The sequence below is a fragment of the Novosphingobium sp. KN65.2 genome (assembly GCF_001368935.1).
GTDB lineage: Bacteria > Pseudomonadota > Alphaproteobacteria > Sphingomonadales > Sphingomonadaceae > Novosphingobium > Novosphingobium mathurense.
In genome coordinates this window covers 1-55,893 of sequence record NZ_CCBH010000132.1, presented here as the reverse complement: position 1 = coordinate 55,893, position 55,893 = coordinate 1, and the positions used below count along the sequence as shown (strand labels likewise).

51 protein-coding genes and 2 pseudogenes are annotated in these 55,893 nt (G+C 60.5%); 10 read left to right on the top strand and 43 right to left on the bottom strand.

Features of this window, described 5'->3' with window-relative positions:
* Positions 1-184: 184 nt before the first annotated feature.
* The 10 genes from SPHV1_RS05070 to SPHV1_RS05025 form a co-directional block, all read right to left on the bottom strand.
* Entirely contained in the window at positions 185-1,498 is a 1,314-nt protein-coding gene (locus SPHV1_RS05070; protein ID WP_197277648.1) for a serpin family protein, read from the bottom strand.
* Between the two features lie 282 nt (positions 1,499-1,780).
* Positions 1,781-2,083, bottom strand: a complete 303-nt coding sequence (locus SPHV1_RS05065; RefSeq protein WP_054944953.1) for a HigA family addiction module antitoxin — start codon at positions 2,081-2,083, stop codon at positions 1,781-1,783.
* Positions 2,083-2,364: a type II toxin-antitoxin system RelE/ParE family toxin gene (locus SPHV1_RS05060; RefSeq protein ID WP_054944952.1), complete on the bottom strand. Its 282-nt coding sequence runs from the start codon at positions 2,362-2,364 to the stop codon at positions 2,083-2,085. Before SPHV1_RS05060 ends, SPHV1_RS05065 begins: the two co-directional genes overlap by 1 nt.
* Positions 2,365-2,515: 151 nt before the next feature.
* A complete protein-coding gene (locus SPHV1_RS05055; protein WP_054944951.1) occupies positions 2,516-2,803 on the bottom strand; it encodes a BrnA antitoxin family protein in 288 nt (95 codons plus the stop codon).
* Positions 2,800-3,045, bottom strand: coding sequence for a BrnT family toxin (locus SPHV1_RS05050; RefSeq protein ID WP_054944950.1), 246 nt, complete (start codon positions 3,043-3,045; stop codon positions 2,800-2,802). Before SPHV1_RS05050 ends, SPHV1_RS05055 begins: the two co-directional genes overlap by 4 nt.
* A gap of 689 nt (positions 3,046-3,734) precedes the next feature.
* Positions 3,735-4,997: a GGDEF domain-containing protein gene (locus SPHV1_RS05045; RefSeq protein WP_197277647.1), complete on the bottom strand. Its 1,263-nt coding sequence runs from the start codon at positions 4,995-4,997 to the stop codon at positions 3,735-3,737.
* An 863-nt stretch (positions 4,998-5,860) separates the two neighbouring features.
* A complete protein-coding gene (locus tag SPHV1_RS05040; RefSeq protein WP_054944948.1) occupies positions 5,861-7,576 on the bottom strand; it encodes a UvrD-helicase domain-containing protein in 1,716 nt (571 codons plus the stop codon).
* On the bottom strand, positions 7,573-9,693 hold the full coding sequence (locus tag SPHV1_RS05035; RefSeq protein WP_082430831.1) for an ATP-dependent endonuclease: 2,121 nt from the start codon (positions 9,691-9,693) through the stop codon (positions 7,573-7,575). The genes SPHV1_RS05040 and SPHV1_RS05035 overlap by 4 nt, the downstream gene beginning before the upstream one ends.
* 121 nt (positions 9,694-9,814) lie before the next feature.
* Positions 9,815-12,448 (bottom strand): AAA family ATPase, encoded by a 2,634-nt coding sequence (locus SPHV1_RS05030; RefSeq protein ID WP_054944947.1) that lies wholly within the window; start codon positions 12,446-12,448, stop codon positions 9,815-9,817.
* Positions 12,445-13,554, bottom strand: a complete 1,110-nt coding sequence (locus SPHV1_RS05025; protein WP_054944946.1) for a DNA repair exonuclease — start codon at positions 13,552-13,554, stop codon at positions 12,445-12,447. The genes SPHV1_RS05030 and SPHV1_RS05025 overlap by 4 nt, the downstream gene beginning before the upstream one ends.
* 742 nt (positions 13,555-14,296) lie before the next feature.
* Here SPHV1_RS05025 and SPHV1_RS05020 point away from each other — a divergent pair.
* The 3 genes from SPHV1_RS05020 to SPHV1_RS05010 are packed head-to-tail and all read left to right on the top strand — an operon-like array spanning position 14,297 to position 18,077.
* Positions 14,297-15,151 carry a DUF1837 domain-containing protein gene (locus SPHV1_RS05020; RefSeq protein WP_197277646.1) on the top strand — a complete coding sequence of 285 codons (855 nt, stop codon included), beginning with the start codon at positions 14,297-14,299 and terminating at the stop codon, positions 15,149-15,151.
* On the top strand, positions 15,148-17,760 hold the full coding sequence (locus SPHV1_RS05015) for a DEAD/DEAH box helicase (protein WP_054944944.1): 2,613 nt from the start codon (positions 15,148-15,150) through the stop codon (positions 17,758-17,760). Before SPHV1_RS05020 ends, SPHV1_RS05015 begins: the two co-directional genes overlap by 4 nt.
* A gap of 35 nt (positions 17,761-17,795) precedes the next feature.
* Positions 17,796-18,077, top strand: a complete 282-nt coding sequence (locus tag SPHV1_RS05010; protein WP_231634528.1) for a DCL family protein — start codon at positions 17,796-17,798, stop codon at positions 18,075-18,077.
* A 203-nt stretch (positions 18,078-18,280) separates the two neighbouring features.
* On the opposite strand, the gene SPHV1_RS05005 is transcribed toward SPHV1_RS05010, so the two are convergent.
* Positions 18,281-19,825 (bottom strand): DUF6602 domain-containing protein, encoded by a 1,545-nt coding sequence (locus SPHV1_RS05005; protein ID WP_156367250.1) that lies wholly within the window; start codon positions 19,823-19,825, stop codon positions 18,281-18,283.
* Between the two features lie 463 nt (positions 19,826-20,288).
* Here SPHV1_RS05005 and SPHV1_RS05000 point away from each other — a divergent pair, with 463 nt between their 5' ends.
* Positions 20,289-22,712, top strand: a complete 2,424-nt coding sequence (locus tag SPHV1_RS05000) for a DUF4062 domain-containing protein (protein WP_054944941.1) — start codon at positions 20,289-20,291, stop codon at positions 22,710-22,712.
* Positions 22,713-22,951: 239 nt separating this feature from the next.
* Here the strand turns inward: SPHV1_RS05000 and SPHV1_RS04995 are convergent, their stop codons facing one another.
* The 3 genes from SPHV1_RS04995 to SPHV1_RS04985 all read right to left on the bottom strand — a co-directional run bounded on the left by SPHV1_RS04995 (position 22,952) and on the right by SPHV1_RS04985 (position 24,736).
* On the bottom strand, positions 22,952-23,965 hold the full coding sequence (locus tag SPHV1_RS04995) for a site-specific integrase (protein WP_082430829.1): 1,014 nt from the start codon (positions 23,963-23,965) through the stop codon (positions 22,952-22,954).
* A 220-nt stretch (positions 23,966-24,185) separates the two neighbouring features.
* Complete coding sequence (locus SPHV1_RS04990; RefSeq protein WP_054944940.1) at positions 24,186-24,482, bottom strand: type II toxin-antitoxin system RelE/ParE family toxin; 297 nt, start codon at positions 24,480-24,482, stop codon at positions 24,186-24,188.
* Positions 24,479-24,736: a type II toxin-antitoxin system ParD family antitoxin gene (locus SPHV1_RS04985; RefSeq protein ID WP_054944939.1), complete on the bottom strand. Its 258-nt coding sequence runs from the start codon at positions 24,734-24,736 to the stop codon at positions 24,479-24,481. Before SPHV1_RS04985 ends, SPHV1_RS04990 begins: the two co-directional genes overlap by 4 nt.
* 208 nt (positions 24,737-24,944) lie before the next feature.
* Between SPHV1_RS04985 and SPHV1_RS25680 the strand changes: the two are divergent.
* Positions 24,945-25,176: pseudogene (locus SPHV1_RS25680) on the top strand (hypothetical protein); the annotation flags it as partial.
* A gap of 79 nt (positions 25,177-25,255) precedes the next feature.
* On the opposite strand, the gene SPHV1_RS04980 reads toward SPHV1_RS25680, so the two are convergent.
* From SPHV1_RS04980 to SPHV1_RS04960, 4 genes are all read right to left on the bottom strand, one after another.
* Positions 25,256-25,732 (bottom strand): antitoxin Xre/MbcA/ParS toxin-binding domain-containing protein, encoded by a 477-nt coding sequence (locus SPHV1_RS04980; RefSeq protein WP_054944938.1) that lies wholly within the window; start codon positions 25,730-25,732, stop codon positions 25,256-25,258.
* Positions 25,729-26,136, bottom strand: a complete 408-nt coding sequence (locus SPHV1_RS04975; RefSeq protein WP_054944937.1) for an antitoxin Xre/MbcA/ParS toxin-binding domain-containing protein — start codon at positions 26,134-26,136, stop codon at positions 25,729-25,731. Before SPHV1_RS04975 ends, SPHV1_RS04980 begins: the two co-directional genes overlap by 4 nt.
* A gap of 1 nt (position 26,137) precedes the next feature.
* Positions 26,138-28,192 (bottom strand): site-specific integrase, encoded by a 2,055-nt coding sequence (locus SPHV1_RS04970; RefSeq protein ID WP_231634527.1) that lies wholly within the window; start codon positions 28,190-28,192, stop codon positions 26,138-26,140.
* Positions 28,193-28,399: 207 nt separating this feature from the next.
* Complete coding sequence (locus tag SPHV1_RS04960; RefSeq protein WP_082430825.1) at positions 28,400-28,585, bottom strand: DUF4242 domain-containing protein; 186 nt, start codon at positions 28,583-28,585, stop codon at positions 28,400-28,402.
* 313 nt (positions 28,586-28,898) lie between these two features.
* Between SPHV1_RS04960 and SPHV1_RS04950 the strand changes: the two are divergent.
* Positions 28,899-29,177, top strand: a pseudogene (locus tag SPHV1_RS04950) (DDE-type integrase/transposase/recombinase); the annotation flags it as partial.
* A 71-nt stretch (positions 29,178-29,248) separates the two neighbouring features.
* Here SPHV1_RS04950 and SPHV1_RS04945 read toward each other — a convergent pair.
* The 5 genes from SPHV1_RS04945 to SPHV1_RS04925 all read right to left on the bottom strand — a co-directional run bounded on the left by SPHV1_RS04945 (position 29,249) and on the right by SPHV1_RS04925 (position 31,866).
* Positions 29,249-29,926 (bottom strand): glutathione S-transferase family protein, encoded by a 678-nt coding sequence (locus tag SPHV1_RS04945; protein ID WP_054944933.1) that lies wholly within the window; start codon positions 29,924-29,926, stop codon positions 29,249-29,251.
* 28 nt (positions 29,927-29,954) lie between these two features.
* A complete protein-coding gene (locus tag SPHV1_RS04940) occupies positions 29,955-30,440 on the bottom strand; it encodes a VOC family protein (protein ID WP_054944932.1) in 486 nt (161 codons plus the stop codon).
* Positions 30,441-30,481: 41 nt separating this feature from the next.
* Positions 30,482-30,904, bottom strand: a complete 423-nt coding sequence (locus tag SPHV1_RS04935; protein ID WP_054944931.1) for an SRPBCC family protein — start codon at positions 30,902-30,904, stop codon at positions 30,482-30,484.
* 48 nt (positions 30,905-30,952) lie between these two features.
* Entirely contained in the window at positions 30,953-31,396 is a 444-nt protein-coding gene (locus SPHV1_RS04930) for an SRPBCC family protein (protein WP_054944930.1), read from the bottom strand.
* Positions 31,397-31,461: 65 nt separating this feature from the next.
* The gene (locus SPHV1_RS04925; protein WP_054944958.1) at positions 31,462-31,866 is read right to left on the bottom strand and encodes a DoxX family protein; all 405 of its coding nucleotides are present in this window, start codon (positions 31,864-31,866) and stop codon (positions 31,462-31,464) included.
* A gap of 291 nt (positions 31,867-32,157) precedes the next feature.
* Here SPHV1_RS04925 and SPHV1_RS24865 point away from each other — a divergent pair, with 291 nt between their 5' ends.
* On the top strand, positions 32,158-32,535 hold the full coding sequence (locus SPHV1_RS24865; RefSeq protein WP_054944957.1) for a YciI family protein: 378 nt from the start codon (positions 32,158-32,160) through the stop codon (positions 32,533-32,535).
* Positions 32,519-33,781 (top strand): RNA polymerase sigma factor, encoded by a 1,263-nt coding sequence (locus SPHV1_RS04915; protein ID WP_054944929.1) that lies wholly within the window; start codon positions 32,519-32,521, stop codon positions 33,779-33,781. The genes SPHV1_RS24865 and SPHV1_RS04915 overlap by 17 nt, the downstream gene beginning before the upstream one ends.
* A gap of 84 nt (positions 33,782-33,865) precedes the next feature.
* Here SPHV1_RS04915 and SPHV1_RS04910 read toward each other — a convergent pair whose 3' ends face one another.
* The 4 genes from SPHV1_RS04910 to SPHV1_RS04895 form a co-directional block, all read right to left on the bottom strand.
* Complete coding sequence (locus tag SPHV1_RS04910) at positions 33,866-35,440, bottom strand: ATP-binding cassette domain-containing protein (protein WP_054944928.1); 1,575 nt, start codon at positions 35,438-35,440, stop codon at positions 33,866-33,868.
* A 241-nt stretch (positions 35,441-35,681) separates the two neighbouring features.
* Positions 35,682-36,533 (bottom strand): sigma-70 family RNA polymerase sigma factor, encoded by an 852-nt coding sequence (locus tag SPHV1_RS04905; RefSeq protein WP_054944927.1) that lies wholly within the window; start codon positions 36,531-36,533, stop codon positions 35,682-35,684.
* Complete coding sequence (locus SPHV1_RS04900) at positions 36,530-36,982, bottom strand: carboxymuconolactone decarboxylase family protein (RefSeq protein WP_054944956.1); 453 nt, start codon at positions 36,980-36,982, stop codon at positions 36,530-36,532. Before SPHV1_RS04900 ends, SPHV1_RS04905 begins: the two co-directional genes overlap by 4 nt.
* Before the next feature lie 401 nt (positions 36,983-37,383).
* The gene (locus SPHV1_RS04895) at positions 37,384-38,280 is read right to left on the bottom strand and encodes a LysR family transcriptional regulator (RefSeq protein ID WP_054944926.1); all 897 of its coding nucleotides are present in this window, start codon (positions 38,278-38,280) and stop codon (positions 37,384-37,386) included.
* A 110-nt stretch (positions 38,281-38,390) separates the two neighbouring features.
* Here SPHV1_RS04895 and SPHV1_RS04890 point away from each other — a divergent pair, with 110 nt between their 5' ends.
* Positions 38,391-39,176 carry an SDR family NAD(P)-dependent oxidoreductase gene (locus tag SPHV1_RS04890; protein ID WP_054944925.1) on the top strand — a complete coding sequence of 262 codons (786 nt, stop codon included), beginning with the start codon at positions 38,391-38,393 and terminating at the stop codon, positions 39,174-39,176.
* A 227-nt stretch (positions 39,177-39,403) separates the two neighbouring features.
* Positions 39,404-39,598, top strand: a complete 195-nt coding sequence (locus SPHV1_RS25390) for a hypothetical protein (RefSeq protein WP_197277645.1) — start codon at positions 39,404-39,406, stop codon at positions 39,596-39,598.
* A 235-nt stretch (positions 39,599-39,833) separates the two neighbouring features.
* Here the strand turns inward: SPHV1_RS25390 and SPHV1_RS04880 are convergent, their stop codons facing one another.
* The 16 genes from SPHV1_RS04880 to SPHV1_RS04805 form a co-directional block, all read right to left on the bottom strand.
* Positions 39,834-41,006 (bottom strand): MFS transporter, encoded by a 1,173-nt coding sequence (locus SPHV1_RS04880; protein ID WP_369817871.1) that lies wholly within the window; start codon positions 41,004-41,006, stop codon positions 39,834-39,836.
* Positions 41,003-42,127 carry an alkene reductase gene (locus SPHV1_RS04875; RefSeq protein ID WP_054944922.1) on the bottom strand — a complete coding sequence of 375 codons (1,125 nt, stop codon included), beginning with the start codon at positions 42,125-42,127 and terminating at the stop codon, positions 41,003-41,005. The genes SPHV1_RS04880 and SPHV1_RS04875 overlap by 4 nt, the downstream gene beginning before the upstream one ends.
* A 114-nt stretch (positions 42,128-42,241) precedes the next feature.
* Positions 42,242-43,177 (bottom strand): LysR family transcriptional regulator, encoded by a 936-nt coding sequence (locus tag SPHV1_RS04870; protein ID WP_231634526.1) that lies wholly within the window; start codon positions 43,175-43,177, stop codon positions 42,242-42,244.
* 170 nt (positions 43,178-43,347) lie between these two features.
* Entirely contained in the window at positions 43,348-45,531 is a 2,184-nt protein-coding gene (katG, locus tag SPHV1_RS04865; RefSeq protein ID WP_054944920.1) for a catalase/peroxidase HPI, read from the bottom strand.
* 57 nt (positions 45,532-45,588) lie between these two features.
* Positions 45,589-46,302 carry a YoaK family protein gene (locus SPHV1_RS04860; RefSeq protein ID WP_054944919.1) on the bottom strand — a complete coding sequence of 238 codons (714 nt, stop codon included), beginning with the start codon at positions 46,300-46,302 and terminating at the stop codon, positions 45,589-45,591.
* Between the two features lie 33 nt (positions 46,303-46,335).
* The gene (locus SPHV1_RS04855) at positions 46,336-47,706 is read right to left on the bottom strand and encodes an alginate export family protein (protein WP_054944918.1); all 1,371 of its coding nucleotides are present in this window, start codon (positions 47,704-47,706) and stop codon (positions 46,336-46,338) included.
* Positions 47,699-48,127, bottom strand: a complete 429-nt coding sequence (locus tag SPHV1_RS04850) for a DoxX family protein (protein WP_054944917.1) — start codon at positions 48,125-48,127, stop codon at positions 47,699-47,701. The genes SPHV1_RS04855 and SPHV1_RS04850 overlap by 8 nt, the downstream gene beginning before the upstream one ends.
* A gap of 5 nt (positions 48,128-48,132) precedes the next feature.
* Entirely contained in the window at positions 48,133-49,026 is an 894-nt protein-coding gene (locus SPHV1_RS04845) for a hypothetical protein (protein WP_054944916.1), read from the bottom strand.
* Between the two features lie 160 nt (positions 49,027-49,186).
* Positions 49,187-51,043, bottom strand: coding sequence for an amidohydrolase (locus tag SPHV1_RS04840; protein WP_054944915.1), 1,857 nt, complete (start codon positions 51,041-51,043; stop codon positions 49,187-49,189).
* Between the two features lie 95 nt (positions 51,044-51,138).
* The gene (locus SPHV1_RS04835; protein WP_054944914.1) at positions 51,139-51,393 is read right to left on the bottom strand and encodes a DUF1427 family protein; all 255 of its coding nucleotides are present in this window, start codon (positions 51,391-51,393) and stop codon (positions 51,139-51,141) included.
* Between the two features lie 108 nt (positions 51,394-51,501).
* Positions 51,502-52,338 (bottom strand): alpha/beta fold hydrolase, encoded by an 837-nt coding sequence (locus SPHV1_RS04830; RefSeq protein ID WP_054944913.1) that lies wholly within the window; start codon positions 52,336-52,338, stop codon positions 51,502-51,504.
* Between the two features lie 99 nt (positions 52,339-52,437).
* Entirely contained in the window at positions 52,438-53,097 is a 660-nt protein-coding gene (locus SPHV1_RS04825) for a hydrolase (RefSeq protein ID WP_054944955.1), read from the bottom strand.
* A gap of 285 nt (positions 53,098-53,382) precedes the next feature.
* Entirely contained in the window at positions 53,383-54,045 is a 663-nt protein-coding gene (locus SPHV1_RS04820; RefSeq protein WP_054944912.1) for a response regulator transcription factor, read from the bottom strand.
* Positions 54,046-54,095: 50 nt separating this feature from the next.
* Entirely contained in the window at positions 54,096-54,680 is a 585-nt protein-coding gene (locus tag SPHV1_RS04815; RefSeq protein ID WP_054944911.1) for a hypothetical protein, read from the bottom strand.
* 155 nt (positions 54,681-54,835) lie between these two features.
* On the bottom strand, positions 54,836-55,411 hold the full coding sequence (locus SPHV1_RS04810) for a TMEM175 family protein (RefSeq protein WP_054944910.1): 576 nt from the start codon (positions 55,409-55,411) through the stop codon (positions 54,836-54,838).
* On the bottom strand, positions 55,408-55,755 hold the full coding sequence (locus tag SPHV1_RS04805) for a helix-turn-helix domain-containing protein (RefSeq protein ID WP_054944909.1): 348 nt from the start codon (positions 55,753-55,755) through the stop codon (positions 55,408-55,410). Before SPHV1_RS04805 ends, SPHV1_RS04810 begins: the two co-directional genes overlap by 4 nt.
* Positions 55,756-55,893: the final 138 nt, after the last annotated feature.

Below are 55,893 nucleotides of genomic sequence, written 5' to 3'. Positions count from 1 at the left end.
ACGGACTGGCGGGTTTCGGAGGCGTCAAACCGGCCCTGGAGCGACCAACTAGGGCGCCTTGCAGATCGACCGCCTTTCAAATTTTTAATCCGGCAGCTGCCTTTCCGGAATCGCCGAAATCGAACTCATACAGACTCACTTCACCCGGTCCCGTAAGCCGAGATCCGCCTCATGCTTCCGCAATTCACTGGTTAGTCGGCGCGACATAGCGGCCCATGAACAGGATCAGCCCGGTGCGCCGGTCGCGTAAGACAAACAGAAACGGCTTGTCCGCGCGGAAGATGGTCGGCGGCGGCGGCGGGCTTCTCCTTCCGGTGACGATGTCATTAATCACCGCCGTCGCGGCAGCGGCCTCCGAGCCGTCCTCGTCCACATCGAGCCATGCCTTGTGAATGATATGGGAGATTTTCAGACCAACCACTTCCGAACCCTGACTGTAAGAGGGAAGTTGCGCCATGCCTGAAAAATCGGCGTCATCGGAGAAAGCAGTGGGGGCCCCCATAGTGCTCAACATTTTTGCGAAATCGATGCCGTATTCCAGGTGCATCTTAGGCAGTGTAAGGACTGTATCGCGAGGCTCGGCAGCATCGAGCGCGGTGAACCAGTTGCCAAGTTCTTTATCGGTCAACCCTGCCTCGAACTTCGGCAGACCCTTGGGAGAATGAGGCAGGAAAACCACCATGCTCACCTCCCCACCAACATAATGCAGCTCAATGGCTTGAACGCCGTCACCCTTGACCACGGCAAAGTAACTGCGTTGGTTCATAAGTGGCGTAGACTGCTTGGTTCCGTCCAGCCGGGTGAATGGCTCTACCTTCGTTTCGGACTTCACAAAGGGCTGATCCCAGCGTCCCTTCCAGTAAATCGTGTTGACCAGCACCGTGCTGGTCTCAGGGGTCACAACGCCCTTCTCCAGCAGCTCGGCGATTCGGTCGTGCGTGGCCGTAGCTACCCAGGCGTTGATGTCCGCTCGTGCCTGCTCGGGGGTGGCCGCAAAGTTGGCCCGTTGCAGCCCGGCCTTCATCTGGCTCTGCACGTCAGCCAAATAATCGGGTTTCATCGGCATGCCGCCCTGAATCCAAATTGCGTTCGCGGTTTGCAGCACGCGACTCTGGCCAGAGAAGTTCATGGTTGCGAATACACCGGCACTGGCCCGGAAATAGGCATCCGGTGCAGCGCCATAATGGAGGACACTGCGCAATTCGTCCGCTGTCTTGCCGACCGCGCCGCGATAGGCAAGCGCCACCGCTGTCGAGACACTGGCCGGGGACAGGAACAGATTGTCGCCAGACGAGATTGTTCGCTTGTAAAGATCGAGCGAGAAAGCGTTAATACCAGCAACGGCACCTTGTGCATCAGGCGGCAAGGTGGCCTTGATAGCCCCGTAAGGATCGGTTTGCACGGTGAACGAGGCTGGCGCTACGGCTTCTTGCGCCATGGCGGAAACCGGGAGGGCCGCCAGTGCCGCAAGCGTCGTGACTAGCTTGACGATCTTCATATTCACGTTGCCATTCAACCACATTTGCGATGCGCAGCAGTAACATGAAGTGAGAGGAGAAAAGATCACTGCCTATGCTTAACTCGAACTTTTCGCGCGGCCAATGACCGCTTTGCCCAATCGGTCGCCGATAGCAGACTGACCGTTCCATTCGAATCTCGGCCAATAGCGCCAGCGAGACTGTCCCCACTTTCAGCCGTTGACCGATCTGATCAGCAAGGGGAAAACGGACTGGCGGGTTTCGGAGGCGTCAAACCGGCCCTGGAGCGACCGGCTTGGGCGCTACGCTGCTAGTGCAATCCGTTCTACCTTGATCTCATCTTCATGCGCGCGTGCGCCAGCGAGGTCATAGGCCGACTGCATGCGAAGCAGCGTGTCGGCCTTGACCCCGAATGCCTTTTCGAAGCGGATCGCCATGTCAGCTGAAATCGACGAATGCCCGTTCAGCAGGGTGCTGAGGGCTTGGCGCGAAACGCCGAAGTGCTTTGCCAAGTCCTTGGTCGTGTAGCCGGAAGGATCCACGATTTCTTCCTTGAGCCAGACCCCTGCATGGACACGGAGCGAAGGATGCATCTGCAGAGCCATCAGTGATAATCCTCCAAATTGAGGTCGGCGATGGTTGTTTCGTCAACCTTGGTGAACGTCAGCCGCCAGTTCTTGGTGACGGTCATGGCGAATGTACCTGCCCGCTCCCCGGTAAGCGGGTGGAAGCCGAAATTCGGGGGAATCGCGAGTTCATCAAACGAACCCGCATCCACGATGTATTGCAGCATGTTGATCACACGGCGATGCTCGATAACGCCTTTGGTCAACCCAGTGGTGAACATCTTGCGAAGCGCTTTGTGTGTGATGCTTTCGATTTCCACGCGTCAAGCTATACGCGACACGACGCCATTCGTCAACCGTTGCTTGACACAGGAAGACCCTGATCGACCCTACCGGCAAGAGATAGCCGGCGAGCCGCTTCCTGGGGCGTGAGATCGGCCCTCGAATGACCGGCATGGGCGCCAATCGGCCTCAGTGCGCTGCCACCCAATCTTTGAGGGCAGCATCGATCCGTGACTGCCAACCGGGGCCGCCGGATTTGAAATGCTCGATTACCTCGGGTGAAAGGCGCAGAGTGGTGCTGACCTTTTTCGGGGCCTTCTGTGGGCCGCGTGCGCGAATCGTCTTTGCGAGATTCGGGAAGGCTTCGGTGAAAGGCTTTGCCTTGGCGAAATCCTCGGCTGTCCATTCAGGGTTATCGCTGACTGCGTCCATATCGGCCTTAGTGTATCCGGGAGCGGCATGTTTCGGGTCGGTCATGGCAGGAGCCTCCGTTCCATAATGCTGGCCGGGCGGGCAGAGATGATCGAGACGCCTTCGGTACCCAGCACAGCGAAAATTACCGTGATTGTGCCATTCATCTCACCAATGGCGGCAAAGCGTCCGTCCTTCGCAGGGATGACCAAGGCGGAGAGGAAAAACCCTTCACCCACATCGGCAAAGTCGATCCCGTGCTTGACGAGGTTCGCTTGCCGTTTCGGTTCATCCCATACGATTATCATAGCTTTTTGTAGTTACGATTTGATTGACTGTCAATCGCTTTTTGTAACGACAATTTGACCGTGGCGTCAGGATCGATCTTTCGATTCCTCAGACGACGCAGCCCCTTGAACATCTTGCCGGCGGCCCCACTGGCGAACATAGTCGGCAGGAAACCGGACCGACCGCTGCTCGGCGCGTCAAATCGCCTCTCGAACGACCGAATAGGGCGCGTAGCCGCCGATTCCGCCTTCGACCCTTTGCCGCCGTTCAGTCACCAATTCTCCGTTCTCAGCTGCGGTCTGTCTGCTTCATCACTCGGCAGGCCCAAGAGGGGCCGGTTGGCGAATGTCCGGTTCCTAGCAGGGACATAATGTTAGTTGTCGTTCGCACAGCGTCGGTTCACGACCCATTTCAGATTTTCAGCCTCCAATTTCCGCTCACCAGGAGCGGATAATCTGCCTATCTTCGCCGCATGTGGAAGCAGCGCCGGTAAGTGAAGGTAAGATTCGAGTAAGCGCGAATAAGATAGCTGCCGATCGTCTATTCAACTCACGTACCTCTAGATTGCCGGTTTCGGCCGTCGAAGTCATGAATTGTCGGCGAGAGTTTCCGCACCAGCAGCAAGGTGGATTCGCCCCCCCAAAACCGCAAGGTTTCTATACTGATCCGGGCAATATTCTGTTGTCCAACATGGGTTGTTACTTCCAAGTCAGCAATCTCGGATCTGTTCAGGGGTGAAAAGCTCAATGCGGTTTCTTCCGGCATCCTTCGCCGCATAGAGGGCTTGGTCCGCCTGTTGCAGCAATTCGTGAATGGCAATGCGATCGCCGCGCAAAGCAGCCATTCCAATGCTGACGGTGATTGGAAGGTAACGTCCATCTGCAAGCAGCATTGCTTCGCTGCTGATGGCCTGCCGAATGCGTTCGGCAATCATGCAGCCTTGGCGCATAGAGCAATCCGGGATCACAAGCGCAAACTCTTCGCCTCCCAGTCGCCCGAATAGATCACAGGATCGCAGGCACCGCTTCACCCTGTGCACGAACTCGATCAGCACAGCATCGCCAGCGGCATGACCAAAATTATCATTGATGCGCTTGAAATGATCGATGTCCATCATGAGCACCAAGACATTTCCAGTTGCCCCGGAAAGGAGTTCCTCAGCCCGAGCCATAAATGCCCGGCGATTGGCAATGTGCGTCAGTGGATCGAGGTTTGCCACAGTTTCCAGACCGGCGATGGCGGATCTCCTCGTTGCACTCAAGACTGCCTGCATCACTGGAGAGAGAACGAGAAGCGAAACGCCAAGCCTGTAGGAGACCAGGCTGAAAGAATCTGTCCCCTGATCTGTAGTGGGTAGGTAAACCATTACCAATTGGGACATGATCCAGTAACCGCTGACGGTTGTCAGCAACGCGGTGACAAAGACCGAATAGGTCAGGCCGCACCAAAGCAGTGCAGGGACAACAAACACGATGGCCCCGGGGCCGCCGATGACGACGCCTGCGAGACCGGATAGGCAAAGCGCAGCAAATGGAGCAAATTCGCGCAGGGTCGGCCGACGAAAGGGCTGTTGATTTGCGAAAGGGGCCGGTGCCCCCAGAATCAGCGGAAGCACGGTTACGAAGTTTGCCAGTTCGGTAACGCACCAGAATTCCCAGCCAGCCTTTGCACTGCCGCCGAACAGAATGGGGTTGGCAATCATGCCGCCGAAACCGGCAGCTATTCCACCGGCCAGCGAACCCAGAAGGAGGTAGGGAATTGACGCCTGGTCCTTCAGTAGCAGGACTGAAGATGGCAGGCGTCTCAGGACCAGGAAGGCAGCAGTAATGCTTGCAAGGTTCGCCCCGTTCAACAGTACCGCTTTCTGCAAGCTTGAGCCCGTCAGGAGGTCCGCTGCCAAAAATGCCAGAGCACCAGCTATCCATCCTGAGACAGTCCGGCTTCCCGGCAAGCGCAGCAAGATACCAACCATCAGGGCGTTAGCCGGCCAGAAAGTAGCAAGGAGCCCAATGGGCCGAGTCCAAATGCCTAGAATGCAGGCGGTGAAAACCACGACCGCGAGGACCCCTGCCGCTGCTGGACCGTTCAAAGGTAGGTTCGCCGGCGCCTGCTGCGCTTTCACTATCTGGCTGCTGAGCATCGTTAACTATGAGTAACGGCGGATTTTCGATGCACAAGGCCATTTCTTCCATGCCGTCAGCCGGCAAGGTCCAGACCCCATCTGATCTGAATGTCCGCTTCGAGGCGCGGCAATATCGCTTTCAAATGGATTGGATGGGGGCGCAGCCGACTGGTCGAACACGCTCCAGTTGCAGTCACTGCGCGTGGCGCCAGTTCGGCGAGCGCTGAGTGTCGGGTATTGGAAAGAACCTGCCGCTCCAAATGTCGGGAGGGAGCGACGGGTTTGTCCCACAGGCTTCCGGCGGCAGTCGACCCTTTGTGGCCGCTCAGGCGCCGATTTTCAGTCCCCAGGTGCGGACCGGCAGCTATCCCGGCAGGTGTCGACCACAGCCGGTCGTTCTCATCTGCCACTATGAACGTCCGCTCCCGACAGAAGCTGCCGATAGGCCGATTTTAGCGGACAGTCAGCTGTGCGCCCTAAAAGTCGCCATTCGCCGGAGCTACCGTAAGTGCGGAAAGCCGCAATTCGGCCGGCTGGGTTCGCGAGAGGGTTGTGGCCGCAGCCGAGGCCCGCGCTCTGGCTGCTCGGCAGAGCCTAATGTCGACTGCCTGGAAAATGATAAGGCCTCTTTCGCTCGGACCGGCCCCTTACCTCGTGGGTTGAGCGCTGTGGGACCGGGAAGATCAATGCCACTAGGAGGCTCACCTGTTTGGCTAGAGGGTGAGGGCGACGACATTACCGGCCCCGAATAGTTTCTCAGCTGATTGAAGCGCCGTAGGCGACAGAGTTTGAGTGGCAAGGACGGCCAGCTTCCTTTTCGGCCGCGAAACCGCAACGTAAAATAGGTTCCGGGCGCGATAGTAGCCCTTCTCGTTCTTTGCTGTGATGGCGCCGGTGGACAGCAGCTCGAGCAGCTGCGGCCAATTATAATGGTTCCACCCGCCGCCAAGCACGACGATGACGTTGTCGAACTCCGCGCCCTTAACGCTGTGCTGTGTCGCAAATGGTGTCTGGCCCTCGATAAATTCGGCGAGCCGCACCAGCTCCTGGTACGGCGCCTCGCGAACGAGACCATGCTCCTGGAGCAAGCGCGGCAACTCCGCACCGTTTTCGGCCGCGGCGAGTTCCTGCTCACGCCTAACAATCCGGTCCGGTAGCCGAGGTCGACCTGTCCCCTTCAGGAGGTCGACGACGTCGCCTATGCTTCCGTTGGCGCGCGCGTCCGCTAACGCGGCCATGTCAGTCGCCCACGCAACCTTATCTTCATGCGCGCTGAGCTTTGGTCGTGACCCGAGGATTTTGAACATGTCGCCGAAGCGCTTCTCGGTGAAAGCGCGACACATCGGCTCCACGGTGTCGACAAGGAACGCGATCAACGGATCCTCCTTCTTCGCGAAAGAGTCATTGTAACGATAAGCTTTGGCGATCGTGGGATAGCCGCGCTCAGCGGCAATCGCGTTATGCGTCAGCATAAGGATCTTCGTCTTCTCGGATGACAAATCCCACCCGTCCTCCTTCAGCCTTTCCGTCAGCTTCGCCATAAAATCCCGGCTGACCTCGGGCGGCGTGTCGTTCTTGGATGACGAGCTGCTGGTCCGCTCACCGGTGTAGGAATTGGCGTGAAAGAACCGCGCCTCGCCTTTAGCGTCGGGATCCTTGACGGCCTGCTTCAGCTCCGGTCGCAACGCGTTCAGCACGTTCACCACCGCGGGCACTGACCGAAAGTTCGAACCCTTGTCGATCGGTTCAAGGGAGGGATAGTTCGCCAGACCATAGTCGCTTCGGTAGATTGTCTGCCAGTGATCGCCGAAGAAGCCGATCCTGGGACCGGTGCCGGTGGCTAGAAAATGCTCTGCCAGCGCCGCCATGAAGTGAGGGTCGGTGTCCTGATACTCGTCCACGAAGATAACGGGATATGTCGCGGCAAAGAGGGACCGAAATTTCGGCTTTCCAAGAAGTTGCGCCATGAAGCGAGGGACGTCGTCGTGATGGAGCGTGATGCGCTTCTCGTCGATGCCGAAAAAGCCCAGCTGATATTCCACGACCTGGTCAGCGATCCCGCCTGCTTCCGCGATCTTGTCCTGTTTGTCCTCCATGCCAGCGACGAGCGCCCGCAAATCCTTCTGGAACTTGGACATGAACCCCCAACAGAAAGCATGGATGGTCTCGACCAGGATCGCGGGGTGCTGCTCGATCTCTTGGGCGATCTCCTCCCGCGCCACCTCGGTGTAAGTTATGCACGCGACTTTCTGGCCTGCTCGCTGCAGGTCGCGGCCGCGCTCGTTGATGAGCTTCTTGAGCACCTCGACGAGCGAATAGGTCTTGCCGGCGCCGGCGCCGGCTTCCAGCCGGAAGTTGCGACCTTCGTCCAGGCACGCGTCGACCCGTTTCTGTGCTTCCTTGGCAGCCTCGACCGCAGGGTTCGTCATAGATCGTACTGCGGCGCGGAGCTCTCGGGCTCAGCCGGACTATCGTTCGAGCCTGCCGCGATCGTCGGCGCGCCTGCGCCGACACCAGCAAGCGATGGCGGAGATTCCGGAGGCGGGGGCGGCTCGGATAACCAGGTCAGGCCTTGCTTGATGTATTTTGGAACGGCCCAGTCCGCTTCCTGGATGGCGAACCGCAAGGCGGTCTCCGATTTGCTGAGGTCCTGCGCCATTTCCCACGCGAGCAATCCGCGATCGCCTTCTTCAGGCAGGCCAAACCGCTCAGGATTTGCGAGGATCAGCGCATCCTCATAGCTTCGCCCGCACCAGCTCGAGCCATCTTCCGGAACCTGGTAAGCGATTGAGCGATAGCGAGAGAGCTTATCTGCCGGCGTCTTGGCGCAGAGCGCCTCGATGCTGATCTGCTGGCCCTTCGGGACCGAGAACCAGTTTCGGATCGCCGCGTTAGAGCTGTGCTCGCCTTCGGCGCAAGGACATTTGACCGCGCGCGGCTTATCTTTGGTCTTGTCGATGCGAACCGCATCGATGTCGGTGATGATCAGGCTCTTCAGTTCCAGGAAGTCGAGGAGCGGGTAGAAGATGTGCGCGTAGGCGCCGCCGACCTCGATCGTCGTGATATATTGGCGGCCGAGCTTCCGTTCGGGCGCGAGCCACTCGTCCACGAGCCGGACGATGCGGGGCATCAGGATGCGCTCGGTGGTCCCCTCGACCAGGATCGCCTTGTCCGCGAAATACAAATCGCATTGGGTCAGGGTCATGTACTGATGGAGGAACTCGCGATCCTGCGGCGGGATAGCAACGCTGCCTTTGCGGAAATCCTTGACCTTGGTACGCCGCACTCCTGTCGCATCCTGGGTCGAGCTCAGAAAATAGCGCACCGCTTCGAACGAAGCCGCGTTCGCGACGTGTGGCGAGTGTGTCGAGATGACGAACTGAACCTGCCAGACCGGCTCGCCTACATATTTGGCGGACAGTGCCGCTACGGCGGCGTTCAACTGTGCGATCAGCACCTCTTGCATCTGGGGATGCAGGTGCGCCTCCGGCTCTTCGATGAAGACGAGATGGGTACCGGGCCGGATTGAGCGAGCGCGGTATGCTTTATGAAACGTCTCGAGCTGCAACAACATGTAGATCAGATTACGGGTGCCGAGGCCGTTATAGCCCTCGGGTAGATGGACACCGTGCTGGCCGGTGTAGAAGATCTTCGTGTGATCCGAGAGAAGCGTCTCGACGTTGAGGGACGTTTCAGGCCTGAGCTCGGCGTCGTTGAGACCCGGGAAGCCGAACGCGCTCAATGCCGGCAGCAGGTCTTTCACCATCGTATCGAAGTCGTTCTGAATCGACTGTTCGATCTGACTGACAGAGGTCTTCAGCGCGGCCGCTAGGGCTTGGTCGCTCTCCGCGGCCGTCATCGAGCTCGCGGTCTGGAATAGCGTTCCGAGGAGCCGCCCAATCACGGCGGTATCGCTCGCCTTGCTGCTGTCGAGCGTTCGCTGCGCGCGCACGAAGCCGCACTGAACGAGGGCGGACAGGGCGCCGGTCCCGTCGAGTACGCGGAAGTTGGTCGGGTCCGTGGGGTCGATCGCCGTGACGCTTATGCGATAGGCTCTAGGCAAGGTTTCACGCAGTTGGCGGTAGAAATGCGCGACGGCGTCGCTGCCGGCCTCTGCCTCCTGCACATCGAACAAGGTCGCAAGCGAGGCGGACGAAGCCCCATATTCGATCCGCGCGACGGCGGTGGAGCAGCTAAGATCAAGGTCGATCACGAATGGTGCGAGAGGGCCGAGCTCGCCGACCGAGGGATCATATTTGAACGTTAGCGTGACCGCGATCGCCGGCAGGAGAGCGAGAACCTCCTCCGGGTTGCCGCCGGCGTCACGTTTCGCCTTCGCTTCGAGAAACTTGCCTCGGGTACCGGCCGAGAAATCCTCCAGCCTGAACTTGGGCCCATGCTCCCCAGCGAGACGATCAAAGATCTCCGTGAGAGAGGTTTTGCCGCTATTGTTTCGGCCGACGATGACGGTCGCAGTCGGCTCGAGCAGCAGCTCGACGTCTTCCAAGAGCCGAAATCCCTGTACCTGGATCTTTTCGATAAGCATGGATTCAATCTCGGCTTTGGATGTTGGTCTGACCTAAACAGGCTTGCGGCGAGTGGATTTGAGCTAGCTGTGGCTCCGGTATTGCCGGTAGCAAGCGGACCCGCCCGGCGGCGGGTATTGCTTAAGCGGCGGGACGGAGGAGGATCCTATTTCCGGGCACGTGGCGAAAGGCGCGATCGCGGCACGTCAGCAGGATGATCTGCATCCGCGTCGCTGCCTCTGTCAGGATCTCGATCATCGTATCGAGCCGACCATCGTCGGAATAAACCAGCGGATCGTCCAGGATCAGCGACACGGGCTTCCCTTGTTCAAGCAGCAGGTCAGCGAAGGCTATGCGAGTGAGCACGGCGAGCTGCTCCTGCGTGCCACGCGAGAGATTGGCGCAGCTTTCGTCGACGCCAGTGCGGCTGACGCTCGCGAGCGATAGATCCTCGGCAAAGGTAAGATCGCAGTCCGGCAGCAGTTGCGAGATATACCGCTTCGCGCGTTTCGCGACCGGACCGACGAATTTGGCGGCAGTCTCGTTTCTTGCGCTTTCCAGTGTGTCACGGAGCAGCTTTAGCGTGTCTGCTTCCTCCGTGACCCGCTGGAGCGCGGCATTCGCCGCTTCGACTTCCTCCTGAGCCGCCGCAGCGCGATCGGCCAAGCCGAGGCCACCTTCGCTCTCGATCGTGCCCTCAAGCCGGGCGATCTCGGTTTCCAGTCTCGTGCGCGTGTCAGCGGCGACCCGAACGCGGGCGTCGATGACCTCGATCTTGCGATTGATCGCGCCGACATCATGCGCCGATGCGTTCCGCTCGGCCTCTACCAGGCGAACGGCCGCGTGCGCTGCCGTTTCTCGCGCTCGCTCGAGATCGACATCCAGAGTCGCCCATTCCGGACGAGCCTCAATCTCTTTGAGTAAGGCGGCCGCGTTGGCGAGGTCGCTCAGCGCGCCCGCTTCGGCCAAAGCGAGCGGTGCGTCAGCTTCCTCGGCACGGCGCAGCGCCGCGATCGTGCTGTCCTGTGTACCCTCGGCCCGCGCGAGCTTCGTGTCAGCCGCCTCGACGGCAGCGGCCAGCGCGATCATATCAGGGAGCGAAGCCTCCGCCTGAGGCTCCTCAGGCTCGAGCTCTCCGACGAACAGTTTCAACGCGTCAGCGCCGGCTGCGATCTGGAGCGTATCGTCGGCAGGTGTGGCCGCCTCGATCCGTGCAGTAAGTGTGCGAAGTTCAGCGGCAGCATCGCGAGCCGCCTCGTTGCGAGATCGAGCAGCTGCAAGATCGGCTACGTGGAGCTCGTCGAGCGCGGCCTTCCGTTTGTGGATTGCTGCAGCGAGGGTCTCCTCAGCGCTCGCAGCCACGGCTGGCGGGCTGACGATCAACAGGGTCCCTCCGATCTCTATGCTGGCCGGACGGGTGATGGTGCGCTCGCCAGCGAGCATCGGCGCGCCGTCGATTGTTACCCCCTGGATGGCGCCGGACAGCGTCAGTCGCGTCGCGCCCGCGTCCACGACGGCTTGAGCCAGGCTTACCGCAAGATCGTTCGCTTCGAAGGCTTCGATAGCCTTGGCTGGAATGGCAGTTGCGGCACGCGCCTTTGCCTCGCCGTGCAACTGCTCGAGCTTCAGCAGCTCATCATGGCGACGTCGCGTGGCGGCGATCGCCGTCTGGCGATGGCTGAGCCGGACAGCCTGTTCACCCGCTGCAAGCGCCGCTCGGGCGTCATGACGCTCGCCGCGCGCCGCCTCGAGGTCCTCGCGTGCTGCAGCGACCTTGGCCTTGCCGGTCGCAAGCGCCTCGCGGAGCTCGCTACGTTTTGCGCGTGCTGTTTCTACCGCGGTCGTGGCGCTATCGCGCGAGATCATCGCCGCCTCGTGGCGAGATTTCAGGTCTTCCAGTCCCTTCAGTTTCGTAACGGCCGCCTCCTGCTCGGCCTTTCGGGTCGATAGGATTTGCGCGGCCGCGCGGGCGATCTCGAGGGAGTCGACAAGTTCCTTGCGCGCTTGCGCATCGGTCTCGTCGGCAATCTCCCGTTGGATGATTTTAAGCCGCCCGCGCGCGCCATCGAGGTCGGAGAAGCTCCTCTCCAATGCGGCGAGGCGATCACCCGCTTCGCGTGCAGCCGCGATCGCAGCGTCAGCCCGTTCCCGCGCATCGTTCTGCCGGCCGCGCTTCTGGCCGGTCGGCGACCAGTAAAGCTCATATTGTGCGTCGATCCGTTGGCGCACGCGCCGATAGGCGTCTCCGCCCATGATCGAACCGACCTCGGCCTCGAGCGTGGACGCGATCGTGTCGCGAACGATCTGCCCCGGACCCGCGACGGCGAGCGCCTCGGTTTGCGCGACCCACAGCAACCCCAACGCCCCATAGGTCGAAACATCGCCTCCGCGACTGGTGTCACGGACCGAGCCGAACAGCGTGTTAAGCCGTGCTTCCGCGTCATCGCCTTGGGCCCGCCCCTGGGGACCGGACATCTCAAGCGAGGGGCTCCTGAGGAAGCGCTTCGTCAGCGACCAGGGAGAGCCGTCGACGTCGAAGCTCACCTTGATCTCGGGACCAACTGCCTCGCCGTAGGGCGCGAATGACTGGGCGAGCTGATTGCGCGTGTTGTGGCGGACGAAGAAGGCGGCGCGCAGCGCCTCGAGCAGCGTCGATTTCCCGGTTTCATTCGGCTCGATGACGATGTTCAATCCGTCCGATAGATTCTCGATTGCGAAGGGCTTCCGGAACTTCCGAAAGCCATCGATCGCGATTTGGCGGATGACGAGGCTCATGCCTGCTCTTCTCGGCTGTACTCGACGAACAATCGTTCGAGCGCGCGCTTCGCGATGACCCCTTCCGGCCCGCCAGCGTCGATCTTCACGTTGAGCATTGTCGCGGCGGTCCCCAGCATCCCTTCCACGGCCAATGCAGCCAGGTCTTCTTCACGCGGACGTCCGACCAGGTCATCCGCGCGAACGGCCAGATGCCGTAGGCGATGACCCAGGTCGTTCTCCAGCCGCGCGAGCATCGCAACCCGGTCGCCGAGGCTGGTGATGCCCGCCAGGCTTAGCTGCAGAAGCGTGTTCGGAGCGTCGACATACGCAAGAAGCTCGTCGCACTCGGCATCGAAGGCAGCCTTATCGTTGACCGTCCAGTCGCGGTTGAGCCATTGAAAGCGGCCCGTTCGAATCGGCGTCACTGTGGGCGCGAGGTCGGGGTGGACTTCGACAACGAGCGCGCCGCCTGGTTCATCGCGCTGGAAGCGGTCGGTCTCCGGAGTTCCGGCATACCATGTCCGCGGATCGACCCTGAGGGTCCCGTGCCAGTCGCCGAGGGCGAGATAGTCGAGGTTCGACAGTCGAGCACGGTCCGGCGCGATCTGGTTCCTTGTCTCCCCGCGCGATCCAAAATCACGAATTGAGCCGTGTGCCACGCCAATGCGCAGCCGGGCGCCTGGCGTCTCCATCGTGTCGAAGAGCGTTGTCGGATCCTCCAAATTGTGCCGGTGGATGAGCGGTGCGGGCAGCAACCAGATCTGCTCCTCTATCTTGCGAGGTTCGGGTTCCGAGAGAATGACGATCTTGTCACCGGCGCGCTGCCGAACGCGATCCCATAGGCCGCCATTCCGCGCGAAGTCGTGGTTCCCGGGCAGCAGCCACCAGCGGCAGTCGTATCGGTCCATGCGCGAGATCGCCTGCACGATGGTGCGATCTTCCGGGCCTTCGGTGTCGAATATGTCGCCGGCTACGATAATGTGCTGAGCGCCATGTTCGGCGGCGGCTCTCCCAAGCGAGTCGACGGCTTCGAAGCGGGCTTCCGTCAACGCCCCGCGGACGTCGGGATCGAAGCGGCCGAAAGGTTTGCCGAGCTGCCAATCAGCGGAGTGGATAAACTTCATCTAGTCCTTATAGCGTCTCCCGCCGCAGACAGACACCCCATCTGCTTTAATCAGGCGCAGTTCTTTCGTAATCTGCGAGAGCATTACAACCCGACCGCCGGTAATTCATAATCGGCAGCTTTTTACGGTCCGTTCTCTGCAAGATGCCCTTCAGCAACCGGCCCAGCATTGGTCGAACGAGGATCACATGCGAGTGAGCTTGGGATGTCTGCACTCGCTAAAAGCGGCCATCTCAGCGGCGAGACGGGAACGACGGCTTTGTCCCAGGAGCCGGCGGTTGGTTCCAGCGAATCCGACCCTTTGTGGCCGCTCAGGCGCCGATTTTCAGTCCCCAGGTGCGGACCGGCAGCTATCCCGGCAGGTGTCGACCCAAATCAAGATGTTAGCATCGTTGATCTGAGCGTCAGCTTTCCGCTGCAACCTGCCGTTCAGATCGCGCAAACCGGTCGCTCGACTGTACCAGCGGTCAAAACCTGGCGTCAATTTTATACACGACCCCGTGCGGCGCAGTCATTGGCCCGAAGTTGTTTCGCCGGCAGTACGCAATCACACCTGCTGCGAGCGATGTCCTTGATGGACGAACTCACAACTCATCGTTAGGCATAAACGCTTAAGCGTGATCAATTAGTTGTGTGGATAGGGGGACGGTCTGTCTAATATAACTGACGCTGACCTTGCGGCCGCGTTGACGGGAGACCCCGAAGCGCTTGACGTTCATCTTTCGCTGATTGAGCGAGACGTCTTGATCGACGGGCACGCTGTCAAGATTCACTGCCATTGCCTGGCCGTAGACGCCAACGGCCGCGTCCAACCGCACCGCCTTGCGGAGTTCATGCGCAATGCGGTTGCCGATTATGCGATTCCGAGGTCTCAACTCGCGAAAGCCAAAGCACGCGACCAGAAATACAAAAGCACCGAGGCGGTCACCGCCTTGGTGGAACAGGCGAAGCGGTCTTTTACGGATCTCGCAAAGACTGGGGAAGGCGGCGAAATGCTTCTCTTCCTGCTGGCAGAGCGATTTCTCAAACTCCCGCAGATCCTGTGCAAAATGGATCTTAAGACCGACACGCGCATGCATTATCACGGGGCCGACGGCGTCTATGCGGGCGTCACTCCTGATGGCGTCCTGAAGCTTTATTGGGGTGAGTCAAAGGTCTACAAGAACGTGGCGTCCGCCATCCAGGATTGCCTATCCTCGCTTGCGCCGTTTCTCGTCGAGCCCGAGCATGAAGACGCCGAGCGCGAACGCGACCTTATCCTGCTCAGTGACAAGGCCGATCTGAGCGATCCCGTGCTCACCGAAGCGCTGAAGCGCTATTTCGACAAGACCTCTACCCAGTCCCGGCGCGTCCAATATTGTGGCGTCGCTTTGATCGGCTTCGATGCCGAATTCTATCCCGGCGGCGGCGCGAAGGTGATCGCCGACCAACTCACTGAAGCCGCCCGGCTGGCACTGGTGACGTGGCGCAAGAAGATCGGGGAGCGCCTCCAGACCGAAAAGCTTGAACAGTTCGAAATTGAGTTCTTCTGCCTTCCGCTTCCTTCGGCAGACGAATTTCGCAAAGCCTTTCTAAAAGCGATGGGGGTGGCGGTATGAGAATCGCCGATCTTCAGAGCTGGCTCCTCGATCAGGGCATCGAGGACGAACTCGACCAACTCACTCGACACACCGTGCGCGGCGAAATCGGCAATCTCGTCCCGGAGCCCGATGGCGTGGCGTCCCCGGTTGACTGGCAGCGGCTGCTCCTCGCCGCCAGCGTCCTCGCCCGCTCCAACACACGCTCTCACCAAGAGGCCGCGCTCCGGATCGCGACCAGCGCCGTCACGATGTCGAAAAGCGCCGCCGTCATCGATGCAGGCGCAGTCCTCCTGGGCAAGCTCTCAAACTTTCGGGCGGTGGCACTTGCCGGCAAGCGCGCGTTGCTCGCCGATGATCTGGATGGTCGGCTCGGAATGAACCTGCGGATCGAAGCCCAACACCGACAGATGGAACAGGCGGTCCTTGTCGAATCGAGCGGACGCTGGCTGCAGGTCAACGATTTTCAACAGCGCTTCTGGGAGAAAGCCGCCGTCAACGGCTGGATATCGGCGTCGGCGCCGACCGCGTCGGGCAAGACGTTCCTCGTCCTCCAGTGGCTCATCGATCAAATGCATGACGGCGCCAAGCGCGTCGCGGTCTACCTCGCACCGACGCGAGCGCTCGTCACCGAAATCGAAACCAATCTGGAGCTGCTGCTCGGCAAGCCGGGAGCGATCCAGATTTCCTCGCTACCGCTAACCGAGAAATATGATGCCGCGCGCCTCGGCGGCGCGCCGCTGATTCTCGTCTTTACGCAGGAGCGCCTTCATCTCCTTGCCAACCTGGTCGGCGACGACATCGCGATCGACCTGCTCATCGTCGATGAAGCCCACAAGATCGGCGATAACCAGCGCGGCGTCATTCTCCAAGATGCGATCGAGCGGATCGGTCGCGCCAATCCGGCACTCAAGCTGGTCTTCATCAGCCCCGCCACCCAGAATCCCGGCGAGCTGCTGGCCGATGCGCCCGATGGAACGGCGACAGCGCCGGTCGACAGCGACGTGCCCACCGTTCTCCAGAACGTCATCATCGCCGAGCAGGTGCCTCGCAAACCCAAGCTCTGGGATCTGTCTGTCGTGAAGGCTGACGGCAAGCAGTTGATAGGGAGGCTGAAGCTTGCCAGCTCGCCGACCGGCCCAACCAAGAAGCTCGCCTTCATTGCCGCCGCCGCCGGCGTGCAAGGCGGCACGCTCGTGTATGCGAATCGGGCATCCGATTCCGAGGAGATCGCGGACCTCATCAGCCAGCTGATCCCGACCAGCGCGATCGTGGACACGGAATTGCTGGAGCTGGCCGACCTGACCCGCAAGGGCGTGCATCCACAATATCGGCTGGCGCCGCTCGTCGAGCGCGGCGTGGCCTTCCACTACGGCAATATGCCGTCGCTCATTCGGCTCGAAATCGAACGCCTCTTCCGGGCCGGCAAGATCCGCTTCCTTGTCTGCACCTCAACCCTCATCGAAGGCGTGAATCTGTCGTGCCGGACCATCGTGCTGCGGGGACCACGCAAGGGTCTCGGCAATCCGATGGAGCCGCACGATTTCTGGAATCTCGCTGGCCGCGCCGGTCGCTGGGGCGACGAATTCCAGGGCAACATCATCTGCATCGACCCGGGTAATTCCCAGGCCTGGCCGCACGGTGTTCCGGCGCGCGCCCGCTATCCCATCAAGCGCGAAAGCGACGCCGTCATCGAGACGGGCACGGGCCTGAGCGATTATCTCGATCACAGGGTCTCGGCCGATCTCTCGGAACTTCCGGAGGCCGATCAGTATGAGCAGGTGGGTGCCTATCTACTCACAACCTTCCTGCGGCTCGGGTCCATTGCCGAGGCCGGGTTGGCAAAGCGCCACGACAAGGCTCTCATCGCTCGGCTCGACGCGAGCCTTGCTGCCATCGCCGCCCAAATCGAAATTGGCCCGGAGATCGCCAATCGCCATCCCGGCATCAGTGCGCTTGGGCTTCAACGCATGCTCGACGCCTTCCGCCGGTACGAAGGCGACCCCGAGAATCTCTTGCCAGCGCCGGTGGACAGCGAGGACAGCTACGACCGCTTCGTCACGATCATGCGGCGCATCAACCAGAACATGTTTCCGGCTTTTTCGCCCGAGGGTCTGATCCCGCTTTACGCCCGCATTGTCGTCCAGTGGCTCAAGGGCTTTTCCCTTGCCATGATGATCCGACGGAACATCGAATATCATGTCCGCAACAAACGGGACTACAAGCTGCCGACGCTCATTCGCCAGACGATGGAGCATGTCGAGCAGATCGCCCGGTTCAAGGCGCCCAAATATTTCTCCGCCTACATGGATGTGCTCCATATCCACCTGCGTGCGATTGGTCGTGATGACCTTGTCGAGGACGGCCTCGATATCGCGACGCAGCTAGAGTTCGGCGTATCTTCTCGCACGCTTCTGTCGCTGATGGAGCTGGGCCTGTCGCGCATGAGCGCTGTCGCCCTCTACGAGAAGATCGCCAGAGACGATCTCGACAAGGCCCAATGCCGAGCGTGGGTGGCCGACCGCCTCAATGAATTTCCCGGTATGGACATCCCGGCCATCATTCTTCGCGAGATTCTCGAACGACTTCATCCCGACGCTGAAAGCCAAACCACGCCAAGCGCTTCCTGATAGAGAAAGGTGACTACATGCCTTCAAAACCAATCATGATCGGAGCGCTCGAATTTTCGAGGCGCGGAGATGCCTACGCGTTCCTGAAGGCTATTCTCGCTCGCTACGATGTTGGCGATAAGGTAAACGCGGCGGACAGCGCCATTTTGCGAGACGCTCTCGTATTGCACCCCGAATCCACCACCAAGATCGATAGCGGGATCCAGTCCTTCAGCGTGCGCACCGCTGACTTCGGGACCAAATGCTTCTGGGTAAACCGCGTCGATGGCTCCACAGAGAAGTTCGCGTTGCGCGCCTGCGTCTATGGTACCAAATAAACTCGAAGCGCGGGCACCGCTGCCGGGCCTGCGATCGTTCGGGCAGCATTAGGCTTCTGGCGCGTGCCGAAACTCCGCTGGCGAGCAACCACCACCTTCGACCAGATCACGCCGTTCGCCTATACCGCTTCGACGTCGGAACCTGGTAACAGTAGTCGTTCGCAAATGAAGCTGCTTTCGGACGGATCCCTGCTGCCTTCCATTCATTCCTTCCGAGAGTCTTCGGGCACGCGTGCATCCCCAGAACGTAGCCCGTACCCGACGGTATCGCCCGTCGCTCGCCCCGCGCGGAAGTCGTGAACCTGCCGGACATACTCATTCGCGCCGTCAGGGTGCAACGTCGCACCGATCTCGGAAAGCGCGCGCGTTGGTTGCCAGTTCGTGAAGATCTGGCCGTGCGGCACCTCCTCTAACGCCCGCAGGGCCGGCTCGAATGTCTTGTTGTTTTCGGCCTTGGCGGCAGGCGAGGATTCCAGATAACTCAGCAATGTACCAACGAAGAGAGCCGAATAGGCGTCGTCGCCGAACGGATCAGCGACGCTGCTGAGCGAAGGCTGCGGGAAAGTGCCATCGGTCGTGACCGAGTATCGCTCGCGCACTAGGTAATGGCGCGGCACGCATACGGCATTGATGCCTGCCCAAAGGTATCCGTGTCTTCGCTCGATCAGGCCTGTTCGGTCGGTTCCGGCGTAAAATCTGCGCATTACGCCGGCCACCTTGGCCGAACCGCCTAAATTGTCCTCGAAAGCGAAAATCCCTGTGAAGATGGGCAGCACCGTCTGACGATTGCGGAACGTGTCCCACAGGATGGACAGGCCAGTGCGTAGGGCGCTGTCACTCAGTGTCGATTTGACCTCGACGACGGCGCGTACTGCAGCAAGCGGGACGACGACAAAATTCTGCTCGCGAAAGAGGGGTACGTAATTCTCTGTGTCCCAGACGATGATGTCGAGTTGACGGGGACAGCCCTCGATGAAGCCTGTGATCGCTTGGTAGCGCTTCGGGAGGAGCTGCTCCAGCAGTCCACGCAAAAGCTCCTCGCGATAGTTGCCGACCGTGGTCGGATGACCGACGAGAAGTTCGATCCTCCGGCTCTTCGCCATGAGTTCGTTTGTAAACGTGGCGAGATAGTCACGCCGCTTATAGCCTTCTTCGAGCAGCGTCTCGAAAGCGACGTCGAACCCTTTTTTCGCTGCCGTGATTACAAGTACACCCATTGAACCCATCATGCGAAGTGCATCATCGACGAGCGTTGCGTCAATCGCGGCATCGCCGGCGCAGGCGGTCTTTACGTCGTCCAGCGTCATCGTCCGGCCGTCGGCGGTGCGCAGCAGCTTGAAGATTGCCCGATAAATTTCGCGGATGGGCTCGACGCCATCATCTGACGAACCGTGTAGCGCGAGCATCAGGACATGTGGGCGGATCGAGTCATCAGGAAAGTCCGAAAGCGGGTGCACCGTCGGCGACTGCTTCAGTTCTTCGACTGTGCGGCCCACAAACCAGACGCCAGGCTCGCCATCTGCCGTTTGCGTCAGTGTGCCACTTCGCAACTGATCCCACGGAGCTGCGGCGTCGTACACGAAGGCTGGATGGGACAGTTGCAACGCTGGTGCTTCCATTCTTGCCAAATAGCCACTTGATAACGCGTCGGCCAGCGCGACGCCTCCCGAAATTTTCACTTTGGGCGGGAAGGCGTCCCCGCGTACGACCGTTCGCGAGGCTGCCGGCGGTGGCAGCACCGGCGGCATCTATCGCAGCGCAATCTCCGTGCGGTTCGTGACGACCGCGCACGGAAAGCGCAGTCCGAACACTACCATCAAGGACAGCTGACGCTTCCGATGTTGATGGTGGTGTGTCCTCCTCAACGCCCAGGATGAACGCCGTGTCGAATTCGAGTCCCTTGCTCTTGTCGATCGACATAATGCCTACCGCGCAGTCCCCAGCGAAGGACGAGAGCGCTGTGGCTGGATCCCATTTGCGCGACTATGGCGCGACGACAGTTTTCTAGTACTGGCACTTTAGCGTGACGCCAGCGTTGCCCGCTGACTTCATTTTAGCGCGGTTTTCCCACTCGGGAGATGAGCGCATCGCGCGGCAACGCACCATCTCTGGGCGGATGTACCCGGCAAACTTCTGGATTTTTTCGCATTTTGCGCCTCCACACGCGCGCTCGGCTTGACTTGGCGTTTTGCGTTGCATGAATTGGCGGACATGGACGTTAAGCTGATACGCGCATTTATTGCGTCGCCCGGAGGCCTAGAACAGGAGCGCAAGGCCGCTTTTGCTGCCGCAAAGGAAATCAACAAGTCGGTCGCCATGCCGATGGGTGGACGCCTCGAACTGATCGGCTGGGAAGATACCTTATCCGGAAATGGACGGCCCCAGGCGACGATCAACGCAGAAATGGAAACCTGCGACCTGTTCATCGGTGCAATCTGGTCCAGCTGGGGTTCCAATCCTTCGCTCGATGGCCCCTACACATCCGGTTTTGAAGAAGAGTTCGAACGGTCCCGGGAACGGCACGGCCAGACAGGCAGCCCACTGATGGCCATGTTCTTCAAGAATGTGGAGGCCAACCAATTGCGAGACCCCGGACAGGATCTGAAGAAGGTTCTCGCATTCCAGGAAAAGCTGAAGGCCGAAAAGAACTTCCTGTATGGTACTTTTGCGGAGGCCGACGAATTTGCGGCGAAGGTGCGCGAATTTCTGGCAACCCACGTACTGGCCATCCTGCGCCAGCCAGATGCGGTGCGGGAGGAACGCCCGACCGCCATAGAGCGCCAGCCTGCCGAGGCCGGGACGATGCCCGTAGATCATGGCAATGGCGATTTTCCCGACGCTCAGTTCCTGAATGCCGCAGCGTCAGGTCTGCAGAGCGAAACGGGGCTGGGCCCGCTCGACATCGCCCGTATGCGGTTGATCGCGGGCACATACGGTAAATCGCAGAACGACAAGCAGACGCTGGGCGTGCATGACGCCAACCTCCTCTATGCGCAGAAGAAACAGCTCAAGTTTTCCGCAATGGAGAAACTCGGCCTTCTTGAAGCCGGACTGAGCTATTTGCGCGACCAGAATGTTCCGATCTGGAGTTGGCTGAAGGACATAAGCGATGGGCGGGACAATCTTCTGACGCGCATCAGTCTGTCGTCGGAACCTGCTGAGAGGGCTGGAGCGATAGAAGCGATGCGCCTGTTGCAGGAACCTGTCGTACCGCTTTCTTCGGATGACGAGATTGTTGACGACCATTGGCTCGGTCTTGGCAAACCTACTGATGTCAAAATCGCGGCACTGCGATATTTGCGTGACCTTGGCACCCTCGAGCATTTGCCTGCCGTCCAGCGCGAGATCGCGCATGCAGACAGGGATACGCTGACGCCCGCGACCGAGACTGCGGTACGTATGCTCCTGCGTTCGAGCGGGCAGGACGCGGTGCGGTTCATCCTCAACACGTCGTTCGAGACGCTCGATGTCGATGTGCTGAACCAGGCGCTGTCTCATGTCCGGCTGGCCTCGGTGCAGGAGTTGGAGGCAGGGCTCGATCACCGGGCTCCGCAAGTACGCGCCGCTTCGCTCAACGAACTCAGTGAGCGCGATGCGGTCGATCTGGCAATTCTCGAGCGTGCCAAAATCGACGCCGCCGCCACGGTCCGCTACGCTGCGCTGCGCGCGCTCGACCGACTGGGGCAATCGGCCTCGCTCAATGAAGCGGAAAAGATCCTCTGCACCTCTCGCGGCGCATCAGGCGCATTTGGCTTGCTTGCCAGGCAGGACTCAAGCGGTGTCGCACTGTTTGAAATCTATGCTGCCGACAGGATGCGATCGATGCAACAGGGCTCGCTCGAAGCGCTGCTTGGCCCCGGCACCAATGGCTTTATCGCCTATTGCACGCTCGCCGCGCGCCGAATGGGCGATTATCCGACAGATCTGCGCGCAGATCTGCTCGACGGCTTTAAATCCTATGTGGCACGCACCTGGCCTGACGGGATCAAGCCAGCTCCCGATACACTAGGTCTGCTATCCTTGACGATCGGAAAATCGGATCCTGTCGAAACCAAAAAACGGGATCTCATCGGCAAGGCGCTCGATGTGATCAGCCGCAAACTGGACCACGTCGATCTTGCGTTGGTCCGCGCGGTACTCGACGAAAGCCGGATCGGACCTTCTGAAACGGTCCTGGCTTATTTCAAGGCCTTTGGACAGGAGGAAGATGTCGCGCGGTTGGCCCAGACTTCAATGATCCGCGTCAACATCCCCGACAACGGCGGGTATTTTAGGGACTTTGCTGAGGCTGCGCGCCTCATTCTCAAACTCCACCAGGGGTCACCTGCGGACCTGCTGGCATTCGACATGCCCCGGCGCATGAAAGCGCAGGTAATTGAGGTGATGACCGCAAAGGACTTTGCCGCGATGTCCGATCCGCAGATTCTGGCGCTGCTACTGAGCGAGGACGACGAAGTTCGCCGTCAGGCGGCAAGGAAGACGCCAATGAGCCTGTCTCGCACACGCATTGCGAGGATCTTGGAGGCCTACGACGCAGATCCTGAGGGCAGGTACTATATCGTTACGCACTGGCTCGACCTTGGACTGGCCTTTGAGCGCGCGGCCGCACGGCGGGTAGCGACAGCCGATCGCTGATACATGCGACCATTTTCCCGATCCAGGTCTGGATGGATCAGCGATTGGAGTGTTTCTGCCTTGCTGGATAGGCAACAGAGAAGGGGGCGCTACGGCGGCCCCTCTTAAATGGTTCTCAGGCGAAGGTGACCAGCTGGTTTGCGCGACCCGAATGACGGATTTCAACTAAATGCCGCCGCTCACATCAGCGATGCTGAATGTCTTGAGCTTATCGGCTGCCCACGCGGCGTGAGTGGCAGCTATCCTTCCATTCGCGCTTTAAACCGGACGATCTGCAATGTCCCACGACCCGGCGGTCGTTCCGGTGAAACCGACCCATTCTTGCCGTACAACCACCAAATTTCGACCCCCAGGTGAGGTGCTCTGCCTTCCATCAAGGCCACGATCTGGTCGAGCGGGCTGGCCACCGCGCGCATGGTCTTGCTCGAAACCTTGGTGTAGATGGCGGTTGTGTCGAAGTTGGTGTGGCCCAGCAACACCTGGATGACGCGGATATCGACACCCTGCTCAAGCAGGTGAGTGGCAAACGAATGCCGCAATGTGTGCGGGCTCACCCGCTTGTGGATCCCGGCGAACTCGGCCGCCTCATGCACGGCGCGGTTCAACTGGCGCGCCGAGATCGGATCCGTGCAGTTGCGGCCCGGGAACAGCCAGCCATGGGGTAACATCACTCCGCGGCGTTTGCCTTCGCGCCACCATTGCCGTAGCAAATCCAGCAGATGCGGTGAGAACATGGCATTACGATCCTTGGGTCCCTTGCCCTGCTCGACACGGATGATCATGCGCTCGCTGTTGATGTCTCCGATCTTGAGGTGGGTTACCTCGGACACGCGTAGGCCCGCGCCGTAGGCCACGCTGAATGCGGCCTTGTACTTGATGCCCGGCGCCGCCTCGATCAACCGTGCCGCCTCTTCGACACTCAGGACGTCTCGGAGCTTGGGTTCACATCGTATGACAGATAGGCCAAGCGCGATCTCCGGCCGCTTGAGCGTCATCGTGAAGAGGAAGCGCAGAGCCGATACCGCGGCGTTGAAGGTTGCCGGACCGACGGCGCGGTGATGCTGATCGAGTTGAAAACGCCGAAGGTCTTCTGCGCTGGCCGTATCGGGAGGACGGCCCAGAAACGCGGCGAAGGATCGCACGTGGCGAATGTAGTCCTGTTGCGTATGCGCCCCAAGACCTCGAAGCTTCATATCCTGCAGCATCCGCTGGCGCAGCGAACCAATCGGGGCGGAAGTAATCGTAGTGTCCATCGTGAGTTCCTTTGCAGTTAAGGGACCTCACAATCTCATGGTGACTCCGTCTCGTCCAACGCCCCGAAATTGCGGCGCGATCTCACCCCAAGCGCCACTCCCGCGGAGCGGGTTCGTCCAAGTCCCAGAGCCGGTCAATCCGTTTCGTCGACGTTGCATTGAATGCATGTTCGCTTGAGGCAAGCTGATTTGATTTCCGAAATATCAGCTCGGTCGCCGATCAAGAGGGAAAGAGTATCGCATTGTAGTCCTGGGCACCGTGCAGGATGTGGAGGATCGTCAGATTTTCGGTATAGACTCGGTAGAAGATCAGATAATCTCCGTGACGCCGCCGTCGCACGCCGGTCGCCTCATATCGCGGTACGAGGGGAAATCGTTCTGGCATATCGGCCAGACCCAAGCATTTCGTGCGCAGTTCCTGCAAGAAGCTTACGGCCCGTGCCGGATTGTCGCGCGCGATGTAGTCGCCGATCACCTCAAGATCGTATTCGGCCTCAGCCGAAAGGTGGACGATCATTCGTCGTCCGCAGCCATGGCGCGATACTTCGCCTCGAGGCGATCGAAAACCTCATTGGCCGGCGTCGTACGTCCAGCATCCGCGTCTGTAAGCCCCCGTGCAATCGAGGCGTCCAGCGCCGCCAGTCGAGTTTCCCTTTCGTGAATTAGGCGCACACCTTCGCGTAGAACCTCGCTTTTCGAGTTGTAGCGCCCCGTCGCAACAAGGCTGGTGACGAAATTTTCAAGCTGGTGTCCGAGATCAGCGCTAATCATGATCGAGCCTCCATTGACAACGGGAATAGCACTTTATCAACAGTTGATAAAGTGCTATTCAGCGGTGCGCCAGTAATGGCGCGGAGCGCGGTGGTGGCGCTATTCAACCGGGATGCTGTCCGAGCCCCCGATGATGGGAACCGTTATGTTCGCTGGTTTGGGCCTATGACCCTTTCGATCAAAGTTGACGCACGATAGGCGAGGGCGGATGGCCATCCCCTGGGATCAGCCCGCGACGCTGATAGATCTGGACGGCAAAACGCGGGTCATCGGAACGATTCTTGAGTGCGTGATGCATTTTTTGGCTCTTCACGCCTTTCGCGAAGGCCCAAACGCGCATTTTGTTGCCCCGGCCAGTGGGCAGAGTTGGTCAGAAGAACCGCACATGGATTCTCGGCCCAGATGAAATCGAAGCGCTGGCCAAGCGCATGGCGGATGAAGAACACCCTCCAGCCAATAGCAACGAAAGCGGTCTGTTGCTCCGGGTTCACCAACAGCGCAAGTTGCAGGTCGGGATGATCAGAAGCTTCCGGCTTCGATTTGTCCTAGAACACGCAGGACCAACATTCCGCCAATTTCAGTGCCCATGAAATCGAGCGGCGTTTCCCAGGCCAACGGAACTATCTGGGCGGTCATCCAGTCCGCCGCAACTTCAGCGTCGCCGAGCGTCTCTGTGGCCCGCGACATCGCAACCGCAAATCGCCAAAGCCGCTGGCTCTGCTCGGAACTGAGCGTTTCCTTGCCCATGGTCCGACGCCGGCGATAGGTTGCCAACTTCAATCCCAAGATCTTGTAGAAGCGTTCTTCGGTCGCAATGAACGGGACGGAGGCGATGAGGTGCTTCACCGCGGCGAGGGGTAGACCTGCGACAAGCCGTTCGTGCAGATCTAGTGGCACATTCGAACCGAGGCCGAGGACCTGCTTGCCGCCTAACATCGCGATGGCGCTCTGAATGACAGGCAGGCTGTCGTCGGGAAAAGTGGAGTGACGCGTCATGGACCGGCTTCGGCGGTAAGATATCGGCGCACAGCGAGCAAGTCGTCCAGTCCGCCCCTCGCCAACCTGTCGATGGCGCTGGCGCCCGCGAAGAGCGGGTGTGCATTGGGCTTGCGCATCCAGGCATCGGCTCGTGCAGGAGCGCCCAGCAAGGTGTTGATGAGCCTGAATATCACGAGGATGTGTCCGATCCTCAGAACCATCTCAACAGGCAGAGTGCCGGTTTCCTTTCCGGCCAGTCCGCGCCAGCGCTCCAGTTCGGCTTCGCTCCCGGCACCAAGGATGGCCGCTTCCTGCTGGGTCGAGTGCTGCCAACAGCGGGCGATATTGACGAAGGTACGCAGACCTGAAGGTGCGGTACGAGGACCGATCCGCGCTGTCAGATCTAGTCGAATGTTGGTCATCTCACGTGGGTTTCATCATTTTGCGAGCGATGTGGGAATTCGCGGGGGAAACCTCAGCGGTCGCAGCCTTGCCAGAGTTGCTGGTTGACTTGGGTTTGGACTGCCCGGCACGTTTTGCGGGGGAGGGCAGTCCGGCCGAGCCTGCGGCATCTGCAAATCTGCGTCCCGTAGTCCTGCGCTTGGCTGGTCGGAGCTTTTTCAAGTTGTCGTCCCGTGCGTTGCGGGGCCAGTAGTACGTGCACAAGTTGATGGGGTGCGCGAAAAGGTGGTCGGTGACGACAGGAATCTTCTCAACAATGTTGGCGAGTTTGGGCAGAGATGTCGCCTTGGAGTATCGATCGGACATCCCATGTTGCGTTGCATGGCCAAGCAGATCGCTGCGCGTTTCAATGAAGACTTCCGCGTCCTTCAGGGCGGTAGAAACCATGTGCCGGAATGCGTGTAGTCCCTGCCCCGGTTTGAGGAAGGGGAGTTGCTTGGCGAGAGAATGCCAGTATCGCCCGTAATAAATATCCCCCATTCGCTGTTGCGACTTGCCGGGCAATAGGTCGGGAAAGAGGACTTTTTGGCCGGCCAGACGGACCGCTTCGACGAAAGCGAAAAAGCCTAGGCGTAATATCTCCGAGGCAAGCGGAATGGAGCGGCGAGACCGTGCGTTCTTGATGCGCCCGGTCAAGGTGATGTCGATATTGAAGTAGGCGATGCCGTCCTCGACGCCAATGTCGTCCACCATCAGCTTGGCGATCTCTTCACGACGAGCTCCAGAGTACCAGCACAAGAGGGGGACCCAATAGGCCGCATCATGAAGGATGCACGAGCCGACCTTTTCGCGATGGCTGCGGCCCTCGCAACCCGTCCAGATCGGTAGCGAAAATAGCTCTCGTCCTTGTTCGGGTGTAAAGGCCAAGCGTTGATCACGTGCTTGGCGGGCATCCGCGACGATATAGTCGTCCCAACGCAGGTCTGCCATTTGCGGAACGCGTGCTCGAACCCAAGTGCACAGGGTGCGCAGCAACCGGAAATGCCGATTGGCGGTCGGAGGCATGAGACCGATTTTGTCCTCTGTGAGTTTCCCAGCCGCCACGAGCGCTTCCGCTTCGGCAGCGATCGCCTCGAGGCTCATGGCCTTATGGCGTTCCAACTTGTGGTGATTGTGGGCCGGAAGGCGATCGAGCAGACCCGCAAATCGATCGAGATCTTCTTGTTGCAGTTTCCAGATGGGGCCAGGGTACGCTTTACCCAGCAGCATCGCCGCATTGGCGAACTGCTGTCGCGTCTTTCTGCCCCAAGTCTTGCGGGTTTGCTTGAGCTTTGCGGGGGCGCTACCACCGGCCCGCGGCACGCTGGCAATGTAGCGCCTGGCGGCATCTTCAACCGTGACACTCGCCCATTCGGCTGGCGGTGCGTTTGGCGCGGAGTGATGATGGGGCGGGTGGCTTTCAGCCGGATGCCGTCCCGGCCACCCCGTCCCCAAGGGCGCTCTGCTCCGCGAAAGGTTGGCGCCCGACCAGTAACCTCCCGCAGGGCCTGGGGGCGACTCACCCGTGGCCTGGTCTGTTGCGGAGGCGCCGCGCCATTCCGGAGCGGCGGCTAGGCGGTCCTGAAATTCGTGGAGCGCGGCGGCCCGAGCCTGGTGGAGCACTTTGCACATCGCCCGCCGCAACGGTGCTGTGTCTGCCAGTTCTTGCGACTGAAGCTCGGCGCTGACCTCGGCTTGCCAGCGGGTGAGGCACAGCTCCGTGATGCGCAAGCCCGCGGATTCGAGATGCGAGGCTGCGACGTTGTCTGGCATGCCGCCCAGAACCAAAGCTTGCGAGAAGCGCTCGAGACCACGCAAAACCTCGCCAATGAACGCGGCGCGGTCTGTGTCGGCTGGAACCCGATCGAGCAGTTGCAGATGCAGCGCTTCGAGCCGGTCGCGTTCCTTGTGAAGCAGCCGGCGAAAATGCGTATTGCGCTCTTCCGGAGTGAATGGCGGGTCACCCGGATCGTGTTCCAGGCTGTGCCGGACCGCTTCGGCAACATCGGCCAGCCGGATTGCACGTTGTCGAGCCACGGCGAGTCTCCGCGTCAGCAGGCTGAGAGCTATACGATATGTACGGCCATCCGACCAGCGCACCGATTGCCGGTAGTAATAGACCGCGCCGCGGCGAAAGATCTGGCTGCATGAGCGCATCGGAACACCTGACACCTAATGGCCACACCTTCCGACTCCGGTGTCGCCATGCGGAATCTCGATGCGGTTATAAATCAGATATTTAGATCAAGATTCACTGGGGCCGCGATATACGCAGTAGATCTTATCGTCCGTCACGTAGCTGTTGACCCACTGGATGTCGGGGCCAAGATCCTTGAGGACATGGCAGGACTTCTGGGACGCCTCCTGAAGGTCGCCGGCACACAGGTTGCCGACACCCGGCATTTCCCTCTCGATTACGAACTGTGGCATATCCGACTCTCCGAACGGTTGAAGTTTGGTGAGCCCAAATCCTTGAACCTTTCGCAGTCTACAGGATATTGTTCCTAAGTCCCATCTCATATGAACTGTGATGCGGTTGCGACATGGCCACTGGTAGTGCCGGGTTGGTCATGCCGTGTCTTTTGGTTGTTCCCGGCTTGCCGGTCAGCCATGTTCCACGCGGGATCGATGTTTTCGAAGCCGTGGTCCTCGACCCGTTGCTCCGGAACCAAGGGCCATAATTTCTTCGTGCCAGTCTTGCATCGTCGGTCCTGCTGACGGCAGCCGCGCAGCATTGGTTGATCAGCACATTTTCCGCAGGGCCTGCAAGCGTCAAGGTCTGCAGGTGCAGCTGACCAACGACGGTAGTCGGACCAACCTCGAAGCCGCCCGGATATGCCATGCCGAAGTACGGATGCGACCCCGGTCGGGCGACGAGCCGCTGAAAGTCCGTCAGAACCGGTACATGAACAACTGCATCGAACAGGACCATCGGCGGATCAAACGCCGTATCCGGCCTATGCCCGGCTTCAAGTCCAAGGTCCGCGCCGCGATCATTCTCGATGGCATCGAACTCGTCCACTCTTCTGCATCGAGTTGGAAGCGCACAATGACGTTTGGCGTGTACTGCATACAAGGCGCGACATTCGCCCTTCAATGACCGAGTTGGGCACAGATTGATTTAGGGTGTTCTGACATCTGGAAGACTTCCAGTTGTGCCGCAAAGGCGCGCATGTATGCATGTCGAGCTTCGCCTCGGGCTACATAGGCTGAGAGGTTCGGATATTCGTCCAGTAAACCTGACGGCTTCAGTCGTTGCAGTGCGTGGACCATCATAAGGTCACCCGCGCTGAATTTCCCATCGACCCAATCGGTATCGCCCAGGTGGGCGGAAAGCTGTTCCAGCCGGTCACGCACGCGATCCATGACCAGAGGCAGGCGTTCCTTGCTCCAGGGCTTGTCGCTCTCCAGTAGCATGGCGTTCGCAAGTTCGAGGATCGGTGGCTCTACCGTGTTGAGCGCGGCGAACATCCAGTTGATCGCACGCGCTCTGACCTTGGCGTCAATGGGAAGTAGTCCGGCATGATGTTCCGCGATGTGGAGGACGATCGCTCCTGTCTCAAACAGGGAGAGGTCGCCTTCCTCATAAGTCGGAATCTGCCCGAAGGGATGAAGGGCAAGATGCGCCGGCTCTTTCATCTCGGCAAAGGAAAGCAGGCGGACGTCGTATGGCTGGCTCACTTCTTCCAGTGCCCACCGTACTCGCATATCGCGCGCGAGGCCCTGACCGCGATCCGGCGAGGTCGCAAAGGCAGTGATGACTGGGGGCATGAGGGGGCTCCAACTTCGATTGCGCGTGTCAGCTTTGCGATGCCGCGGCCGCTTCGATTGCGACGATGTCGATCTTCGTCATCGTCATCATTGCCGCGAAGGCGCGCTGCGCTTCGGCCCGATCGGAACTCGTTGTCAGTTCGAGAAGCCGTTTCGGCGTAATCTGCCAGGAGAAGCCCCAGCGATCCTTACACCAGCCACAGGCGCTTTCGACGCCACCTTTGTCGACGATCGCATCCCAGTAGCGGTCTGTCTCTTCCTGACTCTCAGTTATAATCATGAAGCTGGCGGCCTCATTCGGTTTGAAATTCGGTCCACCATTGAGGCCAACGAACCGCTGCCCCAGAACGGTGAATTCGACGGTCAGTTCATTGCCTTCATCGCCGCCGGGATAATCGCCGGGGGCCATGTTCACCCGGTCGATACGGCTGTCCGGGAAAGTGGCGGCATAGAATTCTGCTGCCTTGCTGGCTTCGCCGTGGTCAAACCACAGGCATGTAATCATGTTCGCCATAACGGTTCTCCATAGGTTCCTGGCCAATCGGTGGACAAAGCCTAACCGGCCGTGTTCGCTTCCACATGGTGCTTGAAATTGTCGAGGATGGCCTGCCAGCCGCCGCGCTGCATCTCGATCGAATTTTCGGCTTCTGGATCGAACGTCACTCTGACGCGCACGCCTTCTGTTGCCGGCGTGAATTCGATCCGGGCGTGACGGCCGCCAAATTCGTACTCGATCAGTCTGTTCGTTTCGATCCTGGTGTAGGTTCCGGCGAAGTCAAAACCCATGCTGCCGTCCTTTGCTTCCATGCGGGAGGAAAAGATCCCGCCTTCGCGCAAATCGACAGTGGCTGACGGCGTATGCCAGTCATCGGACGCCGCATTCCACTGCACGATATCTTCCGGCGTTGTGTACGCTTGCCAGACTTTTTCGATGGGTGCCGCAATGATCGTTTCGACTTTGATAGCTTGGGGGCTCATGATGGTTACTCTGTACAAAGTTGGGGTGAGATCGGTTAGCGTCCGGCGCTACATCTCGATTTCGGGTTCCACGAGCTTGGCGAACTTCTCGAGACATTCCTGCCAGCCAAGATAGCAGCTCTCGGGCGGGATCATGTCCGGTAGGCCTTCTTGGACGATGGTCATTTCCGTGCCGCACGACACGGCTTTCAGATCCACCGTCACTGTCATCTCGCCGGGGAGATTGGGGTCGTCGAACCGGTCGGTATAGACTAGCTTCTCGCCTGTGATGAGTTCGAGATACTCGCCGCCGAAGGAATGGCTGTTGCCGGTCGTGAAGTTGCGGAAAGACATTCTATGCTTGCCGCCGACCTTGGCCTCCAACTCGTGGACTGTGCAGATGAAGCCATAAGGCGGAAGCCAGCTGGCGACCGCATCCGGTTCGATGAAAGCCCGAAAAACTTTCTCCGGCTTGGCCGCGATGACGCGATGCAGGCGAATGGAATTTGGCATTTTTCTCTCCTCTTGCAAGTTGACGTTCCAAGGACGAGTGACCCGTTGCCGTCCCGACATCGGGTCTAACTTTTTTCCGCCGCCTCACGCGCGAAGGGAAACAGGGTTCTGAGCAGGGGATCACGCAGCCACAGCCCACCCCACATGACGACGCCGAGATAGAGCCCAAACAGGATATGGCTGAAGAGGGGGCTCTCCGCGCGGATCTGGGTCGCGATGGCACCGCCAAGCAGTCCGGTCATCAGCATGGCGCCAAGGAGACTGGTGCGCGGGATCAGATAAAGCACGAGGCACACGAGCTCGAGGACACCGATCGCCAGCGCATAGCCTGCCGGCCAGCCGAGCTGCGCCATGGTTTCCTCCGCAACCGGCATTCCGAGCAGCTTGGGCGAAATCGAAGCGCCGAGCATGAAAAGCGCAAACAGGCCTGTCAGCACGCGGCCCGCCCACGTCATTGAGTTAGGGATCATCTCGTTCTTCCACTTGGACATTGAAGTCAGTCCGAGGACGAAGGACGGCGCGTCGTTCCGACATGCACCACAACTTTTTCGGCAGTTGCTGCCGATGGGGAGGTGGGCCAACGGAACGGCGGCGGTCTGCTTCCCCTGATTGGAAACATGCCTCGACGCCGCCAGACGCAAGAGTATGCTCTTTTCGATGACGCTGGACTACCGGTACGCACAAAATCCCGGCGGCAATTTATTTGCATCGGATGTCGGATCGCGGTGGGCGGCAGCGTCCTTGGTCAACGGAGGCCCAAAGTGCTCTACACATTGCTGTGCTACAATGACGAGATGGTAACGTCCGCCTGGACGAAGGAAGAGGACGCGGCCGTCATGGCGCGTCTCGATCAAGTCCATCGCAAATGGGCCGGCAATTTCAAACCGATGCTGCGGCTAATGCCGACGAGCGCTGCGACGACGCTGCGCAAGTCGGAAAATCTGGTCGTTGACGGGCCATACGCAGAAACCAAGGAGCAACTGCTCGGGTTTTACGTGGTCGATGTCGACAATCTCGACCAGGCGCACGCCATCGCCCGGGAACTCGCAGTTGCCAATCCCGGCGGTGCCTACGAGATCAGGCCGGTGATGCTCTACTATCCTGACGGATCGGCAATCGACGATGCCCCAGCCGCCTGAACACGACTGGATTGATGCGCGGCTCGTCGGCGCACGCCCACGCGCGATGGCCGCGCTGCTGCGTTACTTCCGTGATCTCGACCTGGCCGAGGAAGCCTTCCAGGATGCCTGCCTTCGGGCGCTGAAGTCCTGGCCCAAGAATGGTCCGCCTCGCGATGCGGAAGGCTGGCTGATCATGGTGGGGCGCAATGCCGCGATCGATCATGTGCGGCGACAGGCGAAGCTTACCGAGCTGCCGCCGGAAGATGCCATCTCGGACAAAGGGGATGTCGAGCCGGATCTCGCCGAGCGTCTGGATGCGGCCGACTATCGGGACGATATCCTGCGCCTTCTCTTCGTCTGTTGCCATCCTGAATTGCCGGCCACGCAGCAGGTCGCACTGGCGCTGCGCATCGTCTCCGGCCTTTCCGTTCAGGAGATCGCGCGTACATTCCTCGTCAATGAACGGGCGATGGAACAACGCATCACGCGGGCAAAGGCACGCGTCGCCAAGGCTGGCGTACCGTTCGAAACGCCGGGCCCGGTCGAACGCGCGGAGCGTTTCGCGGCTGTCTCGGCAATGATCTATCTCGTCTTCAATGAAGGCTATACGGACGCCAATCCAGCAAGTGAGCGCGCAAGCCTGTGCGGCGAGGCGATCCGCCTGGCGAGGCTGATGCTGCGCATGTTTCCGTCCGAGCCTGAAATGATGGGGCTTTTGGCGTTGATGCTCCTTCAGCATTCGCGGCAAGGCGCCCGCTTCGACGAAACCGGCGTGCCGATACTGCTGGATGATCAGGACCGTTCGCTCTGGAACCGCTCCATGATTGCGGAAGCCTTGGCGATGATCGACAAGGCCATGCTCCACCACCAGCCCGGCCCTTATCAGATTCAGGCAGCGATCGCGGCGCTGCATGCCCGTGCCGGCAAGCCTGAAGATACCGACTGGGCGGGTATCGATCAGCTCTATGCAGCGCTTGAACGGCGCGCACCATCACCGGTCGTCACGCTGAACCGGGCAGTGGCGATCTGGAAGCTCCAGGGGCCACAAGCCGCTCTGGACATGATCGCGCCGCTTTCCGACGCTCTGGACGGATACTTCTATTTTCACGGGGTGCGCGGGACGTTTCTGCGTCAGTTGGGTCGCAACAATGAGGCGCGCGATGCATTTGCGGCAGCCGTCACGCTGGCTGGGACGGCTGCCGAAGCAGCCCATATCCGCAATGCGCTCGACCAATTGGAGAATTGTTCAACTCGGCAGACCTGACGGCGGCTGATTTGCTGGTCCTGGACGACAGATTTCGAAATGTTGATCCTTCGACGGGAATGGCAGCTCTTCAGGCGATCTGCATCATAGCTGGATGTTCCGAGAAATGCCGACCGCACGCGTGAACGACGTGTCGTGACTTACGAGCAGCAAGGCGCCGTCGTAGCCGCGCAAAACGGATTCGATCACCTCGATCGACTCGAGGTCCAGGTGGTTGGTAGGCTCATCAAGCATCAGCAACTGCGGCACCGTCGCTGCTGACAATACGGAGGCCAAGCCAGCACGAAGGCGTTCACCGCCACTGAGCTCTCTGACCAACTTCTCGCCCGCGACATTGCGGAAAGCAAATCGCGCGAGCGCCACCCGGACGCTATTGTCATCCAGTAATGGATTTAGGCGGCGCATGTTGTCGACCAATGTGGAATTGCGATCGAGCAAACTGACTGTCTGGTCGAGCAAGGCGTGCGGCAATGGGCGCTGGATCTCACCCCCGTCAGGCGCGGCAAGGCCGGCGGCCAGCCTCAGTACGGTGGTCTTACCAGCGCCATTGCGGCCCGTTAGGGCTATCCGTTCGGGGCCTCGCAGAGAGAATGACAAGCGATCGATGACCCTGCGCTCACCAGTGCACCATGTAACCTCGTCGAACGTGAGCACCAGGCGATTGGGTGGAAGGCCGCATGAAGGCAGGGTGACGTTGAACGGCGTTGCCACCTCGACCCGCGTTCGGGCCGCTTCGAGCTCGGCCACTCCGGTTTCGATCCGCTTCTCGGTAAACGCGCGGCTGCGGCCGCCGCTGTTCTCGGCGCGCTCGCGCTGACGGCCCATCAGGATTTTCGGCGCGCTGCCGCTGGCGGAATACATGTGCCCGGCGCGGTCGCGCCGTGCCTGCCGTTCCCGTGCAGCCTTGGCGTCCCGATTGGCCGCCCGCACGCGCCGCTCGGCTGCTTCGCGATCGGCCTCCGCTCGGTCCCTCATCGCCTCGCGCTCCGAAATCCACGACGACCAGCCGCCGCCGTGGATCGAAACACCGACCGGCGAAAGCGCTACGATCCGGTCCACACTTTCGAGCAGCTCTCTGTCATGGCTGACCACGAGCGCCCCACCCCGCCAGCTCGCAAGGAGACTGGCGATGGCTGACCTGCCATCGTCATCGAGGTTGTTGGTCGGCTCGTCCAGCAGCAGCAGGTCCGGCGGATCAATCAGGAGTCGGGCTATGGCAAGCCGGGTCCGTTCCCCGCCGCTGAAACTGACCAAGGTGCGAGCAAGGTCGATTGGCGGAAGACCAGTGCGCGCAAGCGTTGCCTCCAGCGTTTGAGGCAAGGTCCAGTTCGCTTCGGCAAAATCCTGTTCGGTACCCCCACCGGATTCAATGCGCTCGAGCCTAGCCAGGTCTGCGGAGACGCCGAGCGCTACAGCCGCGGATTCGTCGCCCGGCGTGACCACCTGTTCGAGCATTCCGGCTGTTCCGCTCAGGGTGATCGTGCCGGATTGCAGCGCGACCCCGCCGACGATTGCACGCAACAGCGTAGACTTGCCGGCGCCGTTGCGGCCGACCACGCCGACGCATTCGCGCCCGACGTTTAGCGACAGGTTAGAAAACAGTGGGTGTCCGGAAGGTGTGGCCAAAGCCACGGCTTCGAGCGTGAGGAACGATGACATACTGGTACCGGAAAAACGAAGGGACGGGCGATCTCAACGCGTCTTCCGGTCCATCTCATCCTCCTGCGTGTGGTCCGACTAACGGTCGGAATTCGTCTATCTACCTGACCCAGAGAGAGTCTGCAATTGGGGTGTCAATGCTGGCTCTGGAAACGGTGAACCGACGTCCGCTATCGACTGCCCAATCCCGAGCGGTCGACGGCCGCATGGTCGGCGCGGGCAGACAGCAGGGCACCTCAGGTCAATGCATGGTTCTCTCGAGATGGCGCAGTTTGTCGGGATTGCGCGTCACGTAGATGGCCCGGATCAGCCCATCTTCGATCAATAGCGCCGTCGTCTGCAGAATCCCGTCCGGCTCGCGCGTGACGAAGCCGGGAAGCCCGTTGACGAAGCCATAGCGCACCAGTTTCGGTGGTCCCTCGCGGAGCCGGGTTATCGCGATGAGTGCCCGTCTCACCACATGGGCGCCTTCCAATATGCGCGCGACCGCGGGTCGCTTGCCACCGCCGTCGGCGTGGAAGCGGACATCCTCGGCGAGGAGCGCGCCGAGATGTCCGGTTCCCTGACCCTGCGAAGCCTGGAAGAAGGCAGAGGCGATCTCGAGCCCATGCTCGTGATCGACGGCGTAGCGAGCCCGCTCCTTCCGCACATTGGTCCGTGCCCGGCTGGCAAGCTGACGGCAGGCTGCGGCGTCCCGGTCGATCGAGGCGGCGATGTCTTCAAAGCTCTCCCCGAAAACGTCGTGGAGGAGGAAGGCGGCGCGCTCCAGCGGCGATAGCCGCTCAAGCGCCAGCATCAGCGGCAAGGTCACATCCTCCACCGGTTCCTCCTCGACGACCGGCTCGGGAAGCCAGGGGCCATCATAAGCCTCTCGTCGCACCCGTGCCGACTTCAGATGATCGAGGCACAGGCGCGTGACGATCCGGCGGAGAAAGGCGGCGGGAACGCGCACCGCTGCCCTATCCGCCTGCGCCCAACGGATGTAGGCCTCCTGTATCACATCTTCTGCATCGCTCATGGAACCCAGCATGCGATAGGCAACGCGCAGCAGGCCCGGGCGATGAAGGTCAAACGTGGAAGCGGAGTCAGTCATTGCCAGCCCAGTTCGGGTGCATAGAGATTGAATCCCACCGCGAGCCGGTTCCAGCCGTTGATGACGTTGATCAACATGGTGAGGTTGACCTGCTCTTCCTTGCTGAACTGGTCATCCAGGATCGCGTATACGGCATCAGGCGCGCGACGGATAGCAACCTCGGTCAGGTGCTCGACCCAGACCAGCGCCGCGCGCTCGCGCTTGGTATAGCACGGCGCCTCCTGCCAGGCCGCCAACAAATGGATGCGCTGCTCGGTCTCGCCGGCCCGGCGAGCGTCGGCGGTGTGCATGTTGAGGCAATTGGCACAGCCGTTAATCTGCGACGCGCGGATCTTGACCAATTCGAGCAACGACTTCTCAAGGCCGCATTTCTCGACCTGCATTGAAAAGGCATACCAGGGCTTGAACAGGTCGGGTGCAACAGCGGCTAAATCGGCGCGAGGTGTCATGAGGATCATCCTTTTCTGATGGAGATGCCGACATGACGAGCCAGCTTGGGTCAATGTGACATCGTCCGCGAGATTTTTCTTCAAGTGGGAACCATGAAGCAGATGACACGACCGCAAAACCAACAATCAGTATGGACGCTGCACGAAAGGAAGGTTTCAGGACCACGACATCGATCGACGTTTGACCGGGATGTCGGCGGATGTGGCCGTCACGTAGATGCGATCCGAATGTCCGGTTTCCTATTTTCGCACTCCAAAGCGAAACGAGCGCAAGGTCCCACGAATTGGCGTTAGCTTCCGGTGTCAGTCGACCCCTTTGCGGATGATCGGCTATCGATCCCGGTTCCCAGTTGCGGTCCTTCTGCTATTTGATCTGAGCCTCCCTGCAATACAGCTAGCTATCACTGCGGCAGGACCAGCTCGCTCCCTAGAAAATCGAGGAAAGCTCGAACGGTGCGGGATGGGTACTGTTCGCCCAGATATAGCGCGTGGATATCCTCCCCGTCACCGGGATGAAATGTGGGCAGCAATTCTAACAGCTGCCCGGACGCAAGGTCCTTGGCGACGTGGAAATGGGCGAGCCGCGCGATCCCCCCGCTCGCCAGTGCCATCAGACGCACCACCTCACCGGAATTACCCAGGAAAGGCCCATCAACCGTCCGCGAAACGACCCGGCCGTCGATCTTGAAGGGCCAACTGTCCACTGAGCGCCGAAAGCTGAAGCGCAGGCAGGGATGGCGATCGAGATCGCGGGGCTCTGTCGGCTCGCCATGGCATGCAAGATAATCTGGACTGGCGACCACGACCATGCGGCTGCGTCCGAGTTTCTTCGCCTTGAGGCTCGCATCCCGCAGCGGACCAATTCGAATCGCAATGTCCGCCCGTTCCGCGACCAGCTCGACCAATGCATCTGACAGGGCGAGGTCCACCGTCACTGCCGGAAAACGGTTGAGAAAGCGTGGCAGGATCGGTAACAGGCAATGGGTGCCGAACGGGACGGAGGCATTGACGCGGAGCAACCCTCTCGCCTCGTGCTCCTCACCGCTGAAGCTGTGCTCGACATTCCTCAGCTCGTCCATCAGTGCCGTCACGCGGTCACGGTAGGTTTCACCATCAGCAGTTAACGCCAGTGCACGGGTCGTGCGGGCGATGAGCTGAACACCGAGCCGCGCCTCCAACCGCGCAATTGACCGGCTGACCGCGGAAGGCGTGACACGCAGCATCCGCGCCGCGCCCGCAAAGCTGCCAGTTTGGGCGACACTGAGAAAAATCTCCATCTCACCGAAACGATTGTCCATAGCCCACTCATGATTTTGAAGCACTTCTAAAGTGCAGAGGTGATATCTAATCATCAATAGCCTTCTCGCCTATTTGCTGTCCCATCGATGGATGAACGGAGTGACAAACGATGGACCTGCAACTCAAAGGCAAGACCGCGCTGGTGACGGGATCGACCGCAGGGATCGGCTTTGCGATCGCCGAACGGATGGCGGCCGAAGGCGCGACCGCCATCATCAGCGGCCGCAATCAGGACAAGCTGGATGCTGCCGCCGAGCGCATCGCCAAGATCGGTTCGGTAAAAGCCATTTTGGCAGATGCCGCGACGGCCGAAGGCGCCGCGACACTGATCGATGCGGCGCCGGACGCAGATATCCTCGTCAACAACCTGGGCATCTATGAGGCCAAGCCCTTCGCGGAGATTTCCGACGCGGACTGGCATCATATGTTCGAGGTCAACGTGATTAGCGGCGCGCGGCTCGCTCGCCATTATTTCCCGCGCATGCTGGCAAAGGACTGGGGCAGGATCGTTTTCATCGCCAGCGAGAGCGCGCTCGTCGTGCCCGGCGAGATGATCCACTACGGTATGACCAAGACGGCGCAACTCGCCATTGCGCGGGGCCTGGCCGAGCAGACGCGCGGCACAGGCGTGACCGTCAATTCCGTGCTGCCCGGCCCGACGCGCTCGGAAGGCATTGTCGATTTCATCCGTTCGGTTGTGGACAACAAGGACGCGTCGGAAGCCGACCGGGAGGCAGAGTTCTTCCGCGAATATCGCCCGTTGTCGTTGATTCGGAGGCTGATCGAGGCAGACGAGATTGCGGCGCAGGTCGCGCTGCTTTCGAGCCCGTGGGGTGCGATCACCAATGGCGCTGCAATCCGGGTCGAAGGCGGTATCATTCCCACCATTGCTTGAGCTCCATTTCCAAAATAGCGGTAATGAGCCGGCAGCCGCGCGGCCTGCCCATTTCGCATCTGGGCGCCATATGGCGTTAAGTCGGGATGCTCGTTTTGAGGAAAGTCGGGGTGCCCGCCGGCGCCGGCTGGCGGCTCTCCGTTGGTAAATGGCTGACTGAGCTTTGCCTCGTTGGTCGGTGCGGGACATGGCGCCGCTCGCCGCAATCCGCATCTGGAAAGATAACGATGCCCCGCCTTCGTGTTGTCGCTAAGGCATTCCGTGTTGCCGAAGCCCTCGGGTCAACCGCCAACGAGCAGTTCCTTGACGACAAGCCACCTGAGCTGATCGACCACATGGTCAAAATGCTTCCTCCCGAATGTCTTGGCACGCCAGAGGACATCGGCGGGACACGGCCCTTTTTGTTGCATTGTGAGCCGTGATCCGATGGCCAGATATTGGCTGTTCGGTCCTTGAGCAGTTAAGCGCCGGAGTGCTGCATCGGGATTGGGTGACTGGACTGCGGCGTCCTCACTGCACCAGGTAATGCGAAGCCCCAATTCGCTCCTGCAGCACCCGGCTCGTCGCCGCTGGGGCGACCAATCCCTGGATTGGGCCGCGAATTCGCGTCAATGTGATAGTAGTAATTGTCTTGGCGCCGCGGTCGCCGAAACCTCCTTAATCTTGCCTTGTGCTGGGATCCATCCGTCTGAATGCCTGCAAGGCCAGAGCCAGCCCGCCAAACGTAACGCCCAATAGTCCTACACCATGCCAGCCTGCAATCTGCCAGATCACCATGGCCGACGCTGAGCCGAATGAACCGCCGAGAAACATGCCGCCCATGAAGAGCGTATTGAGCCGAGCGCGAGCGTCGGGGCGCAGCGCATAAACGATATGCTGGTGTGAGATCAGTGCCCCCTGTACGGCCAAATCAAGCAGGACGCAGCCCAGAGCCAGTCCAAATATACCGCTTGCGCTGCCCGAAACAGCCCAGCCTGCCATGACGAGTACCGTACCTGCAGTAATCGCTGCACGAGGCCCGCGTCGGTCGGCCAAATGCCCGGCCAAAGGCGCAGCCAGAATTCCTGTTGCACCAATTACGCCGAACAGTCCCGCCACCTGTGGGCCATGTCCCAACTGCTTGAGGTAAAGAGCAAGGACGGTCCAGAAGGCGCTGAAAGCAGCAAATAACAGGCCTTGAGTGAAGGTCGCCCGGCGCAGGGCTGGAAAGTCACGCCACAGGTGCCAGAGAGAGCCGAGCAACGCTGGATAGGACGGGCCCGTCTCAGGTCGCGAAACGGGCAGCACCCTCCACATCAGCCAGCCTGCGGCCAAAGCCAGCGGCGAGCCCAGCCAGAACATGCTGCGCCAACCCTCATGCTGTGCCACTATCCCTGCCAGCGTGCGGCTGAGCAAGATACCGGCCAGCAACCCGGCCATCACCTTGCCGATGACCGCTCCGCGCTTTTGGTCGGGCGACATATGCGCGGCGAGCGGGACGATCTGCTGAGCGACAGTCGCCAGCGCACCGACAAGCAGCGAAGCCAGTAACAGTGCGGCCCCGCCCGGGGCTGCGGCAGCCATCATCGATGCCGCCGCCAAACCAAGAAATTGGACAAGGATCATTCCTCGCCGTTCGACAAGGTCGCCAAGAGGCACCAATAGAAACAGACCAATTGCATAGCCCAGTTGCGTGACCGTGGGTACTAACGCGGGCAGAGTTCCAGGCAGGTCCTGCTGGATCAGGGCCAGCATTGGTTGGTTATAATAGATATTGGCGACAGCAAGGCCCGTAGCCGCTGCCATTGCATAGATCACCGCAGCGGAGAGCGGTTTGGTGGAATTGGTCACGACACGATCTCCGTCGCGGCGAGTGTGGGATAATCTGTGTAGCCGCGCGCATCCCCGCCATAAAAGGTCGCGGTATCCGGCTCGTTGAGTGGCGCGTCGGTGCGCAGACGTGCGGGCAGATCGGGGTTGGCGATAAAAGGGCGCCCAAAGGCGATCGCATCGCCTCGCTTATCAGCCAAGGCCTGTTCGGCACTCCAGCGCGTATAGCCACCAGCCAGAATGATCGGCCCTGAAAAAATATCTCGAATGTCGCGCATAAGGGCATCGGCGCGCGGATCGATGGCGGCAATTTCGCGGCCCTGCACACTAGGTTCCACCAGATGGAGGTAGGCCAGATTGCGGCCCTCCAGTTCGCCCGCAAGATAGTGGAAGAGCGCTTCGGGCTCGCTTTCGTTCATGCCGAAACTTTTGCCCATGGGCGCCAAGCGCAGGCCAACCCTGTCGCTGCCTATTGCTGCGCACACGGCATCCAAAACTTCCAGCGTTAGCCTGGCACGGTTATGATATGAGCCACCGTAGCGGTCTGACCGCCAATTGCTGGCACTGTTGAGGAATTGATCAAGCAGATAGCCATTGGCTCCGTGGATCTCGACCCCGTCCAGGCCTGCGTCGATGGCATTGCGGGCAGCCCGCACATAGTCGGCAACGATCAATTGAATGCCCGTGATGGTCAATTCCTGAGGTTCGGGGACATCGGCAAAAGTGCCACGGCCATCATCGCCAGGAACGAATGCCTTGGCGGGAACCGGCATCGCGGTGGGAGCCACGGGCCGCGCTCCACCCGGCTGGAACACGGGATGCGAAACGCGGCCCACGTGCCAGAGTTGCATCACCATGCGTCCACCACGTGCATGCACGCTGCGAACCACTTTGGCCCAGCCATCGATTTGGTCCTGCGTATGGATGCCAGGAGTCCAGGCATAGCCTTGGCCCTGCGGCGAGATTTGCGTTCCTTCGCTGATGATAAGCCCGGCCGAGGCGCGCTGGCTGTAATACTCTCGTGCGAGATCGGATGGCACATTTCCGGCGGCGGCTCGGGAACGGGTGAGGGGAGCCATCACGATCCGATTGGGCAGATCGAGCGAGCCAAGACGAATGGGTTCAAACAACAGGTCGGTCATGTGGGGCACTCCTGAGGGACGAAGTTGTCCGGTGGGGTGCCTGGGATCTGCGCCCATTCGGATCTCTTGATAATCTGCTCATTTTCGAGAGGGTTTTTGCGTATTCTGCAAAGATCAGAGTGCGCGATCCCAATAGGGTGGGCTGCCAAAGCGCTGGGCGAGAAAATCGACGAAGGCGCGCACTTTGGGTGATCCTCGCCGGTCCGGCAGGTAGAGCGCATGGATGCCACTGTTCGCTTGTGGCGGCTTGCCGAGGCGGCCGATGTCGGCCTGCCATTCGGTCAGAATTGGCCGCAAACTGTCCTGCGCGATCTCTTCACCCACCAACCATGTCGGCAGCATCACCACACCATAACCCGCGAGGGCCGCTTCTTTCAGAGCTTCGGCTTGATTGGCACGAAGCGGTCCCTTGATGCGAATTTGCTCTACCTGCTTCGCGCTATCGGTGAAGCGCCAGCGCCGTTCACCGTCGGCAAAGGCAAAAGTGAGGCAGGCGTGCCTTGCCAGATCGGCCGGCACGGCAGGCGTACCCCATTGGTGCAAATAAGCTGGGCTGGCGCAGACGATCCGGCGATGCGGGGCCAGGCGCCGCGCGATCAGGCTGGAGGATTCCAGCGCCCCCAAGCGTATGGCGATATCGATCCGTCGTTCAACCAGATTGATGATTTCGTCGCTCATCAGCAATTCCAGCTCGACCTCCGGATATTCCGCCATGAAACGCGGCAGGAAGGGTGCGATATGCATTCGTGCGAAGGAGGCTGGCAAACTGACCCGCAGAAGCCCGCGCGGTGGCCCGTCGCGCTCGCGCAAGCTACGGTTGGCTTCTTCCAGGCTTGCGAGGATGGCAACCGCCCGGACGTAATAGGTTTCTCCGGCATCCGTGAGCGACACGTGCCGGGTGGAACGGTTGAGCAATGTCACGCCCAGTTCACCTTCGAGCGCATCGACATGGCGGGTAAAGGAAGAAGCGGCTTGCCCGACCCGCCTTGCAGCAGGGGCGAAACCGCCCTCGTCAACCACCGCTACGAAAGCCCTGATCGCCGCAAACATGTCCATGTGTCCTCGTAGCGGTCCTGAAAGCGAAGAGCCATTCATCTTAGACAGGTTGCGGACAAGTGCCCGGTCCGCCACTCGCTCGCCGATGACATTCGGTTGGCGAATATTCTGCGATTTGAAGGTGCCCTGCAGCCCGTAATGTGCTGCAGGGCCCTCAGCCTTGGTCAGGCGATGTCATAGCGATCTGCGTTCATGATCTTGGTCCAAACCGAGATGAAATCGGCAAGGAAACGCTCTTCGCCGTCACTGGCGGCATAAACTTCGCATATGGCGCGAAGCTGCGAATTCGAGCCGAAGCTCAGATCCACTCTGCTTGCCGTCCACTTTTGTGCGCCAGTTGCGCGATCGATGCCGATATAGCGATCTGCGATGTCCTCGACTTTGGTCCACGTCGTTGCCATGTCGAGCAGGTTGACGAAGAAGTCGTTCGATAGCGTGCCTGCACGGTCGGTCAGGACGCCGCGCTGGTCGTCTCCATGATTGATGCCCAGGACGCGAAGACCTCCCAGGAGTGCGGTCATTTCCGGCACGGACAGGCCAAGAAGCTGCGATTTGTCGACCAGCAGGGCATCCGTCGGAACCGGATAGCTTGCTCCAAGAAAATTACGGAAGCCGTCAGCCTTCGGTTCTAGCCATGCGAAGTTCTCCGCATCGGTCTGCTCTGCGCTGGCATCGACGCGTCCGGGCGTAAATGGGACCTCCAGATCGCGGCCGGCAGCCTTAGCGGCCAATTCGATGCCGACACCACCCCCCAGAACGATGAGGTCCGCCATCGAAACGCGCCCGAAGTCAGCGGCAATATCCTCGTAAATGGCAAGGACGTGTGCGAGTTTCGAAGGTTCGTTGGCTGCCCAGCTGTTTTGGGGAGCAAGCCGGATGCGGGCACCGTTCGCACCGCCGCGATGATCCGACACGCGGTGGGTGGAGGCTGATGCCCAGGCGGTGCGGACAAGGTCGGCGACGGAAAGACCGCTTGCCGCGATCATGCCTTTGAGGGTGACGATATCTGAATGGTCCAGCGGCGCAAAGGCGGCAGCGGGAAGCGGATCCTGCCATAGAAGGTCCTCAGTCGGCACTTCCGCACCAAGATAGCGCGCCTTGGGCCCCATGTCGCGGTGGGTGAGCTTGAACCAGGCCCGGGCAAATGCATCGGCGAACCTTGCCGGGTCTGCCCGGAATTCTTCCATGATACGGCGATATTCAGGGTCGATCTTCATCGCCATGTCGGCGGTGGTCATCATGGTAGGAACACGTCGCTCCGGGCTATGTGCGCCTGGAGCCAGCGTCTCGTCCGGATTGCCGACCGGCTGCCACTGGTGGGCGCCAGCCGGGCTGGTGACGATCTCGTATTCGTGGTCGAGGAGCATATCGAAATAGCTCATGTCCCAAGTGATGGGCGTGGGCGTCCACGATCCTTCCAGACCGGAAGTGATCGCATCATCGCCCATGCCGGTACCATGGGTGGAGATCCAGCCAAGGCCCATTTGCGCAATGTCCGCGCCTTCCGGCTCGGGACCGACTTTTGAGGCATCGCCGCCGCCATGGGTCTTGCCGAACGTGTGACCGCCTGCGGTCAGAGCGACGGTCTCCTCGTCGTTCATGCCCATACGGGCGAAAGTCTCGCGCACATCGCGCGCGGAACCCACCGGATCGCTGTTGCCTCCCGGACCTTCCGGGTTGACGTAAATCAGCCCCATCTGGATCGAAGCCAGCGGGTTCTCGAGGTCCATCTGCTTTTCCGGCTGGATGCGGGTTTTGGCGCCTTGCCCGACCCATTGCTCTTCGGTGCCCCAATAGACGTCGGTTTGCGGCGCATAGACGTCCTCGCGCCCGCCGCCGAAACCGAAGATGGGCCCGCCCATCGATTCGATCGCGACGTTGCCGGCGAGGATCATGAGATCCGCCCAGGACAATTTCGCGCCGTACTTTGCCTTGATCGGCCAGAGCAATCGACGCGCCTTGTCGAGATTGCCGTTGTCGGGCCAGGAATTGAGTGGAGCAAAGCGCTGCTGTCCGGCCCCGGCGCCGCCGCGTCCGTCACCGGAGCGATATGTCCCAGCAGAGTGCCATGCCATGCGGATGAAGAACGGGCCATAATGTCCATAGTCCGCCGGCCACCAAGACTGGCTGTCGGTCATCAGGTCGGCAAGGTCCGATTTCACACCTGCAAGGTCCAGCGACTTGAATTCGGCCGCATAATCGAATTCCGCACTCATCGGGCTGGTGCTCTTGCCAGCCTGGGCAAGGATCGAGAGATCGAGCTGCTTAGGCCACCAGTCGCGGTTGCTTCTTCCGGTGAGCGTTCGCGTGGGGGTGGCGCTGAAGGGGCATTGGTTCTCGTTGGTCATGTCGGTTAAGGTCCTGCGGAGTGGTATTGAGTTTTTGACTGGGGTGCGATCGAAGTCTCATTGGCCGTGCGGGGCGGCTGCGGCGGGGGAGCGCAGGAAGGCTATCGTCGCGCCCAGCACTATCAGGCCGGCCAAGGCGAGCGGGCAGGCCAGTCCCCCGGTTCGCAGAAGCAGCGCCCCGATGGCCGCACCGGCGAAAATCGCCAGTACTGCGCCGAAGCGCCTCGGGAAGTTGGGCGTGCTGCGGCCGGTCTGGTCCGCGGCGATGCCCGTTATGGTGAGGGTTAGGACGGTTGTCGTCAGGTCCGGCACCTTGAGCTGCCGGACCGTCGCGTTCCTCAGCCCCATGGCAAATCCCGTCAGGGCGATCACCGTAAGCACGGCCGGTTCCGGCGCCTGAGCCTCGACATCGATAGTCAGAGCGACCAGAGCTGCTGCCCACAGGAGCGTCGCTTCGGTGATTGCCGCGCGGATTAACCACTGGCCCAGCGGCCTGGCGGATTGAACCCGGCCCAGTTTCCCGGCCCCCCAGGCTCCGGTCATGAAGGCAGCCAGAGCCAGAAGCGCTGGCCCGAACCGAAACCCGCTCGTCCCGGCAGCTGCGAAACCCAGAAACACGACATTGCCTGTCATATTCGCGGTGAAGACCTTCCCCAGGCCAAGGACGGAGGCTGCATCAACGAGGCCAGTCGTTGCGGAAAGCAATAGCAGCAAACGGGGCAGGGCATTCGAGGACGAGGGTGAGGGAGAGGCGGGTTGGGGCGGGGCCATGGGATTCTCCAGCGCGGAACGGCGAAAGGGGGCTCAGAAGCGGAAATTGCTCTCCAGGCCAAGCATGCGAATGGGGCGAGCGCTCCCCGTTGCGCGGATGAAAGGCCCTGCGGAAAAGGTTGAAACGGAGGCAGACAGTTCAAGTTCGGAAGTGGCCTGCCATGAGACTGCGCCTTCGATAAGGGTTCCGATGAAACGCGCGCGGGTACCGCCGGCGGCGCGAACCAGGTTCCCGGGAATATCGTAAATGCCGTCCGCCGTCGAGTAACGCCAATAGGCTGCCCCTGCGAGGCTGGCGGAAACTTTTGGGGAAAGCCTGAGGCCGAGCGAGGGGTGAACGTTGACCAGATTGTAAGGACCGATCGGTGAAAGTTCGCCGAAATATTTGCCCTTGGGAAACAGCGCATTGAATGTGCCGAGGCGGTCATCGCTGGTATTGCCGTCGCCGCTGACGAGGTTGGCACGCAGCGTGAGGTCGGGCTCCATTGGCAAGGTGGGAAAACTGCGGCCGATCTCGCTTCCCACCGTCCATGCGGAGATGGGGCCGCCGGCGAAGCGTCCGAACTGGTAGACGCCTTCGATGTTCCAGTGCCAGCCGTCCTGCGTGTTGTGCCAGCGGACGCCCAGACTGTGGCGGGTTTCACTGCCCTTGCGGTCGCCCCAGTGGGCACCATCGTTGCGATAGCCCAAATAATAGAGATCTAGCTCGGGCAGAACGGCATAGGCGCCCCATAGCGACTTGTCGTGCGAGGGGCGGTCATTGAAGTCGCCCTCGCGGGCTTGCACGGGCCTTACCGCCAGCAAGTTTACCTTGGCCATGCCGAGCGCCAGGTTGGCGCGTAGGCCGTCAAAGGCGAGCGGTACGTTGGGGCCATAGCGTGTGCCGATCAGCCGCTCGGTGCCAAGTGAAAGCATTTGTCGTCCGCCGCGCACGGTTACGGGGCCGAAGTCTGCCTCGACGAAGCCTTGCAGCAGGTCGATCCCGGTCTCGTCGATCGGCCCCGGTCTCGGCGCGACGCTGACTGAAGTCGTGGCGATCGGCTGGATGAAGGCGCGCAATTTGCCGACATGGAGATCGGCATAGGGCAGGGCGCGAAACCAGACGTAGCTGTCGTCCGGCGCCGGTGCGCTGCCCCACGCGTTGTTGTCGTATCCTTCCGTACGTGCCCGCAGTTCGATCCCGGTCGAAAGCCAGACCTCGCCATTGGCGCCAAGAGGAACGTACTTGAAGGAGCCGGTCCAGTGGTGGCCGCGCTTTTCCGCGTCGGACAGGTCCGACCAGTCTTCATCGGCACGCGTAATGGTTAGGGTAGGGGCTTGCCACGCTTCGTGCGGATCGGCCTGGGCCGTGCTCGATGCGAAAATCGCACCGATTACGCTGCCCAGGAGCGCCGCTTTATACACGGCGGTGTTCCAGTTCGGCAACCAGGGCCGCCATGACGAACCCGCCGATCAGGCCGAGATGCTCGAAGAAGGCGTTTGTGGCGGCAAAGCGTTCCGGCCCTGCCGGCATCGACCAGAAAGCATTGGCGGTGATCGCCGCCAGAATTGTGAAAACGCCGAGCATGCCTGCCCCGAGCCAGACGAGCCGCCCCGAGAGGATGAGGAGCGACCCGACAAGTTCCACCGCGATGGTTAGTGCGGCCCACAAGGCAGGTGGGCTCATCCCGAAGTGCGCCTGTTCGGCGACAGCGGAGGAGAAGTCTGCCAGTTTGACCAGTCCGCCCACAAGATAGGCACAGACCAGCGCCAGCCTGGCCAAGAACCAGGTCGGGCGCCAGTTGAGAATGGCGTCAACGAAACGGGGATCGCGCGTCGTGTCCATCACGATCAGTTCTTCTGATGGATTTCAGCGATGTAGCCACCGGGGAAGCGCACGATTGCACTTTCGCGATGGCCGACGGAGAATGGCGCAACCAGTGTTTCTACGCCCGCTGCACTCGCCTTGGCCAGCGTGTCAGCGAGATTGCTGACGACATAACCGGTCATGTCGCGGCCATACGGCCAGGGCAAATGCCCGTCAGAGACGAAGACGACCATGTCGCCATAGCCGCTCCTTATTTCGACCCGGCGAATGGTCTTGCCGGCTTGCCCGATTTCCGCTCCCTGAGCAGCCTTGTCATCGGAGACGATTTTGCCGTGAGCGAAGCCGGTCCAGCTCCTGATGAAGCTGTCGGCCGCATCGGCGGTCAGATAGATGCGGTTTTCGGGTACGTTTTGAAGCGGGGCGTAGCTGGGCTTTGTGTTGTGCCAGTAAAGCTGCATGTTTACGCCGCCCGGCCACTGTATCACGGAATCCCGGCCGATCGGATCGGGGAAAGTTGCCAGACGACGCACTGCGCCATGGCTTACTGCGGATTTCACGGCGGTATCCAGGTCGGTGACCAGATAGCCGGTGCGTTCATCGCCGAAGGGGTAGGGGATCGGCGTCCTGAAGCCGAAGACTGAAACGGTGCCCGCCGGGGTCAGCACCAGTTGCGACTTGGTGAGGCTCTTGGTCGGCGTCACCTGAAATTGGCCCTGTTTGCTGGTAGTGCCGCCGAAAGTTGCGACGAAGCTGGTAACGAACGTGTCGAACTGATCCTGTGGCACGTAGACGTGGGTGGTGTCGTATTGCGCGCCTACCGCATAGTCAGCCGAGGCCTTTTCGGTGGCGAACACAGGTGCAAGGGCAGGATTCGCGACCAGAATGGCGGTCGCGATGATCAGAGTGAAGCGTTTCATGTCTGTGGCTCCGGTGAGGGGAGGGCGATGCCGCGCAGTCGTTGGGGCAAGACCTGGCCAGGCGGTGCTTGCGGGGCTATCGATCTGGATAAAGTCGACTGATATTCTCGAAATAACAGAGATGAAGCGGCCCCTCCTCGCCGGGAGGGGCCACATGTGATCAGACCGCCCAGCAGCCGCAGCCAAGCGATCCCCAGAAGGTCTGGACATCGGCAGCGGGAACATTGGCGCCGAGCGCTGCTGCATGGTCGTGGCCGTGAACACCGCAGGCGCTGGCGCAGCCGCAGGCAGAGGCCAGCTTCTGCTTGGCTTCGGGCGTCTGGTAATAGCCGCCGAAGGTCGCGACCGGCGACCAGTCGGGCATCGGGCGGGGCAGTTCGGGGGCGAGCGGGCGGTAGTCGCCCTCGCCATGCACAACCTTGCCGCCGAGCACGGTCAGCACCGAGCGGATGTGGACGATGTCGTGCTCGGGCACCGCGAAGTAGTCGTCCGACAGTAGCGCGAGGTCGGCCAGTTGACCCGCCTTGATCTGGCCCTTCTTGCCCACTTCGTTCGAGAACCAGGTGTTTTCGTGCGTCCACATGGCCAGCGCCTTCTCGCGGCTGACGCGATTGGCGTTCGGGTAGAGGCGCATGCCGCCAACCGTGCGGCCAGAGACCAGCCACGAAAGCGAGACCCACGGGTTATAGCTGGCGACGCGGGTGGCGTCGGTACCCGCGCCCACCGGAATGCCGGCAGAAAGCATCCTGGAGATCGGCGGCGTGCGTTCGGCGGCCTTGGCGCCATAGCGCTCGACAAAGTATTCGCCCTGATAGGCCATGCGGTGCTGCACGGCTATGCCACCGCCGAGCGCGGCGATGCGGTCGATATTGCGGTCGGAAATCGTCTCGGCGTGGTCGAAGAACCAGTTGATGCCTTCGAGCGGGATGTCACGGTTGACCTTCTCGTAGACATCGAGCGCGCGGCCGATCGTCTCGTCATAAGTGGCGTGAAGCCGCCAGGGCCAGCGGTGCTCGGCGAGCAGGCGGATGACGGGTTCCAGATCGCCTTCCATGCTTGGCGGCATGTCGGGGCGCTCGACGCGAAAGTCCTCGAAATCGGCGGCAGAATAGACCAGCATCTCGCCCGCGCCGTTGTGACGATAGGTGTCGTCGCCCTGTCCGGGGCTGACTTGCTTCACCCAACCCGAGAAATCCGCGAGTTCCTCCTTCGGCTTCTGCGTGAAGAGGTTGTAGCTGATCCGCACGGTCAGCTGATCTTCGGCGTGGAGCTTTTCGATGATTTCGTAATCGTCGGGATAATTCTGGAAACCGCCGCCCGCATCGATCACTCCCGTCACACCCAGCGCGTTGACTTCGCGCATGAAGTGGCGGGTGGAATTGAGCTGGTAGTCCTGCGGCAGCTTGGGGCCCTTGGCCAGCGTCGAATAGAGGATCGTCGCGTTTGGTTGAGCTAGCAGCAGGCCGGTGGGATTGCCGGCGGCATCGCGCACGATCTCACCGCCCGGCGGGTTCGGCGTGTCCTTGGTGTAGCCGACGACGCGCAGCGCTGCGGCGTTGAGCAGCGCGCGGTCGTAGAGGTGCAGGATGAAGACCGGCGTATCGGGAGCGACGGCGTTCAGTTCATCGATCGTCGGCAGGCGCTTTTCAGCAAACTGATGTTCGGTAAAGCCGCCGACGACGCGGACCCATTGCGGCGCGGGGGTATTGTCGACCTGCTGCTTCAGCATCGCCATCGCCTCTGCCAGCGATGTTACGCCATCCCAGCGCAGTTCCATGTTGAAATTGAGGCCACCTCGGATGATATGCATGTGGCTGTCGATCAGGCCAGGGATCAGGCGGCGGCCCTTGGCATCGATCACGATTGCGCCGGGTGCGGCAGCCTCGCGCGCTTCCTGTTCGCTGCCCACCGCGAGGAACTTACCGTTGCGGATCGCCACCGCTTCGGCCACAGGGTTTTCGCGATCCAGGGTCGAAACCTTCGCGTTGATGATGATCGTGTCGGCGGGTTGGGACATGCGAATTTCGTCCTTGCTTCGACCCGTTCGGGCCGCGAGGGTTGTGGGCAGAAGCGACGCAGCAGCGGCTCCCAGTAATGTGTGGCGGCGGGTTATCATGCCTCGCGTTCGTCTGTGTCGTCGCCCGGCAGCCGACCGAGTACATGTTCGCGACAATCGGTCATGACGAATTCCGCTACGTCTTTCTTTGTCATGATCCGGCTCGCCAATGGAATGATCTGCTCGCCGAGCAGGATGCCCAGCAGTCCCAAAAGGGCGATCATCGGTGGCGCAGGCGAACGCACGCCAAGGAGACTGTAGACGACGCCAACCAGCAACCCGGCGGCGATGGAGAGAAGGTAGGCTTTCATGTGTGGTCTCCTCGGCGTGCGTTCTTCGCTCCGGGTGTCCCTTGTTCCCGGCAAGTGCGCACGGGGGGCGCGCAAATGCCGGGAAAAGCCGGAGGGAAGGCGTTCGGATCAGGCCTTTACGAAGGCGAGCAGATCGGGATTGATGGTCTCGGCGTTCACGGTGAGCATGCCGTGCGAGAAGCCCTCGTAGATCTTGAGCGTGGCGTTCGGCAGGATTTCGGCCTGCAGTACGCCAGCGTTCCTGTAAGGCACGACCTGGTCGTCATCGCCATGCAGGACGAGCGTAGGGACGGACATCGCCTTCAGGTCGTCTGTCTGGTCGGTTTCCGAGAAGGCCTTGATCCCGTCGTAGTGGGCCTTGGCGCTGCCCATCATGCCCTGGCGCCACCAGTTGTCGATGACGGCGCTCTTCACATCGGCGCCCTCGCGGTTGAAGCCGTAGAAGGGCCCGGCGGCAACGTCGCGGAAGAACTGCGCGCGGTTGGCGGTAAGGCCGGCGCGCAGCCCATCGAAGACCTCGATCGGAAGACCATCGGGATAGGCTTCGGTTTGCAGCATGATCGGTGGCACGGCGCTGACCAGCACGGCCTTGGCGACGCGGCCCCGGGGGATGCCGAAGCGGGCGACATAGGCAGCCACTTCGCCGCCGCCGGTTGAGTGGCCGATGTGGACCGCGTTCCTGAGATCGAGGTGGTCCATTACCGCGGCAGCATCCGCGGCGTAGTGGGTCATGTCATGCCCCTCGCTGACTTGCGCCGAGCGACCGTGGCCACGCCGGTCATGTGCGACGACGCGGTATCCTTCAGCAAGGAAGAACAACATCTGCGCATCCCAATCGTCCGATGACAGAGGCCAACCGTGATGGAAAACGATGGGTTGGGCGTCCTTCGGGCCCCAGTCCTTGTAAAAGATCTCAGTACCGTCTTCAGTGGTTACATAGGCCATGTTGCTGATCCTTGCGTGAAAGTCAGGGGAGAGGGGGTGGGACCGGTGGCCTTCGACGAGGGCCGGGTGGGGGGATCGGTCGCCGGTCCCGAACTGAGGTCAGTGTCCGCCTTCGGACGCGCCGAACATGGTCTTGGCGTAGTTGATGCCGATGCCGTAGGCGCCGCCCCACTTGCGGGCAATGCCGGTGGTGCTGTCGTAGGTTTCGGTGCGGGCCCAGTCGCGCTGCAGTTCCAGAAGGTACTGGAGCGAGGTCATCGGCACGGCACCCAACTGGATCATCCGCTGCACCGCGCGCTCGTGTGCTTCTTCCGAAATGTCGCCGCAAGCGTCGGTGATCACATAGGCTTCGAAACCTTGGTCAATGGCCGAAGCAACGGGGCCAACGATGCAGACCGAGGTCCACAGGCCGGCGAAAACAACGCGCGACTTACCGATGCGATTGACTTCGCCAATGACAGCTTCGTCCTCCCAGGTGTTCATCGAGGTCCGGTCGAGCATGGGCTGACCTTCGAAGGCATCGACGATCTCGTCGAACATCGGGCCCGAGAAGCTCTTTTCAGCAACCGTGGTAAGAATGGTGGGAACGTCGAATGACTTGGCTCCGCGCGAGATCAGCGCTGCGTTATTGCGCAGCAGTTCGGGAGCGATTGATTTGGTCGCAAAGCTCATTTGCGACTGAAAGTCTATCAGGACCAACATATGGTTGGAGGGCGAAATGAGGGACTTTCCGGGGGTTGCGGTGGCGGTAATTGTCATGGTCGTTCCTTGCATGTGGAGCGCGTCGCGCTGCCGGTGGATGCAACTTATGCGGAGTGAGATGTTCGAACTACATGGATAAAATGTGGCAAAATGTTCTATGAAATTGAAATGTAGGCGTAGCGCACGGGCGCAACGCCGTTTGCGCAGGCCCGATGACGTCCTGACGGGCGGCATGATAGGCCCCGAGGATCGCAGTGTATTGGATAAGGCTGATGGCTTTATGACGTTTCGGTCGCAGACTCGCCGGGTTCGGCTACGCGACGGGGAACTGTTCGGCTTTGCCTAAATCTCGATCAGGCCACGCTTGATCGCAATGGTTACTGCATGTGTTCGGTCTGCGGCGTCGAGTTTTGAAAAGATCGACTTCATGTGCCCTTTCACGGTTTCCTCCGAAAGACGCAAACGGCTCGCCACCTGGCGATTCGAATTGCCCTTGGAGGCCAGGCTCAACACTTCAATCTCTCGTTCGATCAACGGATCGTCGAGGACATGCATGGCGATGGAGGTGGCGACCGAAGCATCAAGGTGTTTGCCGCCGAGATGGACTGAGCGGACGGCGTCGAGCAATTGCTTGCGCAGACTGGCCTTGAGCAGATAACCTACTGCACCAGCACGCAAGGCCTTGATCGCGCGCGAATCGCCTGAGTAGGTCGTGAGAACGATGATGCGTGCATCGGGATCACTTTCCCGGATTGCGGAAATTGCCTCCAGGCCCTGAATTTCCGCCATTTGGAGATCCATGAGCACGATGTCGGGGCGTAGTCGGGCGTATTCGGCGATCGCACCTGCGCCATCGTCCGCCTCGCCCACGACCTGCATGTCTTCCTGCGTCGAAAGGACAGCTCGCACACCTTCTCGGAACAGTACGTGGTCATCAACCAGTAGAATCCGGATTGGCGCTGACAGGTCAGTCCGGCATGGAGTGGTGTACGAACTGGGGGGCATGATCGGGAACTAGATGCATCGAATTCTGAAGTCCATTACCGAGATGCAGGTCATCCTTTCCATTCGGCCAATTCCCGCCGCATAGCCGCCTTGGCGATCTCTGAATGTACATGGTAGTCGTCGACGATCCATTCCAGCACAGCGCAGCGCATGATCGCTGGATGGGCCTCGATCGCTCGCAGCACCCCTGCCATGACTTCACGGGCGATCAGCGCGACATTGTCAGGCAGAGGATTAAGCATTGGCGGCTTGACCATGTATCCGACCGCGCACCGTCCAAGTTTCAAAGCCGATCGCATGGCCAATTCGCTCAGAATTCCCATGGCAGGTGCATCGAGCCGGGAGATTTCGCCCATCCCAATGACAAGAAGTGAACAGGCCATATAAGGTGGCGGCAACCGATCGAGAACAAGCGTCTCTCCGAAGCGCCCGAGGAAAAGGCCTCCGTCGCGCAATTGTGCCAGTGTGCTTCTGAGCGCATCATCCAGTCGCGCGGTGATTTCATCCGTCGTGTCCGGAGCTGCTGGCATGCCCACAATCAACAGTTCAACGTCGGTGAGTAAGGCATCTATCGGACGGGTGGTGAGGTGCACCGCGCGATAAGTGCCTAACTCGTCGGCTTCCTTCTTGTCCATTCCCGGCTTCTCTCTGCGCCGACGTTCGTATCGACCGGGCTGGCCTGCCCATCAACGCACGGTGGACAATAGGGCCATCAATGGGCCGGGTCGTGGAGGGGACTGACACAAGTTGGACAGGATTGCCCTAAACGGCCGCTGGCGACTGGCAGGCCCTATGGGCGCGCCAATCGCGAAAGCCGCCGGTCGGGCACCAGCCAGAGGGCTATCACCAGGATATAGAGCGCGAGCGCAATCCAACGGCTGACGAAGCTAAGTGGGACCGCCGCAGCATAGATCGCCAGGGTGCCCCATCCCTTGTGGTCCCGGCCGATGGCGAGGGCGAGTTTCGATTGGGGTCCATTGCAGGCGATAATGGCTCGCTCCGTAAGGAAAAACCCAATTGCGGCCCCACCCAGCACGATGCCGTATGCGGCGGTTGCGCCAACCGAATAGGCGCTCGCGTCCAGCCAACGGATGACGAAAGGCACGAGGCTTAACCAGAATAGGAGGAACAGATTTGCCCACAGCACTCGTCCGTCGACACGTGGGTCGAGTTGGAAGAGATGGTGATGATTGTTCCAGTAGAGCCCCACGTTGACGAAGCTCAAGGCATAAGCGACCAGCAGCGGCAATGCCTGTCCAACGTCTGCCAGCGCACTGCCTGCTGGCACATGCAATTCCAGAACCATGATAGTGATCACAATCGCGATCACTCCATCCGTAAGTGCTTCCAGCCGACGGGCGTTCACGCTCGGGCTCCGCAAGCGAGGTCAGCCGCGCCGTCATCTTGCCAGCGACGCCGCCACACAAGCGGCGTGGTACCGACCATCCGCTTGAAAAGGCGTGTGAGATGGGCCTGGTCCGTCAGGCCGCATGCACTCGCGATCTCAGAGAGCGTATCGCCGGTTTCCAGCATCATCTGCTGGGCGCGCCGAACTCTTTGGCGCACGACGAAACTGTGTGGGGTTTCACCCATTGTAGCCTTGAAGGCGCGAAAAAAATGGCCCGTGCTGAGGTTCACTTCATTGGCAAGTTCCTCGGTTCTGATGTTTCCGGCGAGGTTTCTGGAGACATGACCGATAACTTTGTGCATCTGCCAGGCAGCAAGGCCGCCGGTCGGAGGCGGTTCGTGTGCCGGTTGACTGGGCAAGAGGGTGAGCTCAGCGGTGCTTCTGACGCTTGTTTGTCTAATAAGCCGACCAAGATTGTCGGTAACGGCCCGATTGTTACC

What these genes read in the sequence shown, in the direction of transcription:
- SPHV1_RS05070 (WP_197277648.1), bottom strand. Translation starts at nt 1,498, where the DNA reads ATGAAGATCGTCAAGCTAGTCACGACGCTTGCGGCACTGGCGGCCCTC.
- SPHV1_RS05065 (WP_054944953.1), bottom strand. Translation starts at nt 2,083, where the DNA reads ATGGCTCTGCAGATGCATCCTTCGCTCCGTGTCCATGCAGGGGTCTGG.
- SPHV1_RS05055 (WP_054944951.1), bottom strand. Translation starts at nt 2,803, where the DNA reads ATGACCGACCCGAAACATGCCGCTCCCGGATACACTAAGGCCGATATG.
- SPHV1_RS05050 (WP_054944950.1), bottom strand. Translation starts at nt 3,045, where the DNA reads ATGATAATCGTATGGGATGAACCGAAACGGCAAGCGAACCTCGTCAAG.
- SPHV1_RS05045 (WP_197277647.1), bottom strand. Translation starts at nt 4,997, where the DNA reads ATGGTTGGTATCTTGCTGCGCTTGCCGGGAAGCCGGACTGTCTCAGGA.
- SPHV1_RS05040 (WP_054944948.1), bottom strand. Translation starts at nt 7,576, where the DNA reads ATGACGAACCCTGCGGTCGAGGCTGCCAAGGAAGCACAGAAACGGGTC.
- SPHV1_RS05035 (WP_082430831.1), bottom strand. Translation starts at nt 9,693, where the DNA reads ATGCTTATCGAAAAGATCCAGGTACAGGGATTTCGGCTCTTGGAAGAC.
- SPHV1_RS05030 (WP_054944947.1), bottom strand. Translation starts at nt 12,448, where the DNA reads ATGAGCCTCGTCATCCGCCAAATCGCGATCGATGGCTTTCGGAAGTTC.
- SPHV1_RS05025 (WP_054944946.1), bottom strand. Translation starts at nt 13,554, where the DNA reads ATGAAGTTTATCCACTCCGCTGATTGGCAGCTCGGCAAACCTTTCGGC.
- SPHV1_RS05015 (WP_054944944.1), top strand. Translation starts at nt 15,148, where the DNA reads ATGAGAATCGCCGATCTTCAGAGCTGGCTCCTCGATCAGGGCATCGAG.
- SPHV1_RS05010 (WP_231634528.1), top strand. Translation starts at nt 17,796, where the DNA reads ATGATCGGAGCGCTCGAATTTTCGAGGCGCGGAGATGCCTACGCGTTC.
- SPHV1_RS05005 (WP_156367250.1), bottom strand. Translation starts at nt 19,825, where the DNA reads ATGCCGCCGGTGCTGCCACCGCCGGCAGCCTCGCGAACGGTCGTACGC.
- SPHV1_RS05000 (WP_054944941.1), top strand. Translation starts at nt 20,289, where the DNA reads ATGGACGTTAAGCTGATACGCGCATTTATTGCGTCGCCCGGAGGCCTA.
- SPHV1_RS04995 (WP_082430829.1), bottom strand. Translation starts at nt 23,965, where the DNA reads ATGGACACTACGATTACTTCCGCCCCGATTGGTTCGCTGCGCCAGCGG.
- SPHV1_RS04990 (WP_054944940.1), bottom strand. Translation starts at nt 24,482, where the DNA reads ATGATCGTCCACCTTTCGGCTGAGGCCGAATACGATCTTGAGGTGATC.
- SPHV1_RS04985 (WP_054944939.1), bottom strand. Translation starts at nt 24,736, where the DNA reads ATGATTAGCGCTGATCTCGGACACCAGCTTGAAAATTTCGTCACCAGC.
- SPHV1_RS04980 (WP_054944938.1), bottom strand. Translation starts at nt 25,732, where the DNA reads ATGACGCGTCACTCCACTTTTCCCGACGACAGCCTGCCTGTCATTCAG.
- SPHV1_RS04975 (WP_054944937.1), bottom strand. Translation starts at nt 26,136, where the DNA reads ATGACCAACATTCGACTAGATCTGACAGCGCGGATCGGTCCTCGTACC.
- SPHV1_RS04960 (WP_082430825.1), bottom strand. Translation starts at nt 28,585, where the DNA reads ATGCCACAGTTCGTAATCGAGAGGGAAATGCCGGGTGTCGGCAACCTG.
- SPHV1_RS04945 (WP_054944933.1), bottom strand. Translation starts at nt 29,926, where the DNA reads ATGCCCCCAGTCATCACTGCCTTTGCGACCTCGCCGGATCGCGGTCAG.
- SPHV1_RS04940 (WP_054944932.1), bottom strand. Translation starts at nt 30,440, where the DNA reads ATGGCGAACATGATTACATGCCTGTGGTTTGACCACGGCGAAGCCAGC.
- SPHV1_RS04935 (WP_054944931.1), bottom strand. Translation starts at nt 30,904, where the DNA reads ATGAGCCCCCAAGCTATCAAAGTCGAAACGATCATTGCGGCACCCATC.
- SPHV1_RS04930 (WP_054944930.1), bottom strand. Translation starts at nt 31,396, where the DNA reads ATGCCAAATTCCATTCGCCTGCATCGCGTCATCGCGGCCAAGCCGGAG.
- SPHV1_RS04925 (WP_054944958.1), bottom strand. Translation starts at nt 31,866, where the DNA reads ATGATCCCTAACTCAATGACGTGGGCGGGCCGCGTGCTGACAGGCCTG.
- SPHV1_RS04915 (WP_054944929.1), top strand. Translation starts at nt 32,519, where the DNA reads ATGCCCCAGCCGCCTGAACACGACTGGATTGATGCGCGGCTCGTCGGC.
- SPHV1_RS04910 (WP_054944928.1), bottom strand. Translation starts at nt 35,440, where the DNA reads ATGTCATCGTTCCTCACGCTCGAAGCCGTGGCTTTGGCCACACCTTCC.
- SPHV1_RS04905 (WP_054944927.1), bottom strand. Translation starts at nt 36,533, where the DNA reads ATGACTGACTCCGCTTCCACGTTTGACCTTCATCGCCCGGGCCTGCTG.
- SPHV1_RS04900 (WP_054944956.1), bottom strand. Translation starts at nt 36,982, where the DNA reads ATGACACCTCGCGCCGATTTAGCCGCTGTTGCACCCGACCTGTTCAAG.
- SPHV1_RS04895 (WP_054944926.1), bottom strand. Translation starts at nt 38,280, where the DNA reads ATGGACAATCGTTTCGGTGAGATGGAGATTTTTCTCAGTGTCGCCCAA.
- SPHV1_RS04890 (WP_054944925.1), top strand. Translation starts at nt 38,391, where the DNA reads ATGGACCTGCAACTCAAAGGCAAGACCGCGCTGGTGACGGGATCGACC.
- SPHV1_RS25390 (WP_197277645.1), top strand. Translation starts at nt 39,404, where the DNA reads ATGCCCCGCCTTCGTGTTGTCGCTAAGGCATTCCGTGTTGCCGAAGCC.
- SPHV1_RS04875 (WP_054944922.1), bottom strand. Translation starts at nt 42,127, where the DNA reads ATGACCGACCTGTTGTTTGAACCCATTCGTCTTGGCTCGCTCGATCTG.
- SPHV1_RS04870 (WP_231634526.1), bottom strand. Translation starts at nt 43,177, where the DNA reads ATGTTTGCGGCGATCAGGGCTTTCGTAGCGGTGGTTGACGAGGGCGGT.
- katG (WP_054944920.1), bottom strand. Translation starts at nt 45,531, where the DNA reads ATGACCAACGAGAACCAATGCCCCTTCAGCGCCACCCCCACGCGAACG.
- SPHV1_RS04860 (WP_054944919.1), bottom strand. Translation starts at nt 46,302, where the DNA reads ATGGCCCCGCCCCAACCCGCCTCTCCCTCACCCTCGTCCTCGAATGCC.
- SPHV1_RS04850 (WP_054944917.1), bottom strand. Translation starts at nt 48,127, where the DNA reads ATGGACACGACGCGCGATCCCCGTTTCGTTGACGCCATTCTCAACTGG.
- SPHV1_RS04845 (WP_054944916.1), bottom strand. Translation starts at nt 49,026, where the DNA reads ATGAAACGCTTCACTCTGATCATCGCGACCGCCATTCTGGTCGCGAAT.
- SPHV1_RS04840 (WP_054944915.1), bottom strand. Translation starts at nt 51,043, where the DNA reads ATGTCCCAACCCGCCGACACGATCATCATCAACGCGAAGGTTTCGACC.
- SPHV1_RS04835 (WP_054944914.1), bottom strand. Translation starts at nt 51,393, where the DNA reads ATGAAAGCCTACCTTCTCTCCATCGCCGCCGGGTTGCTGGTTGGCGTC.
- SPHV1_RS04830 (WP_054944913.1), bottom strand. Translation starts at nt 52,338, where the DNA reads ATGGCCTATGTAACCACTGAAGACGGTACTGAGATCTTTTACAAGGAC.
- SPHV1_RS04825 (WP_054944955.1), bottom strand. Translation starts at nt 53,097, where the DNA reads ATGACAATTACCGCCACCGCAACCCCCGGAAAGTCCCTCATTTCGCCC.
- SPHV1_RS04820 (WP_054944912.1), bottom strand. Translation starts at nt 54,045, where the DNA reads ATGCCCCCCAGTTCGTACACCACTCCATGCCGGACTGACCTGTCAGCG.
- SPHV1_RS04815 (WP_054944911.1), bottom strand. Translation starts at nt 54,680, where the DNA reads ATGGACAAGAAGGAAGCCGACGAGTTAGGCACTTATCGCGCGGTGCAC.
- SPHV1_RS04805 (WP_054944909.1), bottom strand. Translation starts at nt 55,755, where the DNA reads ATGCACAAAGTTATCGGTCATGTCTCCAGAAACCTCGCCGGAAACATC.